Annotated in this window: 52 protein-coding genes and 1 pseudogene (1 of these 53 cut by a window edge); 49 read left to right on the top strand and 4 right to left on the bottom strand. The window is 49.5% G+C overall.

Features of this window, described 5'->3' with window-relative positions:
* The first annotated feature begins 5 nt into the window (after positions 1-5).
* From JNO48_07355 to JNO48_07435, 17 genes are all read left to right on the top strand, one after another.
* Positions 6-767, top strand: coding sequence for a DUF4422 domain-containing protein (locus JNO48_07355; protein ID QTE67041.1), 762 nt, complete (start codon positions 6-8; stop codon positions 765-767).
* Between the two features lie 80 nt (positions 768-847).
* Positions 848-2035: a hypothetical protein gene (locus JNO48_07360; protein QTE67042.1), complete on the top strand. Its 1188-nt coding sequence runs from the start codon at positions 848-850 to the stop codon at positions 2033-2035.
* Positions 2032-2712, top strand: coding sequence for an HAD hydrolase-like protein (locus tag JNO48_07365; protein ID QTE67043.1), 681 nt, complete (start codon positions 2032-2034; stop codon positions 2710-2712). The genes JNO48_07360 and JNO48_07365 overlap by 4 nt, the downstream gene beginning before the upstream one ends.
* Entirely contained in the window at positions 2684-3796 is a 1113-nt protein-coding gene (locus tag JNO48_07370; protein ID QTE67044.1) for a glycosyltransferase, read from the top strand. Before JNO48_07365 ends, JNO48_07370 begins: the two co-directional genes overlap by 29 nt.
* A 13-nt stretch (positions 3797-3809) precedes the next feature.
* The gene (locus JNO48_07375; protein ID QTE67045.1) at positions 3810-4880 is read left to right on the top strand and encodes a polysaccharide pyruvyl transferase family protein; all 1071 of its coding nucleotides are present in this window, start codon (positions 3810-3812) and stop codon (positions 4878-4880) included.
* 21 nt (positions 4881-4901) lie between these two features.
* Complete coding sequence (locus JNO48_07380) at positions 4902-6029, top strand: glycosyltransferase family 4 protein (GenBank protein ID QTE67046.1); 1128 nt, start codon at positions 4902-4904, stop codon at positions 6027-6029.
* The gene (locus tag JNO48_07385; GenBank protein QTE67047.1) at positions 6013-7200 is read left to right on the top strand and encodes a Coenzyme F420 hydrogenase/dehydrogenase, beta subunit C-terminal domain; all 1188 of its coding nucleotides are present in this window, start codon (positions 6013-6015) and stop codon (positions 7198-7200) included. The genes JNO48_07380 and JNO48_07385 overlap by 17 nt, the downstream gene beginning before the upstream one ends.
* A 41-nt stretch (positions 7201-7241) precedes the next feature.
* Complete coding sequence (locus JNO48_07390; GenBank protein ID QTE67048.1) at positions 7242-8219, top strand: glycosyltransferase; 978 nt, start codon at positions 7242-7244, stop codon at positions 8217-8219.
* Positions 8220-8500: 281 nt separating this feature from the next.
* Positions 8501-9730 carry a hypothetical protein gene (locus tag JNO48_07395; protein QTE67049.1) on the top strand — a complete coding sequence of 410 codons (1230 nt, stop codon included), beginning with the start codon at positions 8501-8503 and terminating at the stop codon, positions 9728-9730.
* A gap of 87 nt (positions 9731-9817) precedes the next feature.
* The gene (locus JNO48_07400; protein QTE67050.1) at positions 9818-11275 is read left to right on the top strand and encodes an oligosaccharide flippase family protein; all 1458 of its coding nucleotides are present in this window, start codon (positions 9818-9820) and stop codon (positions 11273-11275) included.
* Positions 11276-11314: 39 nt separating this feature from the next.
* A complete protein-coding gene (locus JNO48_07405) occupies positions 11315-12403 on the top strand; it encodes an acyltransferase (protein QTE67051.1) in 1089 nt (362 codons plus the stop codon).
* Between the two features lie 15 nt (positions 12404-12418).
* Complete coding sequence (locus tag JNO48_07410) at positions 12419-13108, top strand: hypothetical protein (GenBank protein ID QTE67052.1); 690 nt, start codon at positions 12419-12421, stop codon at positions 13106-13108.
* A gap of 655 nt (positions 13109-13763) precedes the next feature.
* Positions 13764-14891, top strand: a complete 1128-nt coding sequence (locus tag JNO48_07415; GenBank protein ID QTE67053.1) for an acyltransferase — start codon at positions 13764-13766, stop codon at positions 14889-14891.
* On the top strand, positions 14885-16000 hold the full coding sequence (gene glf, locus JNO48_07420; GenBank protein ID QTE67054.1) for a UDP-galactopyranose mutase: 1116 nt from the start codon (positions 14885-14887) through the stop codon (positions 15998-16000). Before JNO48_07415 ends, glf begins: the two co-directional genes overlap by 7 nt.
* Positions 16001-16039: 39 nt before the next feature.
* On the top strand, positions 16040-16369 hold the full coding sequence (locus JNO48_07425; protein QTE67055.1) for a desulfoferrodoxin Dfx: 330 nt from the start codon (positions 16040-16042) through the stop codon (positions 16367-16369).
* 99 nt (positions 16370-16468) lie between these two features.
* A complete protein-coding gene (gene ald / locus JNO48_07430; GenBank protein QTE67056.1) occupies positions 16469-17581 on the top strand; it encodes an alanine dehydrogenase in 1113 nt (370 codons plus the stop codon).
* A 274-nt stretch (positions 17582-17855) separates the two neighbouring features.
* Positions 17856-19493, top strand: a complete 1638-nt coding sequence (locus tag JNO48_07435; protein ID QTE69707.1) for a Na+/H+ antiporter NhaC family protein — start codon at positions 17856-17858, stop codon at positions 19491-19493.
* 102 nt (positions 19494-19595) lie between these two features.
* Here JNO48_07435 and JNO48_07440 read toward each other — a convergent pair whose 3' ends face one another.
* On the bottom strand, positions 19596-21002 hold the full coding sequence (locus JNO48_07440) for an O-antigen ligase family protein (GenBank protein ID QTE67057.1): 1407 nt from the start codon (positions 21000-21002) through the stop codon (positions 19596-19598).
* An 86-nt stretch (positions 21003-21088) separates the two neighbouring features.
* Complete coding sequence (locus JNO48_07445) at positions 21089-23713, bottom strand: glycosyltransferase family 39 protein (protein ID QTE67058.1); 2625 nt, start codon at positions 23711-23713, stop codon at positions 21089-21091.
* Positions 23714-23836: 123 nt separating this feature from the next.
* Between JNO48_07445 and JNO48_07450 the strand changes: the two genes are divergently transcribed.
* The 25 genes and pseudogenes from JNO48_07450 (at position 23837) to JNO48_07570 (ending at position 50296) form a co-directional block, all read left to right on the top strand.
* Positions 23837-26041 (top strand): hypothetical protein, encoded by a 2205-nt coding sequence (locus JNO48_07450; protein QTE67059.1) that lies wholly within the window; start codon positions 23837-23839, stop codon positions 26039-26041.
* A 91-nt stretch (positions 26042-26132) separates the two neighbouring features.
* On the top strand, positions 26133-28310 hold the full coding sequence (locus tag JNO48_07455; protein QTE67060.1) for a hypothetical protein: 2178 nt from the start codon (positions 26133-26135) through the stop codon (positions 28308-28310).
* 12 nt (positions 28311-28322) lie between these two features.
* On the top strand, positions 28323-29453 hold the full coding sequence (rffA, locus tag JNO48_07460) for a dTDP-4-amino-4,6-dideoxygalactose transaminase (GenBank protein ID QTE67061.1): 1131 nt from the start codon (positions 28323-28325) through the stop codon (positions 29451-29453).
* 26 nt (positions 29454-29479) lie between these two features.
* On the top strand, positions 29480-30490 hold the full coding sequence (locus JNO48_07465; GenBank protein QTE67062.1) for an NAD(P)-dependent oxidoreductase: 1011 nt from the start codon (positions 29480-29482) through the stop codon (positions 30488-30490).
* Between the two features lie 28 nt (positions 30491-30518).
* Positions 30519-30878, top strand: a complete 360-nt coding sequence (locus JNO48_07470) for a transporter (protein QTE67063.1) — start codon at positions 30519-30521, stop codon at positions 30876-30878.
* A complete protein-coding gene (locus JNO48_07475; protein ID QTE67064.1) occupies positions 30859-31206 on the top strand; it encodes an EamA family transporter in 348 nt (115 codons plus the stop codon). Before JNO48_07470 ends, JNO48_07475 begins: the two co-directional genes overlap by 20 nt.
* A 22-nt stretch (positions 31207-31228) precedes the next feature.
* Complete coding sequence (locus JNO48_07480; protein ID QTE67065.1) at positions 31229-32164, top strand: glycosyltransferase family 2 protein; 936 nt, start codon at positions 31229-31231, stop codon at positions 32162-32164.
* Complete coding sequence (locus JNO48_07485; GenBank protein QTE67066.1) at positions 32157-33308, top strand: ATP-grasp domain-containing protein; 1152 nt, start codon at positions 32157-32159, stop codon at positions 33306-33308. Before JNO48_07480 ends, JNO48_07485 begins: the two co-directional genes overlap by 8 nt.
* Positions 33309-33331: 23 nt before the next feature.
* Positions 33332-34216 carry a glucose-1-phosphate thymidylyltransferase RfbA gene (gene rfbA / locus JNO48_07490; protein ID QTE67067.1) on the top strand — a complete coding sequence of 295 codons (885 nt, stop codon included), beginning with the start codon at positions 33332-33334 and terminating at the stop codon, positions 34214-34216.
* Complete coding sequence (rfbC, locus tag JNO48_07495) at positions 34216-34782, top strand: dTDP-4-dehydrorhamnose 3,5-epimerase (GenBank protein QTE67068.1); 567 nt, start codon at positions 34216-34218, stop codon at positions 34780-34782. The genes rfbA and rfbC overlap by 1 nt, the downstream gene beginning before the upstream one ends.
* 121 nt (positions 34783-34903) lie before the next feature.
* On the top strand, positions 34904-35980 hold the full coding sequence (locus JNO48_07500; GenBank protein ID QTE67069.1) for a mannose-1-phosphate guanylyltransferase: 1077 nt from the start codon (positions 34904-34906) through the stop codon (positions 35978-35980).
* Positions 35981-36029: 49 nt separating this feature from the next.
* A complete protein-coding gene (gmd, locus tag JNO48_07505; GenBank protein QTE67070.1) occupies positions 36030-37076 on the top strand; it encodes a GDP-mannose 4,6-dehydratase in 1047 nt (348 codons plus the stop codon).
* Positions 37073-37999 carry a GDP-mannose 4,6-dehydratase gene (locus JNO48_07510; GenBank protein ID QTE67071.1) on the top strand — a complete coding sequence of 309 codons (927 nt, stop codon included), beginning with the start codon at positions 37073-37075 and terminating at the stop codon, positions 37997-37999. Before gmd ends, JNO48_07510 begins: the two co-directional genes overlap by 4 nt.
* Before the next feature lie 34 nt (positions 38000-38033).
* A complete protein-coding gene (locus tag JNO48_07515) occupies positions 38034-38810 on the top strand; it encodes an ABC transporter permease (GenBank protein ID QTE69708.1) in 777 nt (258 codons plus the stop codon).
* A 26-nt stretch (positions 38811-38836) separates the two neighbouring features.
* Complete coding sequence (locus tag JNO48_07520; GenBank protein QTE69709.1) at positions 38837-40090, top strand: ABC transporter ATP-binding protein; 1254 nt, start codon at positions 38837-38839, stop codon at positions 40088-40090.
* A 23-nt stretch (positions 40091-40113) separates the two neighbouring features.
* A complete protein-coding gene (locus tag JNO48_07525) occupies positions 40114-41358 on the top strand; it encodes a hypothetical protein (protein QTE67072.1) in 1245 nt (414 codons plus the stop codon).
* Positions 41355-41786: a hypothetical protein gene (locus JNO48_07530; GenBank protein ID QTE67073.1), complete on the top strand. Its 432-nt coding sequence runs from the start codon at positions 41355-41357 to the stop codon at positions 41784-41786. The genes JNO48_07525 and JNO48_07530 overlap by 4 nt, the downstream gene beginning before the upstream one ends.
* Positions 41787-41822: 36 nt before the next feature.
* Positions 41823-42866 (top strand): annotated as a pseudogene (locus JNO48_07535) (glycosyltransferase family 4 protein).
* Between the two features lie 9 nt (positions 42867-42875).
* Entirely contained in the window at positions 42876-44162 is a 1287-nt protein-coding gene (locus JNO48_07540; protein ID QTE69710.1) for a glycosyltransferase family 4 protein, read from the top strand.
* Between the two features lie 147 nt (positions 44163-44309).
* Positions 44310-45473 carry a glycosyltransferase family 4 protein gene (locus JNO48_07545; protein QTE67074.1) on the top strand — a complete coding sequence of 388 codons (1164 nt, stop codon included), beginning with the start codon at positions 44310-44312 and terminating at the stop codon, positions 45471-45473.
* A 4-nt stretch (positions 45474-45477) separates the two neighbouring features.
* Positions 45478-45903 carry a GtrA family protein gene (locus JNO48_07550; protein ID QTE67075.1) on the top strand — a complete coding sequence of 142 codons (426 nt, stop codon included), beginning with the start codon at positions 45478-45480 and terminating at the stop codon, positions 45901-45903.
* 218 nt (positions 45904-46121) lie between these two features.
* Positions 46122-47396: an ATP-binding protein gene (locus JNO48_07555; GenBank protein ID QTE67076.1), complete on the top strand. Its 1275-nt coding sequence runs from the start codon at positions 46122-46124 to the stop codon at positions 47394-47396.
* 75 nt (positions 47397-47471) lie between these two features.
* Positions 47472-49043 (top strand): hypothetical protein, encoded by a 1572-nt coding sequence (locus JNO48_07560; protein QTE67077.1) that lies wholly within the window; start codon positions 47472-47474, stop codon positions 49041-49043.
* A complete protein-coding gene (locus JNO48_07565; protein QTE67078.1) occupies positions 49036-49770 on the top strand; it encodes a TPM domain-containing protein in 735 nt (244 codons plus the stop codon). The genes JNO48_07560 and JNO48_07565 overlap by 8 nt, the downstream gene beginning before the upstream one ends.
* Complete coding sequence (locus JNO48_07570; GenBank protein ID QTE67079.1) at positions 49760-50296, top strand: hypothetical protein; 537 nt, start codon at positions 49760-49762, stop codon at positions 50294-50296. Before JNO48_07565 ends, JNO48_07570 begins: the two co-directional genes overlap by 11 nt.
* A gap of 56 nt (positions 50297-50352) precedes the next feature.
* Here JNO48_07570 and JNO48_07575 read toward each other — a convergent pair whose 3' ends face one another.
* Positions 50353-51519, bottom strand: a complete 1167-nt coding sequence (locus JNO48_07575; GenBank protein QTE67080.1) for a radical SAM protein — start codon at positions 51517-51519, stop codon at positions 50353-50355.
* Positions 51520-51672: 153 nt separating this feature from the next.
* Here JNO48_07575 and JNO48_07580 point away from each other — a divergent pair, with 153 nt between their 5' ends.
* A complete protein-coding gene (locus JNO48_07580) occupies positions 51673-52605 on the top strand; it encodes an SH3 domain-containing protein (protein ID QTE67081.1) in 933 nt (310 codons plus the stop codon).
* Between the two features lie 3 nt (positions 52606-52608).
* Here the strand turns inward: JNO48_07580 and JNO48_07585 are convergent, their stop codons facing one another.
* On the bottom strand, positions 52609-52833 hold the full coding sequence (locus tag JNO48_07585; protein ID QTE67082.1) for a hypothetical protein: 225 nt from the start codon (positions 52831-52833) through the stop codon (positions 52609-52611).
* A 382-nt stretch (positions 52834-53215) separates the two neighbouring features.
* Between JNO48_07585 and JNO48_07590 the strand changes: the two genes are divergently transcribed.
* The 6 genes from JNO48_07590 to JNO48_07615 all read left to right on the top strand — a co-directional run.
* On the top strand, positions 53216-53665 hold the full coding sequence (locus tag JNO48_07590) for a DUF5082 family protein (protein QTE67083.1): 450 nt from the start codon (positions 53216-53218) through the stop codon (positions 53663-53665).
* A gap of 24 nt (positions 53666-53689) precedes the next feature.
* Positions 53690-53962 (top strand): hypothetical protein, encoded by a 273-nt coding sequence (locus tag JNO48_07595; GenBank protein QTE67084.1) that lies wholly within the window; start codon positions 53690-53692, stop codon positions 53960-53962.
* A 64-nt stretch (positions 53963-54026) separates the two neighbouring features.
* Positions 54027-56534, top strand: coding sequence for a hypothetical protein (locus tag JNO48_07600; protein ID QTE67085.1), 2508 nt, complete (start codon positions 54027-54029; stop codon positions 56532-56534).
* Between the two features lie 23 nt (positions 56535-56557).
* Positions 56558-57040: an SMI1/KNR4 family protein gene (locus JNO48_07605; GenBank protein QTE67086.1), complete on the top strand. Its 483-nt coding sequence runs from the start codon at positions 56558-56560 to the stop codon at positions 57038-57040.
* Positions 57041-57043: 3 nt separating this feature from the next.
* Positions 57044-57367 carry a DUF4176 domain-containing protein gene (locus tag JNO48_07610; GenBank protein ID QTE67087.1) on the top strand — a complete coding sequence of 108 codons (324 nt, stop codon included), beginning with the start codon at positions 57044-57046 and terminating at the stop codon, positions 57365-57367.
* 156 nt (positions 57368-57523) lie between these two features.
* Positions 57524-57671, top strand: the 5' portion of a protein-coding gene (locus JNO48_07615; protein ID QTE67088.1) for a WXG100 family type VII secretion target. 125 nt of this gene lie beyond the right edge of the window; only the first 148 of its 273 coding nucleotides appear in the window; it begins with the start codon at positions 57524-57526; its stop codon lies off the right edge, out of view.

The following is a 57671-nucleotide window of genomic DNA, read 5'->3' on the forward strand; positions in this document are numbered from 1 at the left end:
AACAGATGGATATCAAGATTATTGTCGCAACGCATAAGAAGTATTGGATGCCAGATGATCCCATGTATCTTCCTGTTCATGTGGGCGCGGCAGGAAAGGAAAGCATTGGCTATCAGCGGGACGATGAGGGTGAAAACATCAGCAAAAAGAATCCGAATTACTGTGAGCTGACAGGTCTTTACTGGGCTTGGAAGAATCTGAATGCGGATTATATAGGCTTGGCACATTATCGCAGGCATTTTTCAAATGGAAAGATGTTTGGCGATAAGAAACAGAAAGTAATTGACGCCACACAAATGGAGCAGAAGCTGAAGGATATAGACATCCTTCTGCCGACACCTCGGAACTATTGGATTGAGACGAACTACAGCCAATATGCCCATGCGCACCATGCGATCGACCTGGATACAACAAGGGATATTCTGAAGGAAAAATATCCGCAGTATATTGCTGCCTGGGATTCCAGCATGAAGAAGACAACAGGACATCGCTTCAACATGTTTGTGATGAAAAAGGAACTGTTTGACCAATACTGCGAATGGATGTTTGATGTACTTTTCGAACTGGAGAACAGGCTGGACATTAGTACTTATAATCAATATGACCGTCGTGTATTTGGTTTCGTCAGCGAACGGCTTCTGGATGTATGGATTGAAACGAATGAGCTCTCGTACAAGAACACAGGATATGTTTTCATGGAAAGTCAAAATTGGTTTATTAAGGGGGGACGTTTCATAAAGCGAAAAATGTTAAAAAGAAATATCTAAATGATATTATTGCGATAAATATTCACTAAAGCAATTTTCTTTACAGCATGTTGCATATCAAGGAAAAGGAATATTTGCCTATGAGCATGGGAAAAAAATCGATTCATTCAATTTATTATGAATTTGGCTATCAAAAATTCGGCCCTTTTTTATTTGGGTTTTCGAAGTGGTTAAAAAAACATATTGATAATAAGAATTATAATAAAGTGTTTTTCTTTTCACGGGATGGTTATATGATGAAAAAAGCATATGACTTGATAGATGAAAAGAAAAATGCAACGGAATATGTATACTTTTCAAGAAAAAGCCTACGCCAGGCATTACTTTGGAAAACAAATTCATTTGAAGAATCACTAAAGTATTTATCTTGGGAAAGATTTGTTAGTGTGGGAAAACTTTTGGAATACTTTGGTTTTAACGAGGAAGAAAGGCACGGAATAGCAGAAAGCAACAACTTGGATCTTAATCGAGACTTGGCATTTGATGATATTGCAACTGATTCGGAGATATCACAGTTGTATTTTCAATACAAAGACATAATTTTTCAAAAATCGGAAATCCAATCCAATCTATTGCTGAAGTATATCAATCAAATTGGTATGAACGATCATTTTGCCATCGTTGATATTGGTTGGCATGGAAGCATGCAGTACTATTTGGAATTGTTTTTATATGAAAATGGCCTTGAAGCGACTATTGATGGTTATTATGTTGGCATATTGCCCAATGTTCCGATAAAAAACAATGCATATGGATATATATATGACAAAAGCAGACCTCAAAAAAGAAAAGACACTTTATGTTTTTTTGGATGCTTAGAACGATTGTTCCAAGGGTTTGAAGGATCAACAAGTGGATATAAATTGAATATAAACGGGGAAGTTGATCCTGTTTTAGATCAATATGAATATATAAATAATGAAGACATAGTTCTTGTTGATCATATCAAAGAATGGCAGCAAGCAGCTCTTGATTATATACAAGCGAGTCTTTCTATTGAGAAAACAACGGAGAATTACAATGAACTTGTGCAGCCTCTTATGAAATTTGGCAAAACTCCAACACTGATGGAAACTAAGATTTTTGAAGGATTTTATATATATGATGGAGCAAAAAGATACTTTATTAGTGAAAAAAAGATATTTCAATACAAACCAAAGGAATTAATTCATGCTTTAAGTAATAGTCCTTGGAAAACTGGTTTTATGAAGTCTGCATTCAAAATCCCATTTCCGTATTATAGAATATATGAGGTAATTAGAAAATGAATTGGCTTCAAAAGAGAATAATTAATCAAAAAAAAATTAAAATAGTGAGCTTTGATGTGTTTGATACTTTAGTTGAGAGAAAAGTCATAATACCGTCGGATGTTTTTGCGATTGTTGGAGAAAAAATATTAGGGAAACAAACGGCTGAAACATTCAGAAAGGATAGAATAATAGCTGAAAGAGAAGCAAGAAAAGGCCAAATATCAAAAGAAGTGACAATCCAACAAATATATGATTTTCTACCAAAAGAATATGAATCATTCAGGCTTGAGCTGATGGAAGAGGAAATGGCAGAAGAAATAAACACCTGTTACCCAAAGAATCCCATTCAAAAAGCATATCAATATTGTGTTTTGTTATCAAAAGAAGTGATTATAACAACAGACATGTATCTGCCGAGAGAAGTTATCGAAAAAATACTCAACAAATGTGGATACAAGGATTATTCATCTCTGTATTTATCGAATGAATATAATGCAAGCAAAAGAAATGGAGACCTATTTGATATTATACTAAAAGAAAAGAAAATTACAGGAAAAGAAATATTGCATATTGGGGACAGTCCAAAGGCAGATTTCATATCGGCAAAAAAGAGAGGAATTAATGCTATATTTGTTCCCAAAAAGAAATGGATAAGAGGGAAATTATATGAAAAAAGTCTTAGAAATAAACGTTGATGACTTAAATTCGGGAGGTGTATTTTCTCTTGTAAAAAATGTAATTGTAAATAATAATAATACTGAAACGAAAATTGATATTGCGGCCATTGAAAGATTTGAAAATCAAAGCAACATAATATTTTTAAATAGATATAATTGCATGGTTCATTATATTGGGCATGATGGAAACAAGTTTGGAAAGCAAATTCATGTATATCACAATTTGAAAAAGCTGTTGTCTGAACAAAAATATGATTATGTTCATATACACGCTGATACAGCGAATAAGCTATTTGTTTCCGGATTGGCAGCGAAACATGCAAAAGTGCCTCATATTATTTTGCATTCACATTCTTCAGGAGTAGAAGGGAATAGCAAACTAAAAATATTAATCCATAAGATATGTAGTTATAGATTGAAGCATATTGGAACAAAATTGGTTGCTTGTTCAGAGGTTGCTGCAAACTGGATGTTTCCAAATGCAATAAAAGATGTGGAAATTGTTAAGAATGGTATACCGCTAGAAAAGTTTCAGTTCAATAATCAAATCAGAAAAGAAGTTAGAAAACAGCTGGGCATTGAAGATAATGAGGTGTTAGTTGGTCACGTGGGGAGGTTAATGGCTCCCAAAAACCATGAATTTTTAATATTGTTGGTAAAGAAAATGATAGAAGCTCATATTCCTGCCAAATTATTAATTGTTGGAGAGGGATACAAAGAGCAAGATCTGCGAAAATATGTAGATAGTCTGAAGATCTCAGACAGAGTTATCTTCTTTGGCACTTCAAACAAAGTAAATGAACTTCTGATGGCTATGGATGTGTTTTGTCTTCCTTCCCTTTTTGAAGGATTTCCAATAGTAGGAGTAGAGGCGCAAGCAAGTGGTCTACCGGTGATCTTTTCCATAAATATTACAAGGGAAGCGAAGCTTGTCGATTCAGTGAAATACTTACCAATAGAAGAAGGTGATGCAGAGAAATGGATTGAAGCAATTAATGAATTAGCTAAACGACATGAAAGAAATAACGGTGTTACAATTGTTCGTGCACTAGGTTATGATATTTCTGATACAGTAAATGAATTTATGAATCTGTATGAATAAGAAGGATATTATCATGAATAAAGTTGGATTATTAACTATCCATGACACTCTAAATTTCGGGTCGCTTTTCCAGACATATGGTTTGTATAAAGCTATAGAAGAGTTGGGATATGATATTACACTGATCGATTATAAAAATACTGCTATAACCGAAAGAGAAAAAACATATCGATTGAATGAGGTTCATACTGTAAAGGAACTATACAAAGCTTTTTTTCATCATCATTTTTTGGAAGCGAAGCATATCAATTTTTGGGGATTCATAAATGACAACATGAAAGTTTCGGAACCATATTATTCTTCCAGTATCAAAAAAGCGAACGATCTTTTTGATACTTTTGTTGTGGGTAGCGATATTGTATGGGGCATGGAGATTACGGGATATGACCTGAATTATATGCTAGAATTTGCTGAAGAAAGCAAAAAGAAAGTATCCTTTTCCTCATCGGTCGGTACAAGATGGCCGAAGGAGTATGATGAAAGAGTAAAGAAACTTTTATCTCGGTTTGATAGTATCTGCGTAAGAGAACAATTAGCTCAGAAATGGATTAATGAATTATTGCCAGGGAAACAAGTAATTGAGACCTGTGATCCAACAATGCTATGGAATAAAGAGACATTATGGGGACAGTTCAACAATACAGAACTTGTTCCACAGAAGAAGTATATATTGATATATCTAAAAACAGATGATAACCGAACGGTGATGGATGCAATTGCGTATGGTAAGAAACACGGATTGCCTGTATATAATATAAATTATTTTCATTCGATTCCGGGAGTTAAAAACATTCGCCCTACCAATGTGCCGCAATGGATTAGTTGGTTTGCAAATGCTGAAGTGATCTTCACTGCATCATATCATGGTATTATGTTCTCTTTATACTTTGAAAAGCAATTCTTTTGGTATAGTAGAGCCAATTCTGCAAGGACTGAATCATTGAGTAAAGAACTACATATACAAAATCGTGAAGGCAATAAAGAAAATATTGAAAAGGATATTAAGATAGATTACAATGTAACAAACAAAGCAATTGAATCAAAACGGGAATTGTCCTGGAGTGCATTAAAAGCAATATTATGATGATATAATTGGAGTAAGAACATGGATGAAAAGAAAAGGATAGCTTGGATTACGCCAGAATATTTTATTGAAACAGATATATACGTTATAGATAATTTGGCGCCATATTATGAAATAGATTGGTATATTATCTGTAGTGGAAAAATCACAAAGGATTTTTCTGAAAAAATAAACACGATTAAAGAAAATGGAACAAAAGTGACCTATTGGTTAGTTGAAAAGAAAGGGATGCATCCTAAAAATATAAATCATTTTATTCAATTATTCAAATCGATAAAAAAGAAGAAACCCAATATAGTATATACATGTTTATGTTATCCGTTCTACTATTTGCTAATCTTACTGCTAATGATTAATCGGGAAAAGATAATACTAACAATCCATAATGTCCATGTTCCTAAAGGAGGCTCTCAATATTATAAGAATACAATCTACAATAAATTTGCAATAAAGACCTTCTTGAATTTTCAAACATTTTCACAAAGTCAATTTCAGGAGTTACAAAAATTAACAAAGAATAAGCCAATCTTGCTGGTTCCATTTTTCTTGAAGAATTATGGTCCGGCAGAAGGAAAAAAGAGAGAAAGCAATGGAATAGTATTTTTAAGTTATGGCTTTATCAGGGAATACAAAAGAATTGATGTTTTAATTTCAGCAGCACAAGAAGTATTCGATGAATATAAAATACCATTTAAAGTAATTATTGCTGGATCATGTGACAATTGGGAGGATTATCAAAGACAAATATACAACAATGATCTGTTTGACTTAAGAATTAGACGAATTGACAATGAAGAAGTCCCATCATTATTCGCAGAATCAGATTACTTTGTTGCCCCTTATCAAGATATAGCACAAAGCGGGTCTGCAATAGTCGCAATAAACTATTCAAAACCAGTCATTGCATCAAGATTACCAGCGTTTGAAGAATATGTAGAAAACAATAAAACGGGTTTTTTGATCAATCCTGCAGACAAAGAGGATCTAAAACGAGTAATTAAATGGATCTTAGACAATCATGCGAACATCTATCCCGAATTGATTCAAAATATACATTTGTATAAAGACAGAGTCTTTTCAGCTGAAAACATTACTAAAAAATACAGGGATTTTATTGAGGGAATAATTACGAATGAATCGTTATCCTGAATTAGCCAAAGAAAAAGAATGTACAGCATGCTTTGCATGTGTAGATTCTTGTCCACAAAAAGCCTTATTAACATATATAAACAATGAAGGGCATTATGCGGTTAAAGTGGACACCGCAAAATGCATAATGTGTGGTCATTGTGAGAAAGTGTGCAACAATGCACGTGTTGAGTATGGCAACAACAATCTGAATTTATCTACGGTATATGCAGGATATACAACAAATGAAGAATTGAGGGAAAATGCCACTTCTGGAGGTGTTTTTGCAGCAATTGCCAAGATGGTGATTGATAAGGGCGGAGTAGTTGTAGGTGTACATTTCGATGGTACCTATGCCAAACATATTCTAATAGATAATGCTTCAGAAATATATAAGCTTCAGGGGTCAAAATACACACCGAGTTCAATGGAAGGAATTTATAGAACAATACAAGAAGAGTTAAAGAAACGTATTGTTCTTTTTTCAGGAACAGGGTGCCAAGTTGGGGGTGTTCTTTCGTTTTTTAGCAATAGTCCGTATAAAGACAATTTATATACCATGGATTTGGTTTGTGGTGGTATTCCCAGTACGGCACTAGTAAAAATGTTCAATGATCATTATCAAAACCAATATTCTATTCGTACATTTAGGAATAAAGACAAATATGAACTGACAGTAAGAGATCAAAATAACAAGATTAAAGCCATGCCTCTTAAAGCATTACCACTCGGTGGCTTTTCATGTGAAATGACTAACAGATACGCATGTTATGATTGTAAATTTGCATTCTGCCATAGAAAAAGCGACTTAACTATTGGAGATTTATGGAATTATAAGATTTTGCCGCAAGAACATTCTAAAGGATTATCTTTGATCATTAGTAATACACAAAAAGGGGAACAGTTACTTAAGCAGGCGGAAATAGTAAAAAATAGAATTAACTGGGCAGATGTGTTAAAGACCAATTATAGAATTGCCTATGGCAAAGGAAGAATATATAGCCCAAGGAAAAAGCTACAACATAATCTGTCGCGATTGTCATATGATAAATTTGAGCAAATATACTGTTTATCTGTAAAACCGTATAATATTAAATTATTTGGCTTTAAAGTTTATAGGCATATAATGTGTAAAATCGAACAAAAGAAAAGACAAAAATTCATAGATGAATTGTTGAACAAAGAGTTATAAGATTCTTTTGTTACCGAATATAAGATAAAGGAAGAATGCCCATGATTGTTGCATGTACTGTATCATTTAACAGCAGTGTAATCATTGAAAAAACAATTGATAGCTTACTTTCACAATCCTTTCTAGTAGACAAAATTGTAATTGCGGACAATTGCAGTAATGAAGAAAATAAAGCAAGATTGAAATCATATTTGGACAAATCACCTACAATAGATATCATATGGCTAAATAAAAACTCCGGTGGTGCTGGTGGATTTTATGAGGCAATGAAATATGCGAAGGAGCAATATGATCCGGATTGGTATTGGCTTATGGACGATGATGCATACCCCAATCCCAATTGCTTGGAAATCCTTCTGGAGCAGCAAAAGCAATTAGACAATGTTGGATTTGTTGCGCCTGTTATTTGGGGTATTGATAATCAAAAATATCAATTGTACCATCCTCGAAAGGAACAGGGGAAAGCAAATAAGTTTTCTGCAATAGCAGAAACAATAGGAGAGTTAAATCCTGTAGAAATAATTGATATCGATGCCTTTGTTGGTCCCCTTATCTCCAAAGAAGCGGTGAATAGTTGCGGCCTTCCGAGGCCTGGGTATTTTTTAGAAGGAGATGATATGGACTATACGTTTAGGATCACAAGACAGTTTAAAGGTTATTTGATTAAAACTGCTCAGATTAATCATAAAGATCTCATTATTGCAAACGGTATCAATCCAGGGATGTGGTGGAAACAGTATTATTCGTATAGAAATCCTATCATTTTTGCAAAATACAATTATCATGGTACTAAAAAGAGAAGATATATTTTTAATCATTTATTATTTGCATCCAAACAAATCATTAAGATGTATCTTGATAACCGATATAAAGGATATAGATTATTTCGAAGCAAGTTGTTGATTAAAGGAATTCTTGATGGCTTGAAACGAAAGGAAGGGATAGTGGTTGTTCCTTCTGAATATAAACAATCTCTAACAGATATGGAAATGAAAATGAAAAGTCATATTAAAAGATGAATATTAAGAAGATAGTGAAAAGATGCGATTAACTAAGAGGATACATAAACAATTTACGCAATTTGTAGCAAGAGAAAAGCTGGAAACCAATGTAAGTATACTGGTCAGTTTTATAGATTGATCTTCCGGAGAAGATGTCTTATGTATTTTCCTAGTTAAGTATAAAGACTATAGTTTTTTTCATGTCGGATATGGATACATGCGTTTATGTCATTTGTTGAAGCATGTTATACTTGAAAGAGGAAATAACTATTTGATCAACTGTTTTGGTGGATATAAAAATGAGAAATAGGATAAAGAATATCATTTCAAAAGAGAACAGAGAACATTTAGACATATTATATTATTGTGCTCTTGGATTATTTCTGATTTATATGATTTCCACGCATTTGCTATTAAAGGTTGATCTTGATTTTTTATGGAAACCATTGTTTTTATTATGTATAGCATTATTATCTATAAGGGAGTGCATGAATCCAGAACTTAGATTAAAAGAATTAATTGCACTTCTATTTATGATGATAATTGTATCTCTGATTTTTCGGATTGCAATAGGGCCATCAGCAAATTCTCTTATTATGGTTTTTGTCTTTGCCTTTACGGCAAGAAAAATGAAATTCTCCAACATTGCAAGATTTGCAGTTATAATTTCTGGTGTAATGCTATTTATTATCATTCTTTGTTCTGAGTTGGGAATAATAGAGAATTATGTAATGCATGATGAAAGAGAAAGGGAGTTTTTAGGATTCAGATATGCGCTAAAAGCACCAGCGCTGTTCTTTAATATTATTGGATTATTTGTCTATATCAAAAAGCAGAAGATATCATTGATTCAAATTGCATTGCTCACAATAATCAACATTTTCCTATATCAAAAAACAGATTCAAGACTAAGCTTTTTTTTAGGGGAACTGATATTGCTTTTTGCCTTTATAATGAAGAAATGGCCCAAATTATTAACAAGAAGAAAAGTATTATGCATTCTAGTTGTTTTTTCATTTCTCCTTGGCTCTTTAGGCATATGCTATTTAACAAAAAATTACAATCCTTCCATAGGATGGCAATCTAAACTTAATTCTGTTTTGGCTGGAAGATTATACTATAGCCAAAAATCCTTGGAAAAATATGGATTTAGCATTTTAGGAAATAAAGAAATTGAATGGACAGGAAATGGCTTAGATAAAGAAGGGAAACCAAGCAATCAGGAATATTCATATGTGGATAGTTATTATATACAAGTATTACAAAGATATGGACTATTGGTATTATTATCTATATTATTGATTTGCACAATATCAATGATAAAAATATATAAGGAAAAAGATTATTATCTTTTGTTTTTGCTAGGATTTAAAGCAGCACATTGTATTATTGACGATTCATCTATGCTTCTAGAGTTTAATACATTTTGGATTGCAATTGGCACTATGGTATTTCGCCATGTGTTTACAGATGGATATATTTTTTCGTATTATAGTAAAAAGAAAACAGTGCATATCGGAATGCGATAATATGAATCCTTGATAAAATAAGACATATTTAAATGGATATTAAATGTGGTTGCTTAAGATATTAGTTTTGATGCGAAAGGCGATCTGATGAAAGCTACTTCTCTTAAAAAAAACTTCCTGATGAATACCATCTTAACGGTATCGTCTTTTATTTTTCCAATTATTACTTTTCCTTATGTATCACGCGTGCTTTTGCCGACTGGCACTGGGAGGGTTAATTTTGCAACATCTGTGATTTCATATTTCTTGATGTTTGCTCAAATGGGGATACCATCTTATGGTATTCGTGCATGTGCAAAAATCCGAGACAATAAAGAAAAATTAACCAGGACGGCACATGAACTACTCATACTCAATCTGATTATGAGTTTAGCGGCATATATTCTGCTTGCAATAGCATTAATTGTGATTCCCAAATTCCGGGAAGAGAGAACGTTGCTTATTGTTATCAGCCTAACAATTGGATTGAACGCTATTGGAATGGAGTGGCTGTATAAAGCACTTGAACAATATGCCTATATTACAGTTCGATCAGTCATCTTTAAATTCATAGCATTAGTCGCTATGTTTTTATTGGTACATGCAGAATCAGATTATATTATTTACGGGGCCATAACAATTTTGGCAGCATCTGCCTCAAATGTGTTGAATTTGATCAATGCGCATAAGTTCATTGGTTTCAAGCCAGTTGGGGATTATGATTTACGAAAGCATCTGAAACCAATACTCGTGTTTTTTGCGATGGCGTGTGCTACGACTATATATACGAATTTAGACAATGTTATGTTAGGGTTTATGACCACAGATGCTGACGTGGGGTATTATGGTGCTGCTGTAAAGATTAAAGTGATATTAGTTAGCATTGTCACATCATTAGGAGGTGTATTACTTCCCCGTGCTTCATACTATGTTGAACATGGGAATATGGAGGAGTTTAAGAGAATTACTTCAAAGGCAATGAGTTTTGTCTTTTTATTCGCAACGCCTTTGACAATATATTTTATTATGTTTGCTCATAACGGAGTACTGCTGCTATCTGGAGAAGCGTTTGAAGGTGCAATCATTCCTATGCAGGTGATTATGCCGACATTACTCTTGGTGGGAATAACAAACATAATGGGTATTCAGATACTCGTACCAACGGGAAGGGAAAAGGTTGTGCTGCATTCAGAAATCGCAGGAGCAATCGTCGATATTGTAATCAATGCAGCATTAATTCCTTCTATGAAAGCAACCGGAGCAGCCATTGGCACGGTTGTTGCAGAATTAGTTGTACTTGTTGTTCAGTATCATGCATTACATGAAGAAATCAAGGGCATGATGCAAGATATCCACTTTGGAAGAATTATAGTAGCGGTTTGTCTTGGAGTAGTTTTATCTTTTTGGGTTAAGTACATTCATCTTGGAGATTTCTTCACCCTGGCGATATCAGCGTGTTTCTTTTTTGCCGGATATGGAGTATATATGCTTATCCGAAAAGAATCGCTGATCATAGAATTATATTCGCAAGTGGTGGGCATAATCAAACGCAGAGAAAAGGTATGATGCAACTGTTTGTTTTTTGTTTGAATTAGATGGTGGATTATGTTGAATCGAAAAGAGCGTATCATATGGATTGATTATCTACGGGTTATAGCTATTATTCTTGTTGTTTTATGCCATTCAACTGAAGAGGGCGTCTATGATTTGACATTAAATTCCGTGATGGAAATGTCATATGCCAGAAGAATCTTTCCATTTACATGTTTTACTGTGGGACGTTTAGGCGTGCCGATTTTTCTTCTAATTTCGGGTTATCTGTTACTGGACAGAGAGTATGATACAGAAGCGATGAAGCGATTTTTGAAGAATAAATGGCTTCATTTAATCCTGTGTACAATAATATGGTTTTTAATATATGATCTATTTTTGGTGTTTATTCAAGGGGAAAAACTATCAGTAAATGACATAATTCAGGATCTCCTTTTTTTGAATAAAGTACAAATGTCTCATGTATGGTATATGCCGATGATAATCGGTTTATATGCATTGATTCCTTTTGCTGCGAATTGCTTGCGAAAAGTGGATCATGAAAAAATTATATGGATACCATTGGGCTTTTTCCTGATAAGCATATTTCTTTACCCGACAATCTCTGCTTTGTTCCGAGTCATTAATCCTGCACTTCGTTCGATGTCTAACCAAATTAATGCCGGATTTAGCGGAGGAACATATGGTATTTATCTGGTATTTGGTTGGCTGTTAAAAAAGGAAACATTTAAAAAAGTAAAAAAGATTTGGATTGTTCTGCTTGTTATGTTATCGATTGGAACCGTTTTATGGCTTCAATTATGGTCATATGAAAACAATGTACGATATAGTCTCTGGTACGACAGCCCGTTCCTTCTTGTTGCAGCAGTATGTTTTTTTGAACTGTTTTCAAGATGCAAATTCCATAAAGGATACAGGTTTCTGCATTGGTTATCAAGTTATGCTTTTGCAGTGTATTTAATCCATTTTCCTTTTAAACTGCTTTTGCTTGATTTTGTGATGAATATGTCGTATCCGAAGACTATAAAGGTCTTGATTATGTGGGGGTTGCTATTGATAATCAGTTTGCCTATTGCATTTATAATCAGCCTGATTCCAAAGTGTGGGAATTATCTGTTGTATAGAAAATACAATAAACAATAAGAAAAGCGAAATAAGATGGAAAAGAAGCATAATCACAGATTATTATTAGTTTTGAATGCTGTTCTTGTGATAGTTGTAATTATATTATTATTGAACAAATATGGCATCTTAAAGAAACCACAGAAAGAATACAGTTATCTTGATAATGATCAGTATTTACCATATGTGGCAATGTTTAGATTGAATGAGAAAGATACAGATATCATATTTGCCGGAGATAGCATTACCAATCGTGGGCGTTTTAATGAATTTTTCGCTGAAAGTGATTTGCTGAATCGAGGAATTGATGGCGATACTACAGAAGGATTGCTTAACCGTTTGGACGAAATATTGTCTCATAATCCGAGGAAGATCTTTTTGATGATAGGCATTAATGATTTGATAAGAGATATCCCATATGAAAGAACAATTCAGAACTATCGAATGATAATAGAACAAATATTACTCGAACTTCCCGAATGTCGGATTTATATTCAATCAATTCTGCCTTCGACCATTGTAAGTGATGAGAAAATTGAAAGAATAAATGCAGATATGCGGACTATCTCAGAAGAATATGGAACCAAATATCTGGATGTATATAAGTTGTTTTTTAACGATAATGGAGAGCGAAAGGATGAATTGCTTGCATCAGATGGCTTGCATCTAAGTGAAAAAGGGTATTCGGTTTGGATCAAGATGATTCAAGATTATGTATTAAAGTAACGGATAGGAGCAGGCTTTCGGTAAAGAATTCCTAGAGAATCTTTAAGTAATAATGAGAAGCATACGTTCGATTGTGATTCGAATTCCAGTAATGGGTAGCTATATTGATACATGTAAAAAAGGACTATTGTTAAGAAATTGCTGAGGAAATACAGAAATCGAGCTCTCAAGATTGAACTAAAAAAACATTTATTTCGGAAAGGTTAAATATCATTCTTTGAACATGAAAATGGATTACCATGTCGTAAGTGATGAACTGATAGAGCTGTCCAAGACAAAACATATAGATCTTGGTATTCCTGTTGAAACGTACAAGATTTGAAAATGGGAAATGATGTTTGATTATTCAAATGTTGGTGGATTATTAAGCACGGTGTGCGCTAAAGGATGGATGGTTTTGAATATAAATGCTCAAAATAAGTAAACGAGGACTATAAGCATAGAGTGTATATATTGGAGCGGGAGAGAGAGGCGTTCATGGTTGTTGCTAATATTTTCACAGCACCCCCCAATTGAATCCAGAAGGACAAGTATTTATCAAGAACAATACCAAACAATCTAAACAATTGGTGGTAAAGGTAGTATTAGTTAAATCCGTAAAGCATGAAGAAGTTTATGACCAATAATTAAGCAAGGAAAGCAGGCACATAAACAAATGGAAACAAAAGAGGAATTTAATCCACAGAGATTTGGGAACACTAATGTTAATAGCTTGACAGGTATTAAAGCAATTGCCATGATTATGCTTTTCTGGTGGCATAGTCCAATAAAACCCCAAGGGCCAGATATTGGGGCGAGAATGTGTGAAATTTTCTTTGTTTTGTCAGGATTTTTAGTTGGGATAAATCATTGGAATATAGACACAAATGATGTTTTTAGCGTATCTAGGCAATACTGGTGGAAAAAAGTGTTGAAAGTATGGCCGTTACATTGTATTGCTTTTTTGATTGATTGTTCATCATCAATTATTCGATATGGAAGCGACTTCATTACACGAGATAATGCAATTAGTGCTGTATTAAACCTTAGTCTTGTTCAAGCTTGGAGTAATGATTCAAAGTTATACTTTTCTTTTAATGGGGCAACATGGTTCCTAAGTTGCTTATTGTTTTGCTATCTGATGTCTTTTTTTGTAATTAATATTTTGAGAGAATATAAAAAACCGTTTCTGGTTTTTCTCTTTATAGTTTTTATCAGGGTCTTGTGTGAATTACTTAATATAAAGTGGGGATGGAGTGGCATTACTTTCAATTATCACGTCTCTCCAATAATCAGGTTACTTGAGTTTACTGCTGGATTAGCATTAGTACCCCTATTCTTTTCTCTTGATCGAAAAGTAAAAGGAATGGGTCATGATTTCCTATTATTTACCATATTGGAAATTATAACTATAGTACTTTATGTTCTCTGTATTATTTTGGAAAACACATCATGGATTAGAGGATATTTCATACTAGCTGCTTGTGTATTAATTTTTGTGTTTGCATTCAATAGAGGAGGGGTATGCAAACTATTATCAACTAAGCCATTCGCATGGTTTTCATCTATACAATTGAGTTTTTTTATTCTTCACCAAGCTGTAATTCACTTTTATGAAAGGTGTTTTCCTAACGCAATCAATTCACCACTACTGTTAACAATTATACTGTTTCTTGTTATTGTTAGAATGAGTATTTTTTACCAAAAAAATATTGTGAAAATAGCTTCAAAAGGATTGGAAACCTTTTTTGCACGAATTAGGACGCTTGTAAAAAAACGTACGGAGGATAATAGCAAATGGTAGACTACATAATTGTTGGAGCAGGTCTTTATGGAGTAACAGTTGCTCGGGAATTGGCGGATGCTGGGTATAAGATTCTCGTGATTGACAAGCGGGATCACATTGCTGGTAATGTATATACGAAACTGGTAGAGGGCATTAATGTCCATATCTACGGTGCACATATCTTCCATACAAACAATAAGACAGTGTGGGATTATGTTCAGCGATTTGCAACATTCAATCGTTTTACAAATTCTCCTGTGGCGAACTATCACGGGGAACTGTATTCTCTTCCTTTCAACATGTATACGTTCAATAAGATGTGGGGAGTTGTAACCCCGGAAGAGGCGGAGGCGAAAATCGCTGAGCAGAAGGCAGCTGCCGGGATTACTGAGCCGAAGAATCTGGAGGAACAGGCAATTTCCCTGGTTGGTGTGGATATCTATGAAAAACTGATTAAAGGCTATACCCAGAAACAGTGGGGAAGACCGTGTGATCAGTTGCCGGCGTTTATTATTAAGCGGCTGCCGGTTCGGTTGACATTTGACAACAACTATTTCAATGCGCTGTACCAGGGAATCCCGGTGGGCGGTTATACAAAGATGGTGGAGAATATGCTGGAAGGCATAGAAGTAAAACTCTCCACGGATTATTTTGCAGATCGGGATTATTGGAATAGCGTGGCGGAAAAGATCATTTATACCGGTCCTATTGATGCTTACTTTGATTACTGCCTGGGCAATCTGGAATATCGCTCTGTACGGTTTGAGACAGAGGTGCTGGATAAGCCGAATTTCCAGGGGAATGCGGCAGTCAACTATACGGACGCGGAAACACCCTGGACTCGGATTATCGAACATAAGTGGTTTGAATTCGGAAAGGACGAAAACGGGAATGATCTGCCAAAGACCGTGATTTCCAGGGAATACAGTTCTGAATGGAAACCCGGGGATGAACCGTATTATCCGGTGAATGACGAAAAGAATTCTTCTCTGTATGCACAGTATAAAGAGCTGGCGGATAAGGAGAAGAATGTAATTTTTGGCGGAAGACTGGGCGAATATAAGTATTATGATATGGATCAGGTGATCGCTGTAGCGCTGGAAAAGGCGAAAGAACTGATTAAGTGACGATCTTTGATATGGATTGAGTGAAAGGGGAATCGTTTCATGAAATTCTATAAGCATAATGATCAGATCATCATTGGCGGCTCTGATGGAGAAGAGATCACTCCGAACACTACAGACGGCGCCTATGAAAAGCATGTTCCTGTGATTGAACATCACGGGGATTCTGTTCTGGTAAAGGTGGGCAGTGTGGCGCATCCCATGCTGGATGTGCATTACATCGAGTGGATTGTGCTGGAGACGGAGACTGGATACCAGAAAAAGGATTTAAAGCCCGGGGAAAAACCGGAAGCTGCATTTGCAGTAACGGAGCCTGTGATTGCCGCATATGAATACTGCAACCTACACGGGCTGTGGATGGCGAAAGCATAAACAGAACAGAAATGAAACAGGATACTGCCGGGCTGTTTGCAGGAGCAGGGGATGCCTCTGTAGAATCCCAACAGTATTCTGTTTATGGAGGAATTGAAAATGAAGATCGGATGCGTGAAGGAAATTAAGAACAATGAATTCCGTGTCGGGCTGACGCCGGATAATGTCAAGGCCTATGTGGCTGCCGGACACCATGTATATATGGAAAAGGGCGCCGGTGTAGGTTCGGGCTTTTCGGATAACGAATATGTGGATGCCGGTGCGTCTCTGATCGATAACGCAGCGGATGTATGGCACCTGGTGGATATGATGGTCAAGGTCAAGGAACCGCTGGAAGAGGAATATCCGCTGTTCCATGACGGGCTGATCCTGTATACCTACCTGCACCTGGCGGCGGACAAGGAACAGATGGACGCGCTGCTGAAGGGCAAGGTCAAGGCCGTTGCGTATGAAACCATCCAGGAAAAGGATGGCTCCCTGCCCTGCCTGGCGCCTATGAGCCAGATTGCCGGACGGCTTTCCATCCAGGAAGGCGCGAAATACCTGGAAAAACGGTTTGGCGGGGAAGGCATCCTGCTGGCCGGCGTTCCCGGAACGCCGAAGGCGAATGTCGTCATCCTGGGCGGCGGTACAGTCGGCATGAACGCCTGCAAGATTGCGGTCGGTATGGGCGCGAATGTCACCATCCTGGACGTGAACCTGAAGCGGCTGGAGGAACTGGACAACCGGTTCGGCGCACATATCCAGACGCTGGTTTCCACGGATTCCAATATTGAACGGGTCATCAAGGACGCGGACCTGGTCATCGGTTCCGTGCTGATCCCCGGCGGTTCCACGCCGAAGCTGTTCAAAAAGAAATACCTGCCCGAGATGAAGAACGGTGCGGTGTTTGTCGACGTGGCCATCGATCAGGGTGGATGCGGCGAAAGCAGCCATGTGACCACCCATGATGATCCGGTGTATGTGGAAGACGGCGTGGTGCACTACTGTGTCGGCAATATGCCGGGCGCGGTTCCGCGGACGAGCACGATTGCGCTGACCAATGCGACCCTGCGGTACGGCCTGCAGATTGCGGAAGCCGGCCTGGAGGAAGCGGCGAAGAAGAGCGCCGTGATTACCAGCGGCGTGAACTGCTACCTGGGCAAGCTGACAAATAAGAACGTCGCGCTGGCGCATGGGTACGAGTATACGGAGCTGGCGGAACTGATCTGATGGTTTCTGCTTTGCCTGGTTGGTTTTGATTCTGGTTTGTTCCACACCGGGAGATATCTCCCGGTGTGTTTTCGTTTTGGCAGCTCGTGCAGGGAGCGTTTGCCACAAGAAAAACTTGATTAGTACAGCATATCATTGTTAAATGAATATAAACGTTATCGTTCTATATTTTTCTGGGGGAGGCGTTACCGTGAGGAACGGAAAAGCCCGCATCGGGCGGGTAGTGGTTTGTTTGCTGTTGCTGCTGGGGATGGTGTTTGCTGCGCTGCCGGTGATGGCGGAGGGCGGTGATGAAGCTGCCGCGGCGGAGGTGGTGACGGAGGCCGCGGAGACGGCGGAGGTCGCTGCGGAGGAAGCGGAAGAGGCAGTGGTTGCCAGTCCGTATGTGAATACCTTCTGGGCGCTGGTTCCGGCGCTGATTGCGATTATCCTGGCGTTGATCTCCAAGGAGGTTTATTCCTCCCTGTTCTTCGGGATTGTGGCCGGCGGCTTGCTGCTGAACAACTTCCACCTGGAGAATACGATGAACCGGGTGTTTTCCGGCGGTTTTGTCGGCTCGGTGACGGATACATATAACCTGGGCATCCTGGTATTCCTGGTCCTGCTGGGCATGATGGTCGCCATGATGAACAAAGCCGGCGGAAGCGCTGCCTTCGGCCGGTGGGCGCAGGCACATATCAGGACCCGGGTGGGGGCGCAGCTGGCGACGATTGCCCTGGGCGTATTCATTTTCATCGATGACTATTTCAACTGCCTGACGGTCGGCAGCGTAATGCGGCCGGTGACGGACAAGCATAAGGTTTCCCGGGCGAAGCTGGCTTACCTGATCGACGCTACCGCCGCCCCGATCTGCATTATCGCGCCGATCAGCTCCTGGGCGGCGGCGGTGTCCGGTTTCGCGGAGGATGGAGTCGGTTTTTCCCTGTTTACGGATGCGATTCCGTATAACTTCTACGCGCTGCTGACCATCGCGATGATGTTCGCCATGGTGCTGCTCAAGGTGGATTACGGTCCGATGGCCCGGTATGAGCGGAATGCGAAGGCCGGGGACCTCTTCTCCGGGAAGAACCCCTATGCTTCCGCGGAAGCCGGGGAACAGGCGGAAGAAGTGAAGGGAAAGATCTCCTTCCTGCTGCTGCCGGTGATCCTGCTGATCGTGTTCTGCGCGGCGGGTATGCTGTATACCGGCGGATTCTTCAGTGGAGTGCCGCTCCGGAACGCGTTTGCGGATGCGGACGCGTCCATCGGCCTGATGCTGGGCTCCTTCTTCGCAATTGTCTGCACGATGATCTATTACCTGATCCGGAAGGCGATGTCGTTCAAGGACATCATGGAATGCCTGCCCAACGGCTTCAAGGCCATGGTGCCGGCCATCCTGATCCTGATCTTTGCCTGGACGCTGAAGAACATCACCATGGACCTGGGCGCCAAGGAATATGTGGATGCCCTGGTGAGAAGCAGCGCGGGTTCTTTCCAGAACTTCCTGCCGGCGATTATCTTCCTGATTGCGGTGGGCCTGAGCTTCTCGACAGGTACCAGCTGGGGAACCTTCGGGATGCTGATTCCGATTGTGCAGAGCGTATTCACGATGGACAATCCCCTGGCGATCATCTGCGTTTCCGCTTGTATGGCCGGCGCGGTGTGCGGCGATCACTGCTCCCCGATTTCCGATACGACGATTATGTCCTCGGCCGGTGCGCAGTGTGACCATGTGAACCATGTAAACACCCAGCTGCCCTATGCCATGACTTGCGCGGGAGTTTCCTTTGTGACGTATATCCTCGCGGGATTTGCGCCTACATGGTTCCCGGGCATCATCCCGTGGTGCATTGCCCTGCCGGTGGGTGTGACCCTGATGGTCCTGACGGTGGTGTTGATCAAACTGCTGGGGAGAAAAGAAACAGCGGAATAAGTCCCAAATTGCATATGAAACACCCCGGGAAGTGCTGGATCGCGGGACGATCTGCTCCCGGGGTGTTTTTGTATGCGGTTTTGCCGGAACAGGTTTTGTTGTTTACAGTTCGGTGTTCCGGGATACTGTGGAAAAACTGTGGATAATTCCGACAAAAACGAACAGGAAGGGCAGGACGGGGGAGGTTCCGGAACGGAGCCAGGTGAAACATTCGATTAATTCACCGGCCAGAATTGAAATCACCAGGGCGGGAAAGATTTTCTGGGCAGTGGGGCGGTTTCCGTTGACAAGCTGGAAACTGCGGACCGCGGTGAGAACCAGGAAGGCAATCACAATCAGCAGGCCGGGGATTCCGTTTTCGAGGATGATCATCAGGGGCATGCAGTGGCAGTGTGCGGCCATGAAAGTCAGGGAAGGAACCGCGTTTACACCGGCCATGGGGTTCAGGATGGATGCGCCGGTCAGCAGCAGGAGCGGGTTTTCGGAAATATAGGTAAGGGCGGCTTTCCAGATCATTGGACGGCTGGTGAACAGGTCTGAACCGGTATATCCCCGGTTGGACATGACGGTTTTGGCGGCTTCACCGGTTTCTTCAGCCAGGGCCCGGGGAAGAAGTCCGCCGGCGGTTTTCAGCGAATTGAAAACGGAGATGGTCTTCATAACGCCCAGGACAATCGCGACAAATACCAGTCCGGTAACGGCGATGGAAACCGGCCACGCGTACCAGGGACGGCGTCCGGGAAGCTGTGAACCGGGAATGGCTTTACGCCGGAAAGCGTTGAGGAGCAGGATGCCCACGAGGGTGGCGGTTCCGGTGGCAACCGTTACCTGTGCGCAGCGGGAATCCGTCAGAGACAGGGCAACCAGCATGGGAATAACGGAGAGGATATACAGCACTTTGGTCCATACATGCCGGGATGTGGCAGCTGAACAGAGCGCAATGACGACAGCCAGGCTCAGGACGGAGCCGGATACGGTGACGTAGTAAACCAGGAACAGACGGTCGACGTTAATTCCCCAGAGACCGCCTTTGCTGAGGTTGTAGACGGTCTGGTCGGTCCAGGCGGCATAGACGCCGAGGGAGGCGTATATCACCATGCCGATGGTCCAGATGGCGGCGCAGACGCGCAGGAACTGTCTGAGCTGGGTTTCGGAGAGGACGTGGCCCAGGCCGTAGCAGGCACAGAAGACCCAGAGGCCGGTGAGGAGAATATCCGATACGGCGCTGTCCAGCAGGTTGTCCGGATTGGGAATGGCGACCCGGATGATTTTCAGCAGCAGGTATGCGATGAGGATCCAGAAGCCTTTATCCTTCCAGAGCTTGCCGAGGACGATGCCCATAACGGCGGTAATTACCCGGAGGATCCAGAACGGCGCGCTGAACTGGAACGTCTGGCCGGTGGATGTCGGGTCTTTGTAGATGGCGATGACATACAGGTATCCCAGCAGGAGGAATCCCATCAGGGAAGTATATATGATCTTCGGAACAGTCCATCTGGTTTCTTGCATTCAAGATGCCCCTTCCTGTTGTGCGGATGCCTCCCCGGCAGGGGAGAGCCTGAATGGTCTGCGGAAACGGGAGCTGGAACCGGCGGTCAGCCGCCGGGTGTTTGCGGAACGATAACGAGTTCCCGGAAGGCGGCCGACAGGAGACGCGGATCGCCGTTGCCCGGTGGCACCGCATACGGGAAACGGAAGGTGAGCTCCAGGACCCCGTCCTGCACACAGTCGGCGGGAACGGTGAAGGTATAATCGCCTGCCGGAGGAAGCTCATCGCTGAAAAGGACGGACTGGGTTCCGGCATATATCTCGCAGGACTGGTAACCGATCAGGGCGGACCAGGTCCAGCGGACTTCCAGGTCTCCGGAAATATCCGGAGGAAGCTTCAGCTGAAGGATGGATTCCCCGTCGGTCGCCCAGGTGTAGCCGGATTCGGGGGAAGAAAAACCGGCTACCAGGTACGGCTTTGCGTTGCTGTCCTCGCCGTAGAAGCGGAGGACTTCCCCGGGAGTGTATTCCGGCACGGCTTTGGTATCGATGCGGATACTGCTGAAGGCCACCGCAAGGATGCGCGGGTCGCCGGTTCCCGGGGTGGTTGCGTTCGGATACTCAAAACGGAGGATGATCCGCCCGTTGTGGAAGGATTCCGCCGGGATGGCAACCTGCAGGGAGTTCCGGTCTGTCGGAAGGACATCGTCATACACCAGGACATCGCCGGCATGGATCCGGCAGGCCTGCGGGCCGAATGTGGCGGCCCAGGTGAGTTCCATGGTGAGGTCAGCCGGGCGGTTGACCAGCGGATGCACCACGAGGATGGACTCGGATCCCCGGGACCAGGAGTAGGAGGATTCCGGGCCGTAGAAACCGGAAACGATATAGCCGGATGCGGAAAGGTCCGCCTGGCTGAAGAGGAGTGTTTCCCCGGGGGTATAGTCCCGCGGGGAATCCGCTGCGATAACCTGCGGGTCCACGGAACGGTACAGGTGGAACGGAACAGCCGGGGCATTGGCCGGACTGATTTCTTCGTGACAGTCCGGATCCAGGAAAACGGAATCGTCAAACGAAAGGATATAGTGAAGCTGCTCTGCGCGGAGGGCTCCGGAGGAAGGCAGGTCCGCCAGGGCGGCACGGAACGGTTCGGAAGAGGAAGAGACAGCCGTCAGCAGATCCTCGGAGGAGACTGCGTACAGGTCCAGGTCGGACCAGGCTTCCAGTATTTCCGCGTTCCGGCTTTCTCCGGAATCCCGGATGAGCAGGATCTGTGCGGGGGATCCGTCTTCCGTTTCCAGGGAATGAAGCAGCCGGTCCAGGGAGGCGATATCCCCCTGCTGCTGCGGGGAAACGGATTCGTTTCGGGTCATATCCCGGACAAAAACCACGCTGCTGACTGCGCAGGACAGAACGATGACAGCTGTGGAGAAAAGAACCAACCACCGGCGCTTTCCGATGAAGAGGAAGACAGCCGGAATTACCAGGATGGCGGCAAACAGGAGCCGGACCCATGGGAACGCGGAGGCTTCATGACCCAGGAGGCCCAGGTAATGAAGCGTCGGGGAATCCATTGCGCCCTTCGCGGTGGGATTGTTTGCAAAAAGGAGGATAAGGGCCAGCAGGCTGATAAGCCAGCCGGCGGCCGCCTTTTTCCCGGTCGGCCGGTCTTCATCACTGGCGGACAGGTAAAGGAGGAAAAGGGGATAGAACGAGGCGGAGAAAAGCATCTGGCGGGCCGGAATGTCCAGGGTTGCCGTTTCGCCGGAAAGGCAGAAGGAGAAGCCGGAAATCATGGCGGTGAACAGCAGGAAGCAGCCTGAGAAGGACGCCAGCTTTTTCCCTGCGGACGGGGATGCGCCGCAGAGGGACAGGGGTTCAATCACCGGCCAGAAAGACCAGGACGCGCTGTAGTACAGCAGGAGCAGGATCGTACCTGCCAGGAAGAACAGGAGGTTCTCCGGCGCGGTAAAGCCGGCGAGTGTTTCCGGGAAACGTGGATGGAGGATGGCCCCGGTCAGGAAATACCGGAGCAGGAGGAACGGCAAAAGGGAAGAGCCGAGGAATATAAGGCCGTTCCGGAAGGAATCCGGGTTCCGGTCCCGGCTGCCGGAAAAGGAACAAAGATACAGCACGAAGACAGCGGCCGGGAACGCGGGGCCTGTTTGATGCGTGAGGCACAGCAGCAGGGACCAGATCCCGAGCAGCAGGGGATATCCGGAAACGGCCGGATCATGGTCAAAGGATTTGACAAGGAACCAGACGCCCCAGAGGAAAAGCGGAATCATCAGGTTTTCAGCGGTAAACGCGGCGGAAAGCCCCAGGTTGGGGGAAATGGCCAGGACCGCCAGGGCCAGGATGTGATGCCGGGGCTCCTGGCAGAAACGCTTCGCGAGGAAGTGGGCGGGAATCAGCGCGGATGATACCAGCAGCGCGTTGAAGACCGAGATGGCGCAGAGGCGGGGAATACTGGCGCTGATTGCGTAAAAGGGGGATATGAGCAGCGGGTAAAGGATACAGGCGCTGTTCAGGGGGGCGTGATGAACCAGGAAAGAATTGCGGAGCCAGATGTTCTGCGCCAGTTCCAGGTTGATCAGTTCATCTTCATATACAAGCCCTGATTTGGCATACGCGGACAGAACCGCGCGAATGACAGCGCTGAGGATAAACAGGACCAGAAAAGCAGTTCTGCGGATGTTCCGGCCTTTTTCCGGCTGTGCGATATTAATCATCCGTCACCTGTCCCTTCCAATATTGATAAAATTATGATACCATAACAATGGTGTAATGTCGACACCGTGCCGCAGGCTGTCCGGCCGCCGCACGGGTTTCGGCATCCGCAGAAAGGAGCCAGGATGAGGAAAAAGCTCTTTCCGGGCATAACGGAAAAACACTTTTTCATCGCGGTGCTGCTGGTCAGCGCGGCGGTACGGTGTTTCCTGTCCGTTTTTCCCAAATGGCCCCGGATCTATTTTGATGAGCTGGTCTATATGGAGCTGGGGCAGAATATCTGGCTGAACGGCCGCCTGTCCATCTACCATACAGGAGTCAGCTTTTCCAAGATCCTGTATCCGGTTTTCCTTTCTCCGTTCTACGCGATTTCGGATCCGGAACTGCGGATCAACGTGATTTCTGTTTTCAATGCGCTGCTGGTATCATCCGCGCTGATTCCGGCGTACCTGCTGGCCGGAAGGATCCTGCATAAACGTTGGCAGGTGAACGCCGCGGTGATTGTTGCGGCGCTTTCTCCCAATATGGGATTTGCGTATACCTACATGGCGGAAAACCTGTATATTCCAATGTCCATGTGGGCTTATTACTGCGGATTCCTTGCCTTTGAGAAGGCGGGAGACAGCAAGCCGTACCGGGCCTGCTTCCTGGGAATCTGCTGCTGGCTGCTGTATTTGACCAAGGAGGCGGGAAGCGCGTTCCTCGGCGCGGTGATCCTCCTGTATATATACCGGATCATCGGGGAGAAGGGGAACAGGGGAAAAGCGGCCCGGTCGTTCGGCCTGTTTCTCGCTTCGTTCCTGCTTCCGTTCCTGGCGGTGCGGCTGACGGTTCTTGGCGGGACAGGGTATACATATGCCGGGCAGGTGTCATTCAGCCGCCTGCTGGATCCGGAAAAGCTTTTGTACGGGCTGAAAGCCGCTCTGATCATGATGGTTTATTTTGCGGCCTCCTGGCTTTCGGTTCCGGTGGTTTTCTCCGTTTCCCGGTTCGGGAAGCTGGACGGGGACCGGAAAAAACTGCTGATCCTGGGAATCGGCCATGCCGTATGCCTCTCGCTGGGAATCGCTTTCGGTGTTTCCGTGGCGGAGGATATGGAAGCGGCGGCGCCCCGGATCCATATGCGGTATTTCATCTCGGCAGTCTGGCCGTTCCTGCTGGTGCTGCTGGCCGGTGCGGATGACGGGGAGCGGAAGCCTTTCTGGAAACAGCCGGTGCTTTACCTGTCAGCGGCGTTTGCCGTGCTGATCGGGGTGTTTGCGAACCTCCCCCGTTTCGGAAGCACGGCGGATTCACCGGTTCTGTTTGCGACGCTGCACCTCTACGCGCCGATTCCCCATACGGAATTCTGGTTTAAAACAGCGCTGTGCCTGGTGCTTGCGGTTTCGGCGGTCCTGTGGCTTGCGGGAAAGAAACGGCTTTGCCTGGCGGTTTTTATCCCGGTGCTGGCGGTGACTGAACTGCTGAACGGGATTCCATATGCGGTGCAGTGCATTGAAGAACGCCAGGTGCCGGACAGGGAAATGATCCGGGAGGTATCGGTGCTGGACCGGTATATCGATACCCTGGACGGAAATGTCCTGGTGGTGGCGGATAACCTGAACAATGATTTCCAGCGCCTGATGAACGCCTACACGAATGATGATTACTATACCGCGGAAAGCACCAACCTGATCTCCCTGTTCCGGGAAGGAAAAAACGGCGGCGCCATCGACCTGGGAACAACGGAGCTGGATGATCCGATTTATGCGTTTTCGGACCATTATCCCATTGAGCATATTGAGTATATTATCTGTGGGGATCCGGAGCTGCGGTTTGACAGGAAGTATCATGAAGAAATTACACCGGAAGGACTGAACATGGTTCGGGTGTTCCGGTCCGCGGATCCGGAGCGCATTGCGGTGACAGATGAGTATGTGCCCGGTGAGGTGATATACTTCGGAAGCCGGGACGTAATCCCGAGGGCCTATATTGTATCCGGCCTGTCTTCCCCGGAAAGCGGATTCACGTGGAGCAGCGGAAAAGAAACGGTGATTTCCCTGACGCCGGATGCGGAGGAAGGGACGGAATTTGAGGGAACGCTCACATGGGCGATGCTGCTGGGGAACCAGAGCTGCCTGGTTACCGCCGGGGACAACCTGGTGTACTGTGATGCGTTACCGGCGGATACGCAGGAAATTCATTTTCCGATCCCGGCGGACAGCCTGGACGAAAACGGCCGGCTGGTTCTCCGTTTTTCCTTCCCGGATGCCTGGAGCCCCGGAAACGGGGACAGCCGGATTCTTGCGGTGGCGTTCCGGGAACTGCGGATTGACAGGGCGGGCGAATGACCGCTGAGGTTGCAAAGGATTTGCAACGGCGATATAATAAAAAGAATACTTTTGGGCGTAAAAAGTGCGGCCCGGAAGGGATGGATGAAGGATGGACTACGTCTGGCTGGCAGCAGGATCGCTTCTTCTTTTCGCGGGGCTGGCTTTCCTGTGGAATTTCCATGACCGGAAAGGGAAACCCGGAATCGCGGTCCGGGTGGCGGTCATTGCCGCGGCCGGCTGTCTGTGCGCGGTGATCCTGAAGCTGACCGGACTGAAGCCGGAATGGACCGCAATGGAATACCTGTTCGGCGGGGCGCTGCTGGTGAACGGCTGTGCCTTCCTCTGGAGGCTGATCCGGGAGGGGAAAACCGGGATTACCGGGAATGTATTCCGGCTTATCTGCGCCGTGTGCGTATCCTGTGCGGTATATTCCGCCCTGACCTACGGGCAGACGATTATCAATTCGGATACGGCAACCTCCATCCTGCTGCCGCAAAGCCAGATCAGAAACGGGTCTCCGTTCCCGGCCAGCTGGAATTATGCCAACGGGGACGTGTGGACGATCTGTATCGGTACGTTTACCTTCCCGTTTACCGCGCTTCTCCGCGACCAGGCGCTGGCCCGGGTGCTGGGGTCTGCGCTGTGTGTGCTTGTTACGGTGGCGGGGATTGCATATCTAAGTAAAAAAGTATTCCGGAATGAATCATGGACGATCGCGGTTTCGCTTTTCCTGCTTTTCCTCGGCGCGAGCGAAGTCCGCAGCCAGATTCTCTATGAATCCGGATATACCACCCCGATGCTCCTGATCGCGTTCGGCCCGGCACTGTTTTATCAGTGGACGGCGTTCCGGAAGAAAAGATACGCGGTCATTTTCTGCGTTTATACATTCCTTCTGGCGATGAGCGGTATCCGGTTTACGGCGGAGCAGACCGTGCCGCTGGCATGCGGTTACCTGGCGGTGCTTCTCCTGCAGAGCGGGGGCGAAAAGCTCACGTCTCCCGACAGGAACTTCAAAAATGTGCTGGCGGACCTGGCGATCCTGGTTGTACCCGCAGCGCTGGGACTGGCCGGATACAAGTGGGTGTGCAGCTGGCACAATATGAATGATACGGTAAACAACGCCATGGTGTTTGCCGGTTCCCTGGAAGGGTGCTGGGAGAATTTCATTGCCTACCTGCTGAACTATGTCCGCTGCTTCGGCTACTCTCCGAGCTACTCTTTCATGTCCATTTACGGAATCCAGAACCTGGTTTCAATCAGCATCTGCGCGCTGACCTGCGTGATTGTTCCGATCCTGCAGGGACGCCGGATCCGGCAGGAATCAAAGGGAACGCAGATGTTCTATATTTTCGGTGTGGTCCACAACGCGATCATGATGGTCATGATTGTGTTCTGCGGGCTGACCTATGTCCGGTATACCATGACGACGCTCTTTGTGTGGATGATTATTTCCGCCCGGTATATCTGGGCCTGGTGGATTGAACCCGGCAAACTGACCGGAAAAGGCCTGGCGGCCCTGTTTGCGGTTGCTGCGCTGGTGGAATGCATAGTTCTGGTACCGGCGAGCGCAGGCTGGAACAAAACGGTCGCCGACCGGAAGGAATTCAACCAGACGCTGGCGGACCAGGGACTGTCAAAAGGTTATGCCAGCTACTGGAATGCGTACAGCAATGAAGTATATTCCGACCTGCAGATTGAATTCGGCGCGGTGGATGTCGGCTCATCCGGCGTAACACCCTTTAAATGGCTGGTGGATGACCGGGCATATGAACCGGTAGGCGGCTCATCCTTCCTGATGCTGGGAACGCAGGAGAATGAAATTATCCGGAACAATATGGATGCCGTATTCGGGAAATGCGAAGATCATTTCATCCTGAACGGATTTCATATTTACCTGTTCAGCCATGATATCTGCGCCGATTTTGAAACGGGCCTGCAGGACGGGGCAGTCCGGCCGATTGAGATGATGGCTTTCGGGGATGCGTTCCTGTCGGACGGGGTATGGGAGATCGGGTATGACAGCTCTGTGGCCGGCCCGTACACAGCGATTGGCGCAGGGGAATACCGGGTGACCTTCCGGGGATCTTCCCTGGAAAACTGCGAGGTCGATATTGCATCTGATGAAAAACCGGAAGCGGTATCGTTCGAGGTGGAGGACCGGAACGAAGAATGGATCTCCGTCCGTGTGAAGGTTGCGGAAGACCTGGAGGATATCGGGTTTATGGCGGACAACCGGGCGGAAGAGCCCGCGTGGCTGTTCGGGATCGACGTTGAGCCTGTTGAATGAAAGGAGAAAGCAATGATCAATTTCAATATCCCTCCGTTTACCGGGAAAGAACTGGAGTACATCCGGCAGGCTGTGAATAACCACAAGATCTGCGGGGACGGCGAATTTACCAAAAAGTGCAACAGATGGCTGGAAGAACGGTTCCATGCCCATAAAGTGCTGCTGACCACCAGCGGATCCACCGCACTGGATATGGCGGCCCTGCTCTGCGGAATTCAGCCGGGGGATGAAGTGATCCTTCCCAGCTTTACATTTTCCAGCACGGCCAACTCGTTTGTCCTGGCCGGCGCGAAACTGGTTTTTGTGGATATCCGCCCGGATACCATGAACATTGATGAAACGAAGATTGAAGCAGCGATGACTCCCCGGACCAGGGTGATCGTTCCGGTTCACTATGCCGGCGTGGCCTGTGAGATGGACACCATTATGGATATCGCGAAACGGCATGGCCTGAAAGTGGTGGAGGATGCCGCGCAGGGCGTGATGAGCACCTACAAGGGGAAAGCCCTGGGCACCATCGGCGACCTGGGCTGCTATTCCTTCCATGAAACCAAGAACTATTCCATGGGAGAAGGCGGCGCCCTGCTGATTAACGATCCGGCCTACGATGAGGCGGCGGAAATCCTGCGGGAAAAAGGTACAAACCGGGCTCGGTTTTTCCGGGGCCAGGTGGACAAATATACCTGGGTGGATTTCGGCGACAGCTACCTGCCCAGTGACATGAACGCGGCATATCTCTGGGCCCAGCTGGAGCTGGCCGATGAAATGAACCGGGACCGGATGGATACCTGGAACGCGTATCATGACGCGTTCATCTGCCTGGAAAAAGAAGGACACGCCGGCCTGCCGGTGATTCCGGAGGGATGTGTGCACAATGCGCATATGTTCTACCTGAAATGCCGGGACCTGGAGGAGCGGACGGAACTGATCTCTTTCCTGAAGGCAAGGGGAGTCCAGGCAGTATTCCATTATGTGCCGCTGCATTCAGCTCCGGCCGGGCTGAAATTCGGCCGGTTTGACGGAACGGATGAGTACACGACCAAGGAAAGTGAACGGCTGGTCCGCCTGCCGATGTATTACGGCCTGTCGGCGGAAGACCGGCAGCAGGTGATTGACGCGGTGCTGGCTTATTATCATTCCTGAACAGGGAACCGGGAGGTAGAAAAAATATGGTGATTGTAATCGGTGCTTCGGGTTTTATCGGCCGCTATACGGTGGATCAGCTGCTTGCGGACGGGAAAAAGGTCCTTGCGACCAGTACGCGGGAAAGCCAGCGGGCGGTTTTTGAGGCAATCGGCGTGGAATTCACGACGCTGGACATTACGAACGCGGCGGATTTTGAGAAACTGCCGGTCCGGGATGTGGAAGGAGTGCTGCTGCTGGGCGGGCTGCTGCCGGCGAACGCACAGGCGGACCTGGATAAAAACGAAAACGCGGCGGACTATTTCCGCGTGAACGTGATCGGAACGATCAATGTGCTGGAATACTGCCGGAAAAACGGAATCCGGAAGGTGATTGGCTGCAGCTCCTATTCCGATGTGGCCGGGGCCTGGAAAAAGGGATATGCCATCAAGGAAACGGAACCCAGGGACTTCCACTATACGGGAGACCATGCGGTGTATGTGATTTCCAAGAACGCCGCCAATGACGTGATGGAATACTACAACCAGCAGCATGGAATGCAGTGCGCGTGGTTCCGCTTCCCGCCGGTATATGGTGTCGGCCCGCACGGAACGATTTATGTCAACGGGAAACCGTACAAATCCGGCATCCAGACGTTTATCGAAAAAGCGCAGGCCGGGGAGGACATTGAACTGTGGGGAGACCCGCATATTACCCGGGATATCGTGTATGTAAAGGATGTCGCGAAGGCGTTTTCCATGGCGCTGGACAGCGATAAAACCTACGGCCTGTACAATATGACTTCCGGAACTGAGCTGGACCTGGAAGACCAGGCGAAAGCTGTGATTGAGGTCTTTGGTGATCCGGAGAAGAGCCATATTGTTTACCGGCCGGACAAGCCGAACAACACCCCCTCCTTCCTGTTTGACATGAGCAAGGCGAAGGAAGATTTCGGCTTTGTTCCGCAGTATACATCCTATCTGGATATGATGCGCGATTACAAGGCGGAACTGGAAAGCGGAAAATGGGACGGAATGATCCGGGGACGGGCAAAATGAGATCAATCACGGGAGGAACCGCCGAAAAATGACCGAGAAGAAGAAAATGGACTGGAAGAGCCTGGCGCTTCTGCAGGGTATTGTGATCATCTACACCCTGTCAGGTGTTGCGGGGAAGCTGGCTTCCGGGCATGGATTCCTTTCGACCGGGTTTATCCTGTGGTACGGAGCGGAGATCCTGGTCCTGGGCATCTATGCGATCCTGTGGCAGCAGATTATCAAACGGTTCGACCTGTCCGTCGCGTATGCAAACCGGTCCATCGCGCTGCTCTGGTCCATGCTGTGGGCAGTGATCCTGTTCGGTGAAAAGATTACCGTGCAGAACATGATCGGGGTTGCGGTTGTGATTGCGGGAACAATGATTGTGAATGGAGAAAGCCGTGAATAAATATTATCTTTTCATGTTTGGTTCGGTGATCCTTTCTTCCCTGTCCCAGATCCTGCTGAAGCTGAGCGCCCGGAAAAGCCACGGATCGTTCCTGAAGGAATACCTGAACCCCCTGGTGATTGCCGGATACGGGCTGATGGTCGCCGCGACCCTGACCACCATTGCGGCCTACCAGGGAATGGACTACAAAAACGGGCCGATCATTGAGTCGCTGGGATATATCCTGGTAATGGTGCTGAGCTATTTCCTGCTGAAGGAGAAGGTAACCCGAAAGAAAATCCTGGGTTACTGCATGATCCTGGCAGGGGTGATCATATTCTATCTGTGACAAAGGCGGAGGAGAACTGGACATGGATATCTCAGTGGTAATTCCCGTATATGGCTGCCGGGCGGCGCTCCCGGAGCTCCACAGAAGGCTGACGGAGTCCGTCGGAGCAATTACACAGGATTATGAAATCATCCTGGTCAATGATGCGTGCCCCCAGAATTCCTGGGAAGTGATCCAGGAGATCTGTGCGAAGGATCCCCATGTGGTGGGGCTGGAAATGTCCCGGAATTTCGGCCAGCTGAAAGCGACCCTGGCCGGCCTGGATTATTCCACCGGGGACTGGGTGGTTGTGATGGACTGCGACCTGCAGGACCGGCCGGAAGAGATTATCAATTTGTACAATAAGGTGCAGGAAGGCTATGACTTTGTGATTGCCAGCCGGGAATCCCGGCAGGATTCAAAGATGAAGGTCTTCGTTTCCAACTGCTTTTACTCGCTTTACTCCTATATGACGGATGTGAAGTACGATCCGACGCTGTGCAATTTCAGTATTTCCAGCCGGGCGGTCATTGACAATTACTGCCGGATGCGGGAGATGCACCGGGCTTTTACCATGTACCTGCTCTGGATGGGATACCGCTGGACCAAGCTGGGCGTGGAACATAATGAGCGGTATGAGGGAAAATCCGGCTATAATTTCAAAAAGCGGATGAAGATGGCCACGGAACTGATCACCTCGCAGTCAGACAAGCTGCTGCGGCTGATGACGCGGATCGGCCTGGTGATATCCCTGCTGTCTTTCCTGTTTATCATTGTCACAGTGATCCGGCATTTCGCGGCCAATATCGCGGTGGGGTACTCCAGCACGATTGCGGCGATTATGCTGATGGGCGGGCTGACGATCATGTCCATCGGGATTGTCGGGCTGTATGTCGGCAATATCTTTATGGAAGTCAAGCACCGGCCGTTGTATATTGTCAGGACCAGGCTGAACGGAAAGGATCGGACGGATGAATAAGCGGATTGCGATCATCGGCGCCAGCGATCTCCAGCTGCCGCTGATTGAAAAAGCGAAGCAGATGGGTTATGAGACACACGTTTTTGCGTGGGCTGCGGGCGACGTGGGAGAGAAGGCGGCGGATCATTTCTACCCGATCAGCATCATTGAGATCGGGCAGATCCTGGATGTGTGCCGGGAGATCCGGCCGGCGGCGGTTGCGTCCATCGCTTCAGACCTGGCAGCAATCACGGTTAACCGGGTGGCCAATGCGCTGGGGCTTCCGGCCAATCCCGTGGAAACGGCAACAATCGCGACCAACAAATATGAAATGCGGAAAACGTTCCTGCAGGCCGGCCTGCCGACACCGCGCTTTCTCCTTGCGGGCCCGGAAGATGACCTGGGTGAAGCCCGCAGACTGCGGCTTCCGATTATTGTGAAACCGACGGACCGGAGCGGAAGCCGGGGAATATTCAAGCTGGAATCCTTTGACAGGCTGGAGGAATGTGTGGCGGCGTCCAGCCGGGAATCCTTTGAGAAAAAGGCGATTATTGAGGAATATATCGAAGGGGAAGAATACAGCTGCGAATGCGTTTCCCAGGACGGAGTCCATCATTTCCTGGCGATTACCAAAAAGTTTACGACCGGCGCACCCCACTTTATCGAAACCGGCCATATGGAACCTTCGGGACTGAGCGATTCCGTATGTGAACAGGTAAAACGCCATGTGTTCAAGGCGCTGGATGCGCTGCATGTCCGGTGCGGGGCAAGCCACAGCGAGTTTAAGATTACTCCGGATACCGGCGAGGTCCGGCTGATTGAAATCGGAGCCCGGATGGGCGGAGACTGTATTGGCAGCGACCTGGTAAAGCTTTCCACGGGAAATGATTTCCTGCAGATGGTGATCGAGGCCGCGGCCGGGGAAAAGATCAGCCTGAGCACCGGGGAGCCCCGGGGATACGCGGCGGTGCGGTACATCATGAATGAAGAAGACTATGAAGGATACATGGCGTTGCGGAAAGCGGAGCCCGGACGGATTGTGAGGGAACATGTCCATTTTGAAAAGGGCGGGGAGGTCCTGGACAGTTCCACCCGATATGGATTTTATATTGTAACCGGAGCCAGTGAGCAGGAAGCAAGGCGGCTGGCAATGCTCCAGCCCTGACAGGAAAGGGAGGATGAAACAGGATGAAAGGGATTATTCTGGCCGGCGGCGCGGGGACCCGGCTGTACCCGCTGACGATGGTAACTTCCAAACAGCTGCTGCCTGTATACGATAAGCCGATGATCTTTTATCCGCTCAGCACACTGATGCTGGCGGGAATCCGGGATATCCTGATCATTTCCACACCGGGAGACACTCCCCGGTTCGAAGCTCTGCTGCGGGATGGAAGCGAATTTGGCGTGCACCTGCAGTACAAGGTGCAGCCGAGCCCGGACGGACTGGCGCAGGCCTTTATTCTCGGTGAAGAATTCCTGAGCGGAGAAGCCGGGGCAATGGTGCTTGGCGATAATATTTTCTATGGCAACGGATTCCGGACCATGCTGAAGAATGCGGTTGCGAACGCGGAAAGCGGAAGGGCGACGGTATTCGGGTACAATGTGTCCGATCCCGAACGGTTTGGCGTGGTGGAGTTTGACGAAAAGGGCAAGGTGCTCAGCATTGAGGAAAAACCGGCGGCGCCGAAGAGCAACTACGCGGTGACAGGACTGTATTTCTATCCGGCCGGGGTATCGGAACGGGCGAAGGAGATAAAACCTTCCGCGCGGGGCGAGCTGGAGATTACCACGCTGAACGAGATGTACCTGAAGGATCAGCTGCTGGATGTGCAGCTGCTGGGACGCGGGTTTGCATGGCTGGATACGGGAACGATGGACAGCCTGGTGGAAGCCGCGGATTTTGTACAGATGATCCAGAAGCGGCAGAGCGTTGTGATTTCAGCCCCGGAAGAAATTGCGTTTATTAACGGATGGATTGACCGCAGCGAACTGATGAAGAGCGCGGAAAGATACGGGAAAAGCCCGTACGGGGCGCACCTGAAGGCTGCGGCGGAAGGGAAGATTTTGTACTGATGAACAGGATTGACACAAAGCTCGAAGGGGTATGCATTATTGAACCGCGGGTGATCGGCGACCAGAGGGGATACTTTATGGAAACCTGGAGCACCCGGGATTTTGAAGAGCTCGGCCTGCAGTATACATTCGTGCAGGATAACCAAAGCTTTTCGGCGAGGAAAGGGACCCTGCGGGGAATCCATTTCCAGAATGAGCCGATGGCCCAGGCCAAAATGCTCCGGGTGATCCGCGGCGCAATCCTGGACGTGACGGTTGACCTGCGGAAAGGCAGCCCGACATACAAACAGTGGATTTCGGTTGAACTTTCGGCGGAAAACAAGCGAATGATCATGATCCCGAAGGGATTCGGGCATGGATTTGTCACCCTGGAGGATAATACCGAGATCTGCTATAAGGTGGACAATCTGTACAGTGCGGAGCACGACCGGGGGATCCGGTTTGATGATCCTGAAATCGGGGTCGACTGGGGCGAAGTTGTGGAAGAGGCGCTCAGCCAAAAGGATCGGACAGCCCCCCTGCTGAAGGACAGTGACTGCAATTTCGTGTACGGGGAGATCCGGTAAGGAAGTACGATGATCCCTGTTTGGTTTGCCCCCGCACAAGTGCCCGGAGGGCCTTGCATTTCTTGAGTTTCATATTGTTATATGATATACTTTCATTATTATTACAAGGAGAAGAAGCATTATGAGAACGACAGCGCTGATCATGGCCGGAGGCCGTGGCGAACGGTTCTGGCCCAAAAGCAGGAAAAACACGCCCAAGCAATTCCTCTGCCTGACCAACTCTGACCGTACCATGATCCAAAGTACTGTGGACCGCATTCTCCCGATGGTTCAGATTGAGGATATCTATATTGTGACCAACCGGGCGTACAAGGGCCTGGTTCAGGAGCAGCTTCCGGAACTGCCGGAAGAGAACATCCTCTGCGAGCCGGTGGCGAAAAATACGGCGCCGTGCATCGGCTGGGGCGCAGCAGCGATCCGGAAGAAATATGGGGACGCCATGATGCTGGTTCTCCCCAGCGACCATCTGATCCTGCAGCCGCATATTTTCCGCAATGTGCTGAAAAGCGCGATCAGCGTGGCGGAAGAGACCAGCGCGCTGGTAACCCTGGGAATCGCGCCGACGGTTCCGGATACCGGATACGGCTATATCCAGTATGACACGGAAGGTTCCGGCGTATTCCACGGCGTGTTCCGGGTGAAGTGCTTTGTTGAGAAGCCGGACATGGAAACGGCCAAGAAGTACCTGGCAAGCGGCGAATACCTGTGGAACAGCGGAATGTTCATCTGGAAGGCATCGACCGTGCTGCGGGAGATGGAAACATTCCTTCCGGACAACTATGCCCTGCTGACAAAAATCGAAGAGGCCATCGGTACGGAGCAGGAGGAAGCGGTGCTTGAGGATTGCTTCAGCCGGATGGAGCCGATTTCCATTGACTACGGCGTGATGGAACGGGCAAAGGAAGTCTACGTCCTGCCCGCGAGCTTCGGCTGGGACGATGTGGGCAGCTGGCTGGCGGTGGGCCGGATTAATCCCAGCAACGATATGGGAAACGTGATCAAGGGCGACGTGGTGACGGTGGATTCCACCCGCTGCATTGTGCAGGGAGGCGACAAGACCATTGCCATGGTCGGCCTGGAGGATACCATCATTGTGGATACCAAGGATGCGCTGCTGGTCTGCGCGAAGGACAGCGCCGGCGAAATCCGGAAAGTGCTGGAAATCCTCCGGGCGGTTAACCGCACGGAGCTGCTGTAAAGGAATAACCATATCATTCGGATGACATAAGGAAAAGAGGGTATTTGAAATGAAAAAGGCGCTGATTACGGGAATTACCGGACAGGACGGAAGCTATCTGGCGGAGCTGCTGCTGGACAAGGGATATGAGGTGCATGGCATCATCCGCCGCTCCTCGGTGCCGACAACCAGCCGGATTGACCATATTATCGACCGGCTGGTGATCCACGAAGGAGACCTTTCCGATTCATCCAGCATCAGCAAGATCGTGCTGAAAGTGAAGCCGGATGAAATTTACAACCTGGCGGCCCAGAGCCATGTACAGGTTTCGTTTGAAGCGGCGGAATACACAGGCGACGTTGACGCGCTGGGTGTGCTGCGGATCCTGGAAGCGGTGCACAATGCCGGGCTGGACAAAACCTGCCGGGTTTACCAGGCGTCCACTTCCGAACTGTACGGAAAGGTGGAGGAAGTGCCGCAGAACGAAAAAACCCCCTTCCATCCGTACTCCCCGTATGCGGTAGCCAAGCAGTACGGCTTCTGGATGATCCGTCAGTACCGGGACGCGTACGGAATCTTTGCCTGCAACGGCATCCTGTTCAACCATGAGAGCGAGCGCCGGGGAGAAACCTTCGTAACCCGGAAGATTACCCGCGCGGCCGGCCGGATTGCCTGCGGGCTGCAGGACCACCTGGAGCTGGGCAACCTGGATTCCCTGCGTGACTGGGGCTACGCGAAGGATTACGTGGAGTGCATGTGGCTGATCCTGCAGCAGGACGAGCCGGATGACTACGTAATCGCGACCGGTGTGCAGCATACGGTGCGGGAATTTACCACGCTGGCCTTTGCCCATGACGGAATCGAGATCGAGTGGAAGGGCGAAGGAATCAACGAAAAGGGATATGACAAAAAGACCGGGAAGATGGTCGTCTGCGTCAACGAAAAATGGTACCGGCCGACCGACGTGGTCAACCTCTGGGGCGACCCGACCAAAGCCCGGACCAAGCTTGGATGGAATCCGCAGAAGACGAGCTATGAAGAGCTGTGCGCCATCATGGCGGAGCATGACCTGAAACTGGCAAAAGCGGAGAAGGCACAGGCGGAGGCCGGAAAATGAGCGGGAAAGCGCTGATCACCGGCAGCGAAGGCTTTGTGGGGAAATACCTGCAGGCGGAGCTGGCCAGTAACGGATATGAGATCATCCGGGCAGATATTGTTTCCGGGCCGGGGGTGCATTCCATCAATCTTCTGGATGAAGGGAATGTACGGGAACTGGTCAGCGCGGAACAGCCGGATGTGATCTTCCACCTGGCTGCCCAGGCGGATGTCGGGAAGTCATGGAAACAGCCGCAGGCAACGATGCAGATGAACGTAACAGCCGCCATCAACGTGATGGAGGCTGTTCGTGCTGTGAAAGGGAAACAGGCGGCGATCCTGATGGTGGGCTCTTCGGACCAGTACGGAAACCTGGGGGAGGCCGGAGCCAGCGTTTCGGAAGAAACCGGGATGCGGCCCCAGTCTCCGTACGCGGTATCCAAGCGTGCCCAGGAGGAAATGGCAAAGCTGTACGCAAAGGCCTACGGGCTGCGGATCTGCATGACGCGGTCTTTCAACCACGGCGGAGCGGGACAGCGCACCGGGTTTATGATTCCCGATTTCGCGTCCGGAATTGTCCGGATTGAGCGCGGGGAAAGCGACTGCCTGCTGGTGGGAAACCTGACGGCAAGGCGCGACTTTACCCATGTGCGGGACGTGGTCCGGGCTTACCGGCTGATTGCCGAGAAAGGGCAGCCCGGGGAGATTTACAACGTGGGATCCGGGAAAACATACAGCGCGCAGGAAGTGCTGGACAGCCTGATCTCAATGGCAAAATGCGAGGTGCCGGTGCGGCAGGATCCCTCCCGGCTGCGGCCGAGCGATACACCGGTAATCTGCTGTGACCACAGCAAGCTGACCCGGGATACAGGCTGGGAACCGGAACTCCCGATGGAGCGGATCCTGACGGATACGCTGGAATACTACCGCGGATTGAACGCGTGAGAAAACAGGAAACGGAGCACAGGAAAACAGTATGATTCAGACACTGAAAGAGATCTGGGAATACCGGACGATGATTCAGTCGCTGGTGCACAAAGACCTTCGGGGACGGTACCAGGCAAGCGTCCTGGGCTTCCTGTGGACGTTTATTGTTCCGCTTTGCCAGCTGCTGGTATATACGGTGGTTTTTTCCGTGATTCTCCGGTCCGGGATTGAGAAATTCTACCTGTACCTGTTTGTGGCGCTGATTCCCTGGAATTTCTTCTCCTCCTGCCTTACGGGGGGATCCAACTGCATCATCCTCCAGCAGTCATTGGTGAACAAGATCTATTTCCCCAGGGAGGTTGTGCCGATTTCCTATGTCACCAGCTCATTTGTGAACATGCTGTACTGTGAAATCGTCGTTTTTGCCGTGTGCATTATTTCCGGTGTGCAGTTCAGCATTCCCGGGCTGCTGTGCCTGCCGCTGGTGATGATTATCGAGTACGTTTTTGCGCTGGGCATCACGATGATCATGTGCTCGATCAATGTCTACTTCCGCGACCTGGAGCATATCCTCGGGATTGTATCCATGGCCTGGATGTTCCTGACGCCGATCATGTATGACATTTCCAATGTTCCGGAGCGGCTTCGTCCGATATTCATGCTGAATCCCATGACCGGGATCATCACCGCATACCGGGATATTATGTACAGCGGAACGGTGCCCCGGCTGGGGACGTTGGGGATGATCTTCCTGATGGGGATGGTTTTCCTGGCTGCCGGGTTCCTGATCTTCGGCAGGATGAAACGCCGCTTTTCGGAGGTGATGTAAAAGTGGTGGAGCAGAAACCGGATCAGATTGTGATTGACGTACGGAACATCCGGAAGAAATATAAAATCTACTACGACAAGGGGAATACGCTGAAGGACCGGATCCTGTTCCGGAACCGGCGGAGGCATGAGGATCACTGGGTGCTGAAGGGCGTTTCCTTCCAGGTCCGGAAGGGAGAAGCAGTCGGTCTGATCGGGGAAAACGGATGCGGAAAGAGCACCACCCTGAAGATGCTGACAAAGATCCTGTATCCCGACGAAGGGGAAATCACCATGGTCGGCCGGGTCTCCAGCCTGATTGAGCTGGGCGCCGGATTCCATCCGGACCTGAGCGGGCGGGAAAACATCTACACAAACGCGTCCATTTTCGGCCTGAAACGGAAAGAAATTGACAACCGGCTGGAGGAGATTATTTCCTTCTCGGAGCTGGGAGAGTTTATTGACAATCCGGTACGGACCTATTCCTCGGGTATGTATATGCGGCTGGCGTTTGCCGTCGCGATCAATGTGGACGCGGATATCCTGCTGATCGACGAGATCCTGGCGGTGGGAGACGCAGCCTTCCAGGCAAAGTGCTTCAAGAAACTCCAGGAAATCAAGGCCAGGGGAACCACGATTGTGATCGTATCCCATTCCCTGGGACAGATTGAACAGATCTGCGAGCGGAGCATCTGGATCAATGACGGGGTGATCCGGATGGAAGGCGCCCCGCGGGACGTTCATCCACATTACATGGAGTATATGGCCCGGAAGAATATGCCCCCGGAACCGGAAGGCGCCAAAGAGGAACCGGCTGCGGAAGCCGGCCCGGAGGCTGCCGCCCCGCAGAAGCCGGAAGAAACCGAACCGGCGGAGAAAAAACGCTGGGGAAGCGGCGAAGCCCGCATGACCAATGTGGAAGTATTGGGCAGGGACGGAAAACCCCACCGGCATTTTTCACCCAGTGAACCGATTACGGTCCGGATTGACTATACAGCCGATAAGGTTTTTGAAAACGCGGTGGCAGGCCTTGCAATCTACCGGAGCGACCAGACATATATCTACGGGACCAATACGCTGATCGACACGTCCAGGACGGTTACGCTCCGGGAGGCCGGGACGATCCGGCTGGAAATGGACTGCCTGCCGGTAGCAAACGGGGAGTATACCATTGACCTGGCCCTGCACCGGCCGGATGGGTTTGACTATGATTTCTGGCGGGAGATCTGTACAATCTACATTTCGGACAAGATCCAGACCCCGGGCGTGATCTATCTCCCGCACCACTGGGACGTTCAGTAACGGAAAGGAGCGGCGGACGGCATATGGCGGGAAAACTGCGCAGGATCATCAGCACAATCAGAAATGCCCCGGATATCCTGGAACGGCTGTCCGCGCGGATGGACCATGCCGCACAGCAGCTGGAGGATATGAACCGGACGCTGCAGGAGCAGGGGGACCGGCTGAATGAGGCGAATGACCGGCTGAACCTGGCCAATGACCGGCAGAACGGGGCTGACAAGCGGCTGGACGAAGCGGAGCACGCCCTGCGGGCGGACAACGACCGCCTGAACCTGGCCAATGACCGGCAGAACGGGACGGACAAACGGCTGGACGAAGCAGAGCATGCCCTGCGGGCGGACAACGACCGCCTGAACCTGGCCAGTGACCGGCAGAACGGAACGGATAAGCGCCTGGACCAGGCGGAAAATGAACTCCGGAGCATCCGGACCGGTGACTGGATGATCCGGAATCCGGAACTGCTGCGGGTGCTGAACCGGGAGATGAGCATCCAGCCGACCGTATGGGGAAATCCGGACCGGATCCGGGCGGCCAAAACCGCGGCGGTGGATTCCTGCCTTTTCAATACCAATTCGGGTACCATTACGATCGGCGAATATTCATTTGCCGGATCGCGGGTGAGCCTCCTGGCCGGGAGCCATGATCCCGAACTGACGGGTTTCCTGCGGCGGGACGCGGAGGAGACCGAGGGATACGACATTGTCATCGGGAACGGCGTATGGATGGCCTCCGGCTGTACGATCCTCGGGCCGTGCACCATCGGGGATAACGCGGTGATTGCGGCCGGGGCGGTTGTCGTTCCGGGGACGGAAGTACCGGCCAATACGATTTTCGGCGGGGTTCCGGCAAAGCAGATCGGAACACTGGCCGGGCAGGAGGCCGGGGAAGGTCCCGGCGCGGCGGTGATCCGGGCACTGGCCCGGAACCGGGGTGTGCTGTTCACGGACGGCTGGTCAGAAAAAGCGATGTTTCCCGGAATTGTGCAGCCGGGTTACTGGCTGGAAAAAGAGACCGGAACGATCCTCCTGGGCTGTGCCGAATGGAGGTTCCTGTACGGGGTGGAAGGCGGAGAAAGCGCGGCGGTGCATATTTCCGACGGGAAAGGATTTGAAAAGGACATCCCATTTACCGGTACAGGGGAAATGGCGGTTACCTTCCCGTATGAAAGCGGATATGAATCCATCCGGGTAACACAGGCTCCGGGTTCGGGCAGGCTGTTCTTATCGACCCTGCCGGGTACATGCGGAAAAGGGGAAGAGGAAACATGACAGAAGAGAATACCATCACGGTGGATACTGAGAAAATCATGGATGAAATCCGGGAACGGGTCCGGGAACACGGTGAATATGAATCGATCCTTTCTTTTGATGAGATTCCCATGCCGGCGGCGGAAACTGCGGCTTCGCCTGCTCCCGCAGGCGGGGAAGGCCCGCTGAAGGATCGTGTGCTGCGGCGGATCGGAAGCTGGCTGGTTCCGTGGGTATACCCGATTACGGAGAAAAGGCTTCCTTTCCGGATTTATAAACGGCTGATGAGTAAAATTGCCCGCTGCGTGCTGTTCCCGCTGGCCCAGCGCGTTACGGAAACCAACGGAAACCTGCGGGCCGGGATTGAAGAGACCGCTGCGGAAGTGGACCGGCAGCAGGAACAGATCCGGCTGCTGGAGGCAAGGCTGGAAAAGCTGGAAAGAAAATAAGGCAGACAGGATCTTACACGGAAGGAATGGCCAACCATGAAAGTAATACAGTTGATTCCGGTGGTCGCATTTGGGGACGCGGTCAGCAATGATGCCCGGGCGATTAAAAGCCTGCTGAAAAAAGCGGGATATGACACGGAGCTTTACGCGGAAGCGATTGACGCGCGCCTTCCGGCCGGAACGGCGAAAGAGCTGACCGCCATGCCGGAACTGGGTGCGGATGACGTGCTGGTTTACCATGCGTCCACCGGAACGCAGATCAATTATGACCTGCCCAAATACGGCGGACACAAGATCATGATTTACCACAATATTACGCCGCCGTCCTATTTCCATGGCTATAACACAGAAGCGGAAAAGAATATGGAATTCGGCTATGCCGGAATCCGGTTCCTGGCGGACAAGGTGGAATACTGCATTGCCGATTCCGAATACAACAAGCAGAACCTGCGGGAGATGGGATATAAATGCCCGATCGACGTCTGCCCCATCCTGATTCCCTTTGCGGATTATGATCAGCAGCCGAATCCGGGAACTATCCGGAAGTATAAAAGTGACGAATGGACCAACCTGCTGTTCGTGGGCCGGATATCCCCAAACAAAAGGCAGGAGGATGTGATCCGGGCTTTCTACAGCTACCAGAAAGATTACAATCCGAAAACCAGGCTGTTCCTGGTGGGCAACGCGGGCGGATTTGAAAGCTATGAGCAGCGCCTGAAACAGTACGCGGAAGTGCTGGGGATCGGAGACCGGGTAATCTTCCCGGGGCATATCCGCTTTGATGAGATCCTGGCGTATTACCACCTGGCGGATGCGTTTGTGTGCATGAGCGATCATGAGGGATTCTGCGTCCCGCTGATCGAAGCGATGTACTTTGGCAAACCAATCGTTGCCTATAACTGCACGGCAATTCCCTATACCCTGGGCAAGGGCGGAGTGCTGCTGGACAGCCGGGATCCGGCCGTAGCGGCTGCCGCGATTGACAAAGTTATTCATGATGAGCAGCTGAAGGCTTCGGTAGCCGCGGGACAGAAGGAAATCCTGGACAGCCTGCAGGCGGAGAAGGTCGGTCATCTGTTCCTGGAACTGATGGGGAAGGCAATCGGCTCCCAGACCGGCGAAGGCGTTCAGCCGGCCGAAATCCCGGAAAACGAAACGCCGGCTGCGGTACCGGAGCGAAAAGCGGAAAGCCGGGGCGGAAAGAAAATCGGATTTATTATTCCGTGGTATGGAGAAAAAATCGGCGGCGGCGCGGAAGCGGAGCTCCGGGGTGTTGTCCATCACCTGGCGGATGCCGGAGTCAGCCTGGAAGTGCTGACCACCTGCGTAAAGAGTTTCCAGGATGACTGGAACCGGGACTTCCACGAACCTGGACTGACGGAAGAGTACGGCATCGCGGTCCGCCGCTTCCGGGTCCGGCAGCGGGATGTCCAGGCGTTTGACCGGGTAAACCTGAAACTGATGAATGATATCGCGCTGACCCCGAAGGAAGAGAAGACGTTCTGTGAGGAAATGATCAACAGCCCGGACCTGATGGACTACATCCGGGACCATGGCGATGAATACGGACTGTTCTTCTTTATCCCGTACATGTTTGGCCCGGTATATTACGGATGCCAGCTTCATCCGGAAAAATCCATCCTGATTCCCTGCCTGCATGATGAGCGGTACGCATATATGGAATGCTTCCGTGAGGCGTTCTCCAAAGTGAAGGGCATGATCTTCAACGCGGAACCCGAGCGGTTGCTGGCGGAACGGCTGTATGGCGTGAAGGGGGACAGCTTTGTCACCTTCGGCCTGGGAATGGACGCCTCCTGGAAAGGAGACGGGGAGCGTTTCCGGCAGAAATTCGGGATCAGTTCCCCGTTCATCCTGTATGCCGGCCGGAAGGATGCCGGAAAACGGGTGGACGTGCTGATCCGCAATTTCATTACCTACAAACGGCGGAATGATAACGATATGAAGCTGATCCTGATCGGCGGCGGGGATATCGACATTCCGTATAACGAAAGCATTATCGACCTGGGATTTGTGGATATCCAGGACAAGTATGACGCGTACGCCGCGGCGGAGATGTTCTGCAATCCCAGCCAGATGGAGAGCTTCAGCATTGTGATTATGGAAAGCTGGCTGGCCGGCCGGCCGGTCCTGGTGAACGGGCAGTGCGCTGTGACAAAGGATTTTGTGCAGCAGGCAAACGGCGGGCTTTACTATGAGAGCTATGGTGAGTTTGAGGAGTGCATCCGGTACCTGCTGTCCCATCCGGAGGTCGGAAACCAGATGGGGAAAAACGGCGGGGAATATGTTCGCAGCCACTTTGTCTGGGATGTGATTGTGAACAAATACCTGGAATACATTGAACGGTTTTCTTCTTAAGAGCGCGGAGGCGATGAAAAAATGGATTTCGGAACGGTGATAAACCGGCTGAAAACCAGAATACGCAATTATTCCTTTCGGGATCATTGGTATAAAAGAATTCTGCCGGAAAAACTGAAACACGCATTAAGCCGGAGCATTCTGAAAGTGCTGTCCTCGAAAACCGGAAAGCCGGCTCCCTATAAAGCCGGGGAGTTTCCGGAGGGGATCAACCTGTATGGGTTCTTCCGGGCGGAGAACGGATTGGCGCAAGGCGTAAAGCTGTATGCGAACGCGATTGAACAGGCGGGCATTCCGCATTGTTTCGTGAACACGGACTTCCTCGGATGGCTTCCGCAAAAAGACACTTCGTTTGACGACCGGCTTACGGATGACAACAAGTACGCGGTCAATATCATCCACATCAATCCTGACCAGTGGATGGAAGCGGTGGGGATGTTCCCCAGGAGCCACTTTGACCGCCATTACAACATCGGTGTATTCCTGTGGGAGTTGGAGCGGGTTCCCGACCACTGGCTGCCGATATTTGAACAGGTGGATGAAGTCTGGGCACCGTCGGAGTTTGTGGCAAAGGCGATCCGGAAGGTGACCCAGAAACCGGTTTACCGGATTCCGTACGGCATCCTGACCCCGACAGTACCGCTTTCGCGCGAGGGTTTCCATCTGCCGGATGACACATTCCTGGTACTGCTGGCTTATGACTCCAACAGCTATGCTTCCAGGAAAAATCCGGACGCTGCGATCCGGGCATTCCGGGAAGCCTTCGGCGATAAACCGGGAGATGCCCGGATGGTGATCAAGATCAACAATCCGAAGGAAGAAGAGATCGCCCATATCCGGGAGGTTGCCGGCAACCCGAACAGCTATATCCTGATGACGGAACGGCTGGACCGGAAGCAGATGAACCGGCTGATTCAGCTGTGCGATGTGTATATCAGCCTGCACCGCAGCGAAGGATTCGGCCTGGTGATGGCGGAGGCCATGAACCTGGGCGTTCCCGTAGTGGCAACTAACTGGTCCGCGAACACGGAGTTTATGCCGGAAGATGCCGCATGCATGGTGGGATATGATATGGTGCCGGTCGGCGATGCGTATCAGTTTGACAACACCGGCCTGACATGGGCGGACGCGGATGTACACCAGGCGGCGGAATACCTTAAAAAGCTGAAGGATGACGCGGCTTACAGGAAGCAGATGGCCCGGGCCGGACAGGAATATATCCGGGAATACCTGAGCGTGGAGAAATCCTCTGAAATGATCCGGGAACGGATGCAGGAGATTATGGGGAAACACAAAAAGACAGGACATTGATCTGATGAACCAGAAAATGAAGGAGATCATCCGGTTTGCGGTGTCCGGCGGGGTATGCTTCCTGATCGAGTTTGCCCTGCTGGTGCTGCTGCGGGATACCTGCGGGCTGGATACGCTGGTGGCCACACCGATTGCCTTTACGGTATCGGTGATCGTGAACTACCTGTTCTGTGTGAAATGGGTGTTCCCGGATGCCGGTAAGCAGGGAAACAGGGCGCGGATTGCGTTTTTTGTTTCCAGCGTCATGGGGCTGTTCCTGAATGAAGGCCTGATGTGGCTGTTCCGGGTCATCTTCGGGGAGGACACCGTGGTCTTTACGGTATTCTCGTTTACGGTGACCATGTATATGGTGAACAAGGTTCTGGCAACGCTGATCGTAATGGTGTGGAATTACATTACGAAGCGGTATATCCTGAAGAAATTAAAGTGATTCAAAGGGGCTTTCAGTAATTTCTGCAATTTAATATCTCTTAATATTCCCAATTGGCTCCCACTCATTAGAAAAAGATCTCATTGACAATATTGCAAATATTCATCGCTAACGTCGTTACTGCTCAATTTGGCGGTTGACACAAATCATCATGGAGTGTATGATGTCATTGAAAAGTTGCGACGCTATCGTCGTGATTGCTCAATGGGGTGATTTTCATGGTTTCCCGGGATCAGTATCTTGAACGACTGAAGGATTATATGTGGGATGGCCAGGTAAAAGTAATTACCGGCATTCGCAGATGTGGTAAATCTGTGCTTTTATTTGATTTGTTCCATCAATATCTGTTGACAACAGGTGTTCCGGAAGATCATATCATCCAGATTGAACTGGACCAGCGTAAAGACGCAAAGTACAGGAATCCCATCACATTGGCTGATGCAATCAGTATCCGGCTTCAGGGAACAAAAGAACAATTCTATCTGTTCATCGATGAGGTTCAGTTTGCATATCCGGTAGAAGATCCGGACAATCCGGGCTATGAAATAACAATCTATGATATGCTTAACGAACTGAAGGGCTATCCGAACCTGGATGTATATGTGACCGGCAGCAATTCGAAAATGCTGTCAAGCGATATTGCCACACAATTCAGGGGCAGGGCATCTATTGTTTATGTCTGGCCGCTTTCCTTTGCGGAGTATCATCAGGCCGTCGGTGGAGACCGGCGCGATAATTTTGATCATTATCTGGTTTATGGCGGAATGCCTTATCTGCTGAACTTGAAAACGGACAGGCAGCAGCAGGATTATCTTGCTTCCCTGTTTCGGGAAGTCTATGTAAAGGATATCATTGAGCACAATGGGATCGAACGCCGGGATGTGCTGGAAGATATGCTGGATTTTCTGGGGTCGTCCATCAGTTCCCTGACCAATCCAACGAATATTACCAATTCGCTGAACAGTATGCGGCATGCAAACATCAGTTCCAATACCATCAGCGCTTATCTCGGATATATGAAAGAAGCTTTCCTGATTTATGAAGCGAAACGTTATGACATAAAAGGGAAATCATACTTTGATTTTCCGAATAAGTATTATTTCACAGATGTGGGCCTTCGGAATGCCCGCCTGAGTTTCCGGCAGATTGATCCCGGCCATATGATGGAGAACCTCATTTATATCGAGCTTCTGCGCCGCGGATATGCTGTGGATGTCGGAGTGGTAACCGACCGCAGAAACGGACAAAACAAACAAAAGGAAATTGATTTTGTAGTCAACAGCGGGAATGGGCGGATGTATATCCAGTCTGCATGGCAGATTCCTGAAGGTAAAAAAGAGACGGCGGAAGAAGATTCTCTTCGGCTTCCTGCCGACTTCTTCCGGAAAATCATGATTCGGTCTGATATTCCCGGAATCATGACAGACGAAAAGGGGATTATTCACTGCAATATAATTGATTTCCTTTTGCAGAAGAATCTAATTACAGTGTGAATACAGAAAGGTCTTTATCTAGGTAATGGAGAACGATAAATCAACCGGAATTTTAGAGAATCAGGAGGAACAGGAATGTACAGTTGTCCGGGATGCGGGTCGCAGATGACGTTCGATATCGCGGGCCAGCAGCTGAAGTGCGGGCGGTGCGAGCGGACGATGTCGATTATTGAGGCGGATGAGCTGGAGGCCCGGCAGGCGGGAAGCAGCTTTTCCGCGGATGTGCTTTCGTGCCCGACCTGCGGGGCGCAGATCCATGCAGTGAACGCCGCGGCCGCGGCGTTCTGCAGCTACTGCGGATCGTCCGTGATGCTCGAGCAGAAAAAGAAAACAGAGGTTGAGGCACCGGAAAAGGTGGCGCCGTTCCAGATCACGCGGGAGCAGTGCTTTGAAAAGTACCAGGATATGCTGAAGCACAGCTTCTGCGTGGACCATACGCTGAAGCGGGACATCAAACCGGAAAGCTTCCGGGGAATCTATGTGCCGTACCATACCTACAATGCCTGGGTCAAAGGCACAGTCGAGCTGGAGGGGAATGAAACCAAAGGCAACACGACGTATTACTACAAGACGGAAGTGGAGCTGAACCACCAGTACGAGGGCATCCTGCATGACGCGTCCAAGGAAATGCCGGATGAGCTTTCCGAGAAGATTTCACATGTGGAGCAGAAGGACTTCATGCCCTTCTCCCCGGCCTACCTGAGCGGGTTCTACGCGGATGTGGCGGACACTTCTCCGAACGCGTATATTCCCTATGCCCGGAGCGAGGCGGTCCGGAAAGGCCTGGAGGATACCATGGCTGACCTGAACGACGGCCTGACCTACCAGCCGACGGCCAGTCAGAAGCAGCTGCTGAAGCTGGCCAAGGCGGAGTACACCGGGGATACGCTGGTACCGGTATGGTTCATGAGCATGAAGAGCAAGGGCCGTGTGCTGTACGCGGTGCAGAACGGCGTTACCGGGGATATGTGGGCGGACCGGCCGCTGGACATCCCGCGGTTCGCCCTGGTGACCGCGGTGCTGGCAGTGCTGCTGTTTGTGATCTTCAATATGTTCCTGACGCTGCGGCCGGAAATGGCCATGGTGGTTGCTATGCTGCTGGCGGTGGGCGCGCAGTTCGCGGTGAACGGGCGCCGGAGGACGGTGTTTAACCGGGAGAACCGGAAGGAAGCCGCCGGGAAGAAAGTGGATGATATCCTGGAGCAGGTGAAGCAGACCACGAAGCTGGCGAAAAAGGCCGAGAACGGATCGATGTACGCTACGCTGGGTTCCCTGGGGGTCATCGGGGCGGGCGTCGCGCTGGCGGTCGGCATGTACCTGATGAGCAGCATCGGGAACATCAAAGTGTATAAGATTGCGGCGCTTGTGCTGACCGCCGCGATGGCGGCGGTGACGCTGGGAAGCGGGAAGAAACGGAGCTCGCTGCCCTGGGGCAGCATCGCGGCGCTGATCGCGATGGCCATTGGGTGCGTGCTGCTGATCCTGGATCCGTTCCACAGCGATGACCGGGCGTATTACCTGGTCACGGTGGGAATCATGGCGGCGGTCATCTGGGAATGCATCGATTTGCTGCGGGTCTATAACCGCAGCTGCTCGAACCCGCTTCCGCAGTTTACAAGCCATACGGGAGGTGAGGACCTTGCGTAAGGGATTTGCGATTCTGCTGGCTGTCCTGCTGGCGCTGGCCTCCGTTTCCTTCGCCGCGGCGGACGAAACGGCCTGGCAGGTGGTGATTGAGGACTCCGCCAACCTGCTGAGCGAGGCGGAAGAGGCGGAAGTGCGCACGGAGATGGAAACCGTGGCGCAGTACTGCAACGCGGGTCTTTATACGACCAGCCGGCATACCGACATGAGCGCGCAGGAACAGGCGAAGGCCTGGGGAAGAAAGCAGTTCGGGAATGCGGATTTTACGGTGTTTGTGATTGACATGAACCAGCGGTGGATGGAAATCTACTCATCTGAACGGATCCACCGGGTGGTATCAACCGCCAAGGCGAACACCATTACGGACAATGTGTATAAGCTGGCCACCCGCGGCCAGTATGCGGACTGCGCGAAGGAAACATTCCGGCAGATCCGGCAGACGCTGGAAGGCTTTGAGGTGGCTTCGCCCATGCGCTACGCGACCAACGCGCTGGTGGCGGTGGCGGTCGCGATCCTGCTGGCGTACCTGCTGATTTACGCGCGGATGGAAAAGGAAACCGAGATCAGCCTCCCGGGCATCATCACGGTGATGGCGGCTGGGGCCGGTACGGCGGTGGTCGCGAAAAAACTGACGCGCACAGTCCATCACTCTTCCTCTTCCGGCGGCGGCTCCGGCGGTGGCGGCGGAGGCGGTGGTGGCGGCGGCGGAGGCGGCGGCCATGGCTTCTGACCTGTATGCATACTGCCTGTTCTGCCGGACGCAGCGGTGTGAGAAGATTGCCCGGGTACTGGAAGTGAAGGGAATGGCGCGGGCGTTTTCGCCCCGCATCCTGCAGCGGCAGCGCGTGAAGGGCGAGAATATCCGGAAGTACGCGGATTTCCTGCCGGGATACGTGTTTGCGTTTTCCGAGGAGCCGCTGACGGACTATTCCGTGTTCTTCGGAATCGACGGGGTGATCCGGAAGGTCGGGCAGGCGGATGAAAACTACGAGCTGCAGGGCTCCGACCGGGAGTTTGCCCTGGAGCTGCTGGAAAAGGACGGCATCGTCGGCGGGATGCGCATGGTGAAGATCGGCGAGGATGTTACGCTGGACGATCCGCTGTTCGCCGGAAACCGGGGAAAAGTCACCCGGATCGATTACCGGAAGGAACGCGCCCGGGTGGACTTCACCTTCCGGGGCAACGAGTGCCACACCTGGGTGGCGCTGGAGGACGTGAAAAAGACACCCGGTCCCGAAGAAACGGGAAAGGAATAAGGAATGAAGAACCCGCTTCCGTTTGGAAGCGGGTTCTTGTTTTTGCTGGAGTTGTATTACAGCACGATATCGCCGGGACGGTAGCCCGGGGGAAGGGGTTCCTCCTCCACAAAGGTGAAATCCGGATCCTCCAGGACAGGGAGGAACGCTTCATAGGGGATGGAATCGAATTCGGGGCCGTAGCTGCTCTGGCCGAACCATCCCCCTTCCTTGGCCCGGAGGTTCAGGTCCCGGGCAAACTTCGTGTGGTTGGAGCAGTCGTGCACGGCGATGGGCCACTGCTCTTCGGCGGCGGCCTTCAGCATCTCCAGGGAGATGTCCCGGGAGAACACGGGGCTCATGTAGCCCATGCGGCAGTAATACATGTTTTCGCCGAAGTAGTTGCCGAGGTTGTTTTCGTTCAGGTGGAGCTCGGCGCAGTTCATAAAGTCGATCCCCGTGGCGAGGATCTTTTGTTTTTTCTTCGCGAACTGCTCTTTGAACTCCCGGGTCATCGGGGTTTCGATGCCGACCTGCGGGATATACTTTTTCGCTTCCGCCATGGCGTCGATGACTCTGTCATTGCAGTTGGAAGCGCCGAGATTGAAACGGAGCTCGTCCAGGCCGGCTTCGCCCAGGGCCTTCAGGTTCTCCGTGTTGGCGTTGAGACCATTGGTGTACATGTGCTGGTGGATGCCGGCCTCATGGAAGCGGCGGATGACGCCGTAGTACTTCTCGATTTCCATGAAGGGCTCCAGGTAGACGTACGCAACGCCGGTGGGCTTCTTCTGCAGGGAGAAGAGCAGCGGCAGGTCCTCCTCCCGGTAGCGGCCGCCGCCGATTTCCCACAGGCCTTCCCCGATGGGCGGGATGGCGTCCAGGCAGCCGTAGTCATAGCAGAAGGGGCAGGCCGCGTTGCAGCGGTTGGTCTTGCGCACGGCGGAAAGCCCGGTGCCCAGCAGGCAGCTGCGGCAGCCGGCCGGGAAACGGCCGGCGTCGCCCACATACAGGGTGCACGCCGGCAGGGACGGATCCCACGGGATGCCTTCCGGATGACCGGGAAGGACGGCCTTCAGGCCGGGAATGGATTTCAGGGTTTCCAGCCGCCGGGCATCCACCGCGGTTTCAATCTGGCTGAACACCGCCAGGGCGATTTCCGTCTGGCGGCAGCCGAGGGGCTCCTCCGGCGGAAGTTCGGCGAAAAAGCGGAACCAGTTCAGGGCGTCCTGCTTGGAGATTTTCATGGGCATCCTCCTATATGTTGCGGAATTGTTACAATTTCATTGACAAGACGGACGATATATGGCACAATGTTCGTGGAATGTCCGGGTGGATTTCCGGGTTTTTGTTTCCGGAAGCACTGCCGGAGGACGGGCATTGGAGAAGGAGAGCGAAGCATGAAGCGTACCGGGATCCTGGTATTCGTACTGGCACTTTGCCTGGGCGTCAGCGCCCTGGCCAGCGGCGGCGTGGAATACGACGACGACGGCGGCGTATGGGATTACAACAAGGGAACCTATACCACCAAGGACGGGCAGACGGTATCCATTATCGATGAGGACGCTGCGACCAAGACGGTCCGGAATTCGGACGGCAGCATGACGATCATCACCAATGAGAAGGATATCATCCAGAATCCGGACGGCAGCATCACGCTGGAGTCCGGCCAGGTGATGACGGTGAAAACGGATGAGCAGCGTGCGGCCGAGCATGAGCAGGGCTGGTTTTCCGGCATGGCCAAGGCCGCTTCTGTCAACGGCTCCTATACGCCGACGTTCTATACCGATGCGGAAGGCAGCGAGATTGAGGTTCCCGTGGCGTACATCGGCCTGGGCCGCAGTATGATCAGCCTGAACGGGCAGAACATCCTGGTGGACACGACCTCCCTGCGGTGGGAGACCGAGGCGCCGGAGGACAAGGTGATCGCGGTCGTCAAGCAGAGCGGCAACGCGAAGCTGCACTCCAAGAAGGACAGCAAGAGCCTCGTGATGGACAAGATCCCGACAGGCCAGATCCTGCGGGTCCTCGCCACCGGCAAGCGCTGGACCTTTGTGGACTACAAGGGTATCCGGGGCTATGTCGCCACCAACTACCTCACCTTCTATGCCAACGGGAAGCAGGAGTACCAGGCCGGCGTGATTGCCACCCGGGCCGGCAAGACCAAGGGAACGGTCACGGTGCATGTACGCAACAAACCCAACGGCAAGCAGCAGGAGGAATACAAAATCGGAACACCGGTCACAGTCCTCGGGATTGAAGGGGACTGGGCACAGGTGGAGGTGGAAGGCCACAGCTGCTACCTGAAAAAGGAATTCATCGTTTTCGAATAACGGTTATTTGGTTTCCTCGTCCTTAGGCCCTGCTTCGGCAGGGCTTTTTTTGCTGCGGGCCGCCAGCGCCCACACCACACCCTGCAGCGCCAGGCCGACCAGGAAGGTGATGTTACCGGCGACAGACATCCAGCGGCCGGTATCGGTCTTGATGTTCAGCCCGACGATGGAGACGACCAGGCCGATGATCCAGAACAGGGACGCGAGGATTTTCAGGGTTCGTTCCATAAACAATCAATCCTTTTCAGATAATTCATCCGGCCATGAAAGGTAACCGGATGAAATACATAACACTGTCATTATAAAAGAAAAACGGAGGAAATGAAATCTTTTTTCGGAAGCCTGTCTGTGTGCTGATCCGGAATGATCCCCGCATAAGGGAATTGTCATTTCTAAAGACAAAAAAGCTTAAGCATTAGTTCTGTCCAATGAACTGTTTCCAAAGATTGATTGCTTGACGCTCAATACGTTGTGTAGTAAGATAATTTTTAGAGTTTCAGAACAGGTTTTTCTTTTGTCTCTTTATGTTCCACTATATCGGCTTTATTGTACACGGATGCCGGATAATCAGATGACGGGAATGAATACCGGCGGAAAGGAATGAAGGGCATTGGCGGACAACAATAAATATGAGCCTTCTGACAGTGAAATCAACGCGAAGAAAAGAGAACGGGATTACCAGTATGAACGGATGATAGATGCTGAAAACAGGATCCGGGATTTACGTGCGCAAAAAGCCCAGCTGGAAAAAGCCAAAGCAGTCCTCGTAAGGGAAAACTCCAATTTTCAGAGAATGATGTCTTATGTCAACAATTCGGATATGAAAACAATCAAACAGTGGAAAGGCGTCCAGTATGACAAGGTCTATAAAGGTGATGCTGTGAAATTCTGTGACTTTTATGTCCGGCACAGCAATCAGCCAATCAATAAAGCGCTGGATAAACTGAACTGGGCAATTAATGACATCCAGAGCCAGATCAACAGCCAGGAAGGAATATGGGGTACTGCCAAAAACCTCTGGAACAGCGCAAAGACATGGCTGGAAAACCTGTGGAATTAACAGAACCGAAAGGAAGGCTATATTATGAGTCTGTCTGATATGATTTTCCTTAACAAGATTTCATTAATCCTGGAGATGTCTGTTTTCCGCGCGGGAGGTTCCACGCTCGTAGGAGATGGCTGTCAGCTGACTGGTGACGGGCTGGGCGGGATGGAAGCCGGCCGTGCCCTGGTCGAATGCGGACGGGATTTGCAGAGAGCGATGGAACTGCTGCAGCAGCTGATTGAACGGAACAGCGACAGAATAATGGAACTGGCGAACCGGATTGAGGAAGCAGACGCTGAGAGCAGTAAATAACAGTTTGTACATACCGGATTGATACCCCTGCGTATACCGGATTGCAGCGAGGAGGCTGACGGGATTGGGTTATCTGTTTGATCATAAAGCGTTACAGTCATTGATATATGAGATGAATGCCCAGAAACCGGTATGGGATGACGGGCTGGATATTATACTGGAAAGAGCCCAGAAGTTTTCTGAGAGCAAAAATATCACGGGAAAAGGTGCAACCAATATCAAAAATTATCTCAAAGACATCTATCCCATGATTATAAATGATCTGAAAACAAATGTATACGATCTGGATGCGGCAATCGCCTGCTATAATAACGCGTTCCTACAGATTGACGGCGGAGACGGAACCGAAGAAGCTTTGGTCCGGGAAACTGAAATGGAAGGCTTTTCCGAAGGGCTTGCCAGTCGCAGGGGCCCGGTACAGGATATGGATTACAGTGTCCGGCAAGCATTGAATTCGATCCGCCATATTGAGCATATCCCCTATGAGACAACAGAACAGTTTGAAAAGGAACTGAGGAAGCTTTATACCAGGGTTTCTGATATCAATGATGATATCAAAGCCATGGAAGCCAAATACGCGGGAGAAGCGATTGAAAAGCTGCAGGGTTCGATAAAAGCGGTTATCGCAATGCTGCAGGATCAGATTAACCAGGATATATCCAAATACACCCCGGAAGCGATGATGCAAAACCAGGCTTACCGGGAAATGGTCAGAACATACAATGAACTGTATGACGAAATCGAGGCCAACGAAGAGCAGATTCGGATCGCCCAGGAATCAAAGGGCGAAATGCTTCAGGCGCTTTACGAAAAACGCCTGGAAGAAGCCAATAAAGCGAAATTCTTCATGCAGGTTCTTTGCGTGGTTGCTTCTGTAGCGGTTACAGTTGCGACAGGAGGAGCTGCGGCACCTCTTGTTATGGTAGCGACCGGTGCAATTACCGGGGCTGTTTCGGCAGGATGGAACAGCTACTGGGATCAGACGGTCGGTACGCCGGCATGTCCCGGGAAACCGAATTGGGGAACAGTATTCAAGGACGCTGCGGTCGGCGGCGCAACAGGTGCAGTTACTTCCGCAATCGGATGCGGCGCCGGGGAAATCGGGAAACAACTGACAAAAGGCGTAACAAGCGAATTGGGCAAACTTGCGATTCAGGGAGTTGTCGGAGGCGGTAAAAAAGTCCTTTCAGGCATTGCCGCTGATACAATAGAAATGATCGGCAATGGAGAAAATCCGCTTGAACACCTGGATCAGGTTTTTGATCCCAAGAAGCTGGGCACCAATTTTGTCTCAGGATCTGTAAGCGGCATTACGTCTACGGCAACCAAGGACCTGATGAAAGGAATCGCGCCGAGGAGCATGGACGATTCCCTGCTGGAGCGTGCGTTTAAGGATGGCGTAGCCGGCGGTGTAAGCGATCTGACTTCCGGGGTTGCCGGCCGGTTTTCTTCCGCATATCTGAGTACGGGGGACATGGGAGAAGCGTGGAGAACTTCAACGAATCCCAGGGATCTCATGATTGACTTCGGCGCCGGCGCTGCGACAGAAATCGGACTTGGCTATAAAGACTGGAAGATGGACCAGCTGCAGAAAAAGACCAATGATGAGGTCAGGGCAAAGCAGCCAAAGGAAGGCGTTGAAGAACGTGCCAGAAAAAAAGGCATGATTGGCGTTAAAGAGGGGGAAGCAATCGGGGAACCCGTCTTTGAGGATGGCGAGGAAGTATATTTGGTTGAAGACGCAGGGAAGATCAGCAGCAAGAAATACAAGAATGAAGAAACCTTTAAGCGCCTGCAGGAGAATGGCTATCTGGATGAAAGCGCTGTCTATGATGACAAGACCGGAAAAATCTGGGCAAAGGATCCCAATACGAATCAGATGGTAGAGATCCAGCCGGATTATCATTCAACGGATCAGGGCGAGAAAAATACCCAACTCTACCATGAGATGGAAGAGAAGGGGCTGATTGACAAAAATCAATATAAACTGGATGAGGAGACAGGAAGAGTAACCAGGATTAACAAAGACGGCTCGGAAACGGAAGTGAACCTGCGCTCCAATAATATTATCCATAAAAATGAGAATGGTGAAAAACTGACTGTGAAATTCAAACCCGCAAATACGGGGGATAAAGCGGCGGACCGTATTGAAGACAACTGCAGAATGTACGACGCGATGGTCGAGAGTGGAAAACTGGATGAGCATAATTCCTATATTGACAGGGAAAGCGGGAATATCTATATCCGGAATCCGGAAACCGGCGTTGAAACCCGCGTAACCATGCACCATCGGGGAGATTTTGATGTCAGGACGGGAGAACTGACAGGAGAACTGGTCACACAGGATTCACATGGCCATATCCATCATGCCGGCGGCCGGGACCAGGCTGACATTGCAAGCAAGAACGGCTGGTCAGAAGGAATGGCAGAGAAATATCAGGAAGATTCGAGCGCGGACAGCATGAAGAGGAGTGGAGCAAAATCGATCCGGAACAATCTCCGGCCGGATGAAATCCAGGAGGAAAAGTATTCAAGCGGAGAGCGTCCTGCGCGGTATGATATGAGCCTGTGAAATGCCAGGCGGAGGTGAGACAGTTGAAATATGAATTTATCAAAAAACCGCTTCACGGCTTGATTCCGATTGATGCAACGGATCTGGACAACCTGGAGAAAAGGTATAATTTCAGGTTTCCACAGGTATTGCGGGATTATTATCTGCTGCTGAATGGGTGCGATATCCAGACCTGCCGCATGAAACGGGATGACCAGACGATCCTGGTTACGGAAATTATTCCTGTGAATAAGGGATCGCTTGACCTGGAAGACCAGATTCAACTTGCAGAGGAGGATCAATACCTCTCTGCGGGACTGATTCCGTTTGCATCAAATCCTGTATGCGGAATATTCTATTTCCATAAAGATTCCCAGATCATTTGCTGTTCATTTTATGACGCGATTGATGAGTTCCAGTACATCTGCACAGGAATGGATATATTCCTGGAAGCAATGAATCGTTCCTGCGGGGAGCAGGATGATGATACATTATTTGATATTGCAACAATTGATAAGGAGAGATGAAACATGAAACAGGCAAAGTTTTTACCCCTGGGAAGTATCGTACTGCTGGATGGCGGCGTTCAGAAGGTCATGATCATCGGCCGCGGCCTGAATGTCAAACGCGGTGAGGAGACGTACTTCTTTGATTACTCTGCAGTACTGTTTCCCCAGGGCCTGACCGGGGACCAGGTAATTTATTTTAACGGAGATGGAGTATCCAAGGTAGTGTCCTACGGTTATATGGATGAGGAAAGCGACATTGTGGATGACAATCTGGAGAAATATATTGCCGAGAACCCGGGACTGAAACGGATTTCCCCGGAAGAGTGGAAAGCACTGGGAGAATGAGCGGGCAGTCGGTGCCCTTCTCCGGGAAAAGGAATGAATTCGGTTGACAAAACAGGGACGCCATGATATTTTATGAAAAAAGGCGTTGAATACTAATTCGGAATTGGCCTCGGTATAGTGAGGTTAATGATAAACAAATATTGGGAGGTAAGAACAATGGCAAGTATCAAACTGAGCCCGGATGCACTTCGTGATTATGCTGCGAAGATCAAGGCGAACGGAAATGAAGCGTCTGACCTGGCAAACCGGATCAAGAGCAACATTACCGCTGTGACCGACCAGTGGGAAGGCGAAGCGAAGAACA

This window comes from Clostridiales bacterium, from assembly GCA_017569285.1.
Lineage (GTDB): Bacteria > Bacillota > Clostridia > Christensenellales > Aristaeellaceae > Aristaeella.

Bases quoted from the DNA above. Each gene is read 5' to 3' on its own strand.
- JNO48_07355 (QTE67041.1), top strand. From the start codon at position 6: ATGGATATCAAGATTATTGTCGCAACGCATAAGAAGTATTGGATGCCA.
- JNO48_07360 (QTE67042.1), top strand. From the start codon at position 848: ATGAGCATGGGAAAAAAATCGATTCATTCAATTTATTATGAATTTGGC.
- JNO48_07365 (QTE67043.1), top strand. From the start codon at position 2,032: ATGAATTGGCTTCAAAAGAGAATAATTAATCAAAAAAAAATTAAAATA.
- JNO48_07370 (QTE67044.1), top strand. From the start codon at position 2,684: ATGAAAAAAGTCTTAGAAATAAACGTTGATGACTTAAATTCGGGAGGT.
- JNO48_07375 (QTE67045.1), top strand. From the start codon at position 3,810: ATGAATAAAGTTGGATTATTAACTATCCATGACACTCTAAATTTCGGG.
- JNO48_07380 (QTE67046.1), top strand. From the start codon at position 4,902: ATGGATGAAAAGAAAAGGATAGCTTGGATTACGCCAGAATATTTTATT.
- JNO48_07385 (QTE67047.1), top strand. From the start codon at position 6,013: ATGAATCGTTATCCTGAATTAGCCAAAGAAAAAGAATGTACAGCATGC.
- JNO48_07390 (QTE67048.1), top strand. From the start codon at position 7,242: ATGATTGTTGCATGTACTGTATCATTTAACAGCAGTGTAATCATTGAA.
- JNO48_07395 (QTE67049.1), top strand. From the start codon at position 8,501: ATGAGAAATAGGATAAAGAATATCATTTCAAAAGAGAACAGAGAACAT.
- JNO48_07400 (QTE67050.1), top strand. From the start codon at position 9,818: ATGAAAGCTACTTCTCTTAAAAAAAACTTCCTGATGAATACCATCTTA.
- JNO48_07405 (QTE67051.1), top strand. From the start codon at position 11,315: ATGTTGAATCGAAAAGAGCGTATCATATGGATTGATTATCTACGGGTT.
- JNO48_07410 (QTE67052.1), top strand. From the start codon at position 12,419: ATGGAAAAGAAGCATAATCACAGATTATTATTAGTTTTGAATGCTGTT.
- JNO48_07415 (QTE67053.1), top strand. From the start codon at position 13,764: ATGGAAACAAAAGAGGAATTTAATCCACAGAGATTTGGGAACACTAAT.
- glf (QTE67054.1), top strand. From the start codon at position 14,885: ATGGTAGACTACATAATTGTTGGAGCAGGTCTTTATGGAGTAACAGTT.
- JNO48_07425 (QTE67055.1), top strand. From the start codon at position 16,040: ATGAAATTCTATAAGCATAATGATCAGATCATCATTGGCGGCTCTGAT.
- ald (QTE67056.1), top strand. From the start codon at position 16,469: ATGAAGATCGGATGCGTGAAGGAAATTAAGAACAATGAATTCCGTGTC.
- JNO48_07435 (QTE69707.1), top strand. From the start codon at position 17,856: ATGGCGGAGGGCGGTGATGAAGCTGCCGCGGCGGAGGTGGTGACGGAG.
- JNO48_07440 (QTE67057.1), bottom strand. From the start codon at position 21,002: ATGCAAGAAACCAGATGGACTGTTCCGAAGATCATATATACTTCCCTG.
- JNO48_07445 (QTE67058.1), bottom strand. From the start codon at position 23,713: ATGATTAATATCGCACAGCCGGAAAAAGGCCGGAACATCCGCAGAACT.
- JNO48_07450 (QTE67059.1), top strand. From the start codon at position 23,837: ATGAGGAAAAAGCTCTTTCCGGGCATAACGGAAAAACACTTTTTCATC.
- JNO48_07455 (QTE67060.1), top strand. From the start codon at position 26,133: ATGGACTACGTCTGGCTGGCAGCAGGATCGCTTCTTCTTTTCGCGGGG.
- rffA (QTE67061.1), top strand. From the start codon at position 28,323: ATGATCAATTTCAATATCCCTCCGTTTACCGGGAAAGAACTGGAGTAC.
- JNO48_07465 (QTE67062.1), top strand. From the start codon at position 29,480: ATGGTGATTGTAATCGGTGCTTCGGGTTTTATCGGCCGCTATACGGTG.
- JNO48_07470 (QTE67063.1), top strand. From the start codon at position 30,519: ATGACCGAGAAGAAGAAAATGGACTGGAAGAGCCTGGCGCTTCTGCAG.
- JNO48_07475 (QTE67064.1), top strand. From the start codon at position 30,859: ATGGAGAAAGCCGTGAATAAATATTATCTTTTCATGTTTGGTTCGGTG.
- JNO48_07480 (QTE67065.1), top strand. From the start codon at position 31,229: ATGGATATCTCAGTGGTAATTCCCGTATATGGCTGCCGGGCGGCGCTC.
- JNO48_07485 (QTE67066.1), top strand. From the start codon at position 32,157: ATGAATAAGCGGATTGCGATCATCGGCGCCAGCGATCTCCAGCTGCCG.
- rfbA (QTE67067.1), top strand. From the start codon at position 33,332: ATGAAAGGGATTATTCTGGCCGGCGGCGCGGGGACCCGGCTGTACCCG.
- rfbC (QTE67068.1), top strand. From the start codon at position 34,216: ATGAACAGGATTGACACAAAGCTCGAAGGGGTATGCATTATTGAACCG.
- JNO48_07500 (QTE67069.1), top strand. From the start codon at position 34,904: ATGAGAACGACAGCGCTGATCATGGCCGGAGGCCGTGGCGAACGGTTC.
- gmd (QTE67070.1), top strand. From the start codon at position 36,030: ATGAAAAAGGCGCTGATTACGGGAATTACCGGACAGGACGGAAGCTAT.
- JNO48_07510 (QTE67071.1), top strand. From the start codon at position 37,073: ATGAGCGGGAAAGCGCTGATCACCGGCAGCGAAGGCTTTGTGGGGAAA.
- JNO48_07525 (QTE67072.1), top strand. From the start codon at position 40,114: ATGGCGGGAAAACTGCGCAGGATCATCAGCACAATCAGAAATGCCCCG.
- JNO48_07530 (QTE67073.1), top strand. From the start codon at position 41,355: ATGACAGAAGAGAATACCATCACGGTGGATACTGAGAAAATCATGGAT.
- JNO48_07540 (QTE69710.1), top strand. From the start codon at position 42,876: ATGGGGAAGGCAATCGGCTCCCAGACCGGCGAAGGCGTTCAGCCGGCC.
- JNO48_07550 (QTE67075.1), top strand. From the start codon at position 45,478: ATGAACCAGAAAATGAAGGAGATCATCCGGTTTGCGGTGTCCGGCGGG.
- JNO48_07555 (QTE67076.1), top strand. From the start codon at position 46,122: ATGGTTTCCCGGGATCAGTATCTTGAACGACTGAAGGATTATATGTGG.
- JNO48_07560 (QTE67077.1), top strand. From the start codon at position 47,472: ATGTACAGTTGTCCGGGATGCGGGTCGCAGATGACGTTCGATATCGCG.
- JNO48_07570 (QTE67079.1), top strand. From the start codon at position 49,760: ATGGCTTCTGACCTGTATGCATACTGCCTGTTCTGCCGGACGCAGCGG.
- JNO48_07575 (QTE67080.1), bottom strand. From the start codon at position 51,519: ATGAAAATCTCCAAGCAGGACGCCCTGAACTGGTTCCGCTTTTTCGCC.
- JNO48_07580 (QTE67081.1), top strand. From the start codon at position 51,673: ATGAAGCGTACCGGGATCCTGGTATTCGTACTGGCACTTTGCCTGGGC.
- JNO48_07585 (QTE67082.1), bottom strand. From the start codon at position 52,833: ATGGAACGAACCCTGAAAATCCTCGCGTCCCTGTTCTGGATCATCGGC.
- JNO48_07595 (QTE67084.1), top strand. From the start codon at position 53,690: ATGAGTCTGTCTGATATGATTTTCCTTAACAAGATTTCATTAATCCTG.
- JNO48_07610 (QTE67087.1), top strand. From the start codon at position 57,044: ATGAAACAGGCAAAGTTTTTACCCCTGGGAAGTATCGTACTGCTGGAT.